Genomic DNA, 57671 nt, shown 5'->3' on the forward strand with positions numbered 1-57671 from the left:
GCCAATGGCTACCTGTTCGACGGCTTCCCGCGCACCATCGCGCAAGCGGACGCCATGAAGGATGCCGGCATCAATGTCGACTACGTGCTGGAAATCGACGTGCCGGACGAGTCCATCATCGAGCGCATGGACGGCCGCCGCAGCCACCCGGGTTCGGGCCGTGTCTACCACGTCAAATTCAACCCGCCCAAGGTCGACGGCGTCGACGACATCACGGGCGAACCGCTGATCCAGCGCGACGACGACAAGGCGGAAACGGTCAAGAAGCGCCTGGACGTGTACCACAACCAGACCAAGGTCTTGCTCGGCTACTACAATGACTGGGCCAAGTCCGGCCTGCCGGGCGCACCGAAATACCGCCGCATCGCCGGCGTCGGTCCGGTCGAGCAAATCCGCGACAGCGCATTTGCCGCCCTGGCGGAATAAGCAGTTATTTAAAAGCGGACCTCAGTGTCCGCTTTTTTTTCGCCCGCTTTTCAGGCAGACTGTCAGCAGGGCTTTGCCAAATGATTAATGTTGAACGATTTGCGCTGAGTGCTTGACGTTTTCGTGGTTGAAGTTTTTTGCAGGTCGTGTTTTCCTGGCTGCGCGTGCCTACCCGGTGCGGTCTGCAGCTGTCGGCAATGACGTCGGATAAAAACAGAAGGGGACGATATGGCAGCCAGTTTGTGGTTTGCGGTAGCCTGCGGCGTGGTCGCAGTGGTATATGGTTTGGTGTCGCGCAGCTGGATCCTGCGTCAGGATCCCGGCAACGCGCGCATGCAGGAAATCGCCCTGGCCATCCAGCAGGGCGCGGCCGCCTACCTGGCGCGCCAGTACCGCACCATCGCCATCGTCGGCGTGGTGCTGCTGATCGCCATCTATGTGCTGCTTGGCCTGCATACGGCGCTGGGCTTCCTGATCGGCGCCGTGCTGTCGGGCGCCTGCGGCTTCATCGGCATGAATGTCTCCGTGCGCGCCAATGTGCGCACGGCGCAGGCGGCCACCCTGGGCATCAACCAGGCCCTGAACGTGGCCTTCAAGGGCGGCGCGATCACGGGCATGCTGGTCGTCGGTCTGGGCCTGCTGGGCGTGACCCTGTTCTACTGGCTCTTGGCGACGACGGGCGCGCCCGGCCTGACCCAGCATGACCTGATCAAGCCTTTGATCGGCCTGGCCTTCGGCGCCTCGCTCATTTCCATCTTTGCGCGGCTCGGCGGCGGCATCTTCACCAAGGGCGCCGACGTGGGCGCGGACCTGGTGGGCAAGGTCGAGGCGGGCATACCCGAGGACGACCCGCGCAACCCGGCCGTCATCGCCGACAACGTGGGCGACAACGTGGGCGACTGCGCCGGCATGGCGGCCGACCTGTTCGAAACCTATGTCGTGACCCTGATCGCCACCATGCTGCTGGGCGCGCTGCTGATGGCAGAGGCCAGCAGCACGGCCATCATCTACCCGCTGCTGCTGGGCGCCGTCTCCATCCTCGCCTCCATCGTCGGCTGCTCGATGGTCAAGACAGCGCCCGGCAGGAAGATCATGTCGGCCCTGTACACGGGCTTGTGGTGGGCCGCCGGGCTGTCGCTGGTGGGCTTTGCCGTGGTGACGTGGCTGCTGTGGCCCGACGACGCCATGCGCTACAAGATGCTGGGCGCCACCGTCGTCGGCATCGTGCTCACGGGCCTGATGGTCTACATCACCGAGTACTACACGGGCACGGACTTCAAGCCCGTGCGCCACATCGCCGAAGCGTCGACGACGGGCCACGGCACGAATATCATCGCCGGCCTGGGCGTGTCGATGAAGTCCACCGCCTATCCGGTGCTGGCCGTCTGCATCGCCATCCTCGTCTCGTACCAGCTGGCCGGCCTGTACGGCATCGCCATCGCGGCCACCTCGATGCTGTCGATGGCGGGCATCATCGTTGCGCTCGACGCGTATGGCCCCATCACCGATAACGCGGGCGGCATCGCGGAGATGTCGGGCCTGCCCGACTCCGTGCGCGCCATTACCGATCCTCTGGACGCCGTCGGCAATACCACCAAGGCCGTCACCAAGGGCTATGCCATCGGCTCGGCCGGCCTGGCCGCGCTGGTGCTGTTCGCCGACTACACGCATGCGCTCGAATCCGTGGGCCAGCACATCACGTTTGACCTGTCGAACCCCATGGTCATCGTCGGCCTGTTCATCGGCGGCCTGATACCGTATCTGTTCGGCGCCATGGCGATGGAGGCCGTGGGCCGCGCGGCCGGCGCCGTGGTGGTCGAGGTGCGCCGGCAGTTTCGCGACATCAAGGGCATCATGGAAGGCACGGCGCGGCCCGAATACGACAAGGCCGTTGACATGCTGACGGCGTCGGCCATCCGCGAAATGATCGTGCCCTCCTTGCTGCCCGTCGTGGTGCCCATCGTCGTCGGCATGCTGCTGGGGCCGGCGGCGCTCGGTGGCCTCCTGATGGGAACGATTGTGACGGGCCTGTTCGTGGCCATTTCCATGACCACGGGCGGCGGCGCCTGGGACAATGCCAAGAAATACATCGAGGATGGCCATTTCGGCGGCAAGGGTTCCGATGCGCACAAGGCGGCTGTCACGGGCGACACCGTGGGCGACCCGTACAAGGATACGGCGGGACCGGCCGTCAATCCCTTGATCAAGATCATCAATATCGTGGCCCTGCTGCTGGTGCCGCTGCTGCCGGCCACGGGCTGGCTGGCCGTAGCCGCGCCGGCGCCCGTTCACGCGTCCGCGCCGGCCACCCTGGCGCCGGCCACGCCCGTGCAAAGCTTGCCCGCGCAATAAGGCGGCGCCTTCCCTGCAGCCCCGTGGCCCGCGCCGCGGGGCTGTTTGCGTTTTGCGCCTGTGAAACTTTCCTGCCGTCCATATCCTCAGCGTATCAAAGGTGAGCAATTGTTACAGCGCCTTTGCTTGTGCCGCACCCCTGCCAATAATGGAGCGAAGGAGTGAGCTTTACGCTCTGGCATGGATGGCAGGAGGATGTCATGGACAGCAGCAACAGGAAGGGCGGCGCGCTGCTGGCGCTGCTGATATTGAGCGGTATCGCAGGGTTGGCCCAGGCGCAGGCGGGCCGGCACGGCGGTTTCCACGGCGGCCACGGCCATCACGGCCACTTTCATGGCCATTCGCAGGTGGGCGTATGGGTGGGTTCGCCATGGTGGTATGGCTATGGACCGGGCTGGTATGGCGACCCGTGGTATGGCTATCCTTATCCCTATGGCCGCACGGTGGTCGTGCAGCCGCCGCCCGTGTACATCGAGCAGGGCGGCGAGCCGACGGCGCAGATGTGGTATTACTGCCGCAATCCGCAAGGCTATTATCCCTACGTGAAAAATTGCAGTACGGCATGGCGTGCCGTGCTGCCGACCAGCGTGCGCTGACGGGGAGGCGAACATGAATACGAGAACGTTGATGGGACGTGCCGGCATGCTGGCGCCCCTGCTGCTGGCCGCCTGCACGGTGCTGCCGGAAGGGCCGTCGGTCATGGTCTTGCCCGGCACGGGCAAGAGTTTTGAGCAGTTCCGCAGCGATGAGCTGCAGTGCCGCGGCTATGCGCAAGGCCAGTTGGGCGGTGCTTCGGCGCAGCAGGCCGGCGTCGATAGCGGCGTGCGCAGCGCGGCGCTGGGCACGCTGCTCGGCGCGGCGGCCGGCGCCGCCATCGATGGCGGCCATGGCGCTGGCGTGGGGGCGGGCACGGGTCTCGTCTTTGGCGCCCTGGCCGGCACGGGCGCGGCGGACAGTTCCTCGTACGGCATGCAGCGCCGCTACGACAATGCTTATCAGCAATGCATGTATGCGAGCGGCCACAAGGTACCCGTCGCCGGGCAGATGCTCAGCGGCGTGCCGGCGAATGCCGCCACGCCGCCGCCCGACACGCCGCCGCCCCGTTATTAGAACCTTGAAGTCAGGCCCACAAACATGCGCCGTCCCGGCACGTAGTAGTCGACCAGGCCATCGGCCATCGGGCCTTTCTTGAACAGGTTCTGCACGCCGCCGCGCACCGTCCACTGGGGCGTGACCTTGTACGACACGACCGTGTCGACGATGGTGTAAGCCTTGTCGGCCAGTTTGCCCGCATCGAGCTCCTTGCCCGTGTACTGGGCCGATACTTCGCCGAACAGCTGGTCGTTGACTTGCCAGCCCAGCGCCGAGTACCACGACAGTTTTGGCGTGGACAGCAGGTTGGCGCCCGTGGTCAGGTTCTTCGCCTCGGCCATGTAGGTCACGTTGTTACGCCAGTTCAGGTTTTTCGTCAGCGGGATATTCGCCGTCGCTTCCAGGCCGCTGGTGCGCGCTTTCTGGATATTCGTCATTTTGGTCCACCACTGTTTCTGGTAAAAACCCAGCGGCGCGTAGTCGATCTTGTTCTTGAAATCCGTGTGGAAGTACGTCAGGCCCACGTCCCAGCCATTCTGTTCCCACGCCACGCCGATCTCGCCGGCCGTGCTCGTTTCCGGCTTCAAGTCCGCATTGCCGGCCATGTAGCAGCCGCCCGTGATGTAGCCGAGCGGCTTCAGGCTGCCGCAACCGCGTCCGCCCGACTGCGTGGCCGCCGCCGGCGAGTTTTCCTTCAGGCTCGGTGCGCGGAAGCCTTGCGAGATGCCGCCCTTGATGGTCCAGGCGGGGGCAGGGTGGTACACGAGGTACAGGCGCGGGCTGTAATGGTTGCCGAACTTGCTGTGGTGATCGAGGCGCAGGCCGGCCGTGGCCGTCAGGTTCTCGCGCAGGAACAATTGATCTTCCGCAAACAGGGCCGAGGTGGTGCCGGACAGGGTGGCGCCGCTGACGGGATTGCCCAGGTAATCGGTGGGCACGGTGCCGATGGTATCCGTGTTCGTCAGTTCCTGGTGCTTCCACTGGCCGCCCATCACCAGCATTTGCTCGATGCCGCCCCAGCCGACGCGTTTTTCCAGGCTGGCGTCCAGGGTGCTGTCCTTGGATTTGGCCACCGTGCCGACGACTTCGTTGTCGAAATCGTTGTGGTACAGGTTGACCGTGGTCTTGCCGAAGTCCCAGCGGCCTTCGTAGCCGAGGCTGGCGCTCTTGCGTATCAGCTTGCTGGCGCCCCAGCTGTAGACCAGCGGTTCGCCATCCGCATCACGCGCACTCGAAGTGCTCGCTTCCTGCCTGCCATAGCTGGCGTCCAGCGACAGGTTCTGTTTCTTGCCCAGCGCCCAGGTCAGCTGGCCCGAGACAGTCTGGTTGCGTTCGCCGCCCATGGCACCCGCTTTGTCGAAGGATTTTTCATCGGCATTCTGGCGCGTCTGGCTCACGCCCAGGCGCATGCCCACCGTGTCCGACAGGGGGCCGGCCAGGTTCACGCCCAGCTGGTGCGCCGTGCCGCGGCCGCTGTCCTGCGGCTGCGTGTAATTGGCCGTGGCCGAGCCGTTCCACTTGCCCGGCACCTTGCGCGTGATGATGTTGATCACGCCGCCCATGGCGTCCGAGCCGTACAGCGAGGACATGGGGCCGCGCACCACTTCGATGCGCTCGATCATGTCGGGCGAGATCCAGTTCAAGTCCTGGCGGCCCAGGTCGGGACGGTAGGCCGTGTCGGCCGAGCTGCCCACGCGCTTGCCGTCGACGAGAATCAGCGTGTATTTGTCGGGCAGGCCGCGCAGCTTGATCTTCGACGCTTCGCCTTCGGGGCCGGTGCCGCCCGTCACGCCGGGGATGCGGCGCAGCAGGGTGTTGAGGTCATACACGGGCTGGCGCTCGATTTCCTCGCGCGTGATGACGCTGATGCTGGCCGGCGCATCCTTGATGTCGATGGCCGTGCCGGAAGCGGTGACGACCACCGTGTTCATGGTGGGATCGGCGGCCACATTGCCTTCGGCCCAGGCGCCGCTGACGGCCAGCGACAGCAGGCAGGGCAGGAGGACGGCGGCGGGGCGTGCGGCAACGCGCGTGAGCAGAACAGAGCTGGGGGCGGGACGGCGGTATGTCATGTTGATCTTTCCGGAGTGTTGTTATTTCCTGGCTGCCTTCCGGGTGGCTCGGGTATGAAGTGTTTAAAATATAAGAAATGCGCTGAAATTCTGCTAATGAGAATAAGAATCGTTCTTATTGTAATGCCATCCTGGCAAGAAGGAAAGTGCTGGCGGGAAATAAAACACCGTTACCGGATGGCGTGGCCGTGTCTGCGCCATCTTCACCCGTGAGAAATTGTTACGTGCTTTGGCATCCGCGGCGGCGTGTGCGAATAATGGAGCAGGCATTGTTTTTCGGGAGGCAGCATGCATACCGCGACAGCAGCACACCATCGGCCCCGCGCCGCGCTGGCGCTCGCTTGCGCCCTCGCGGGCCTGGCCTGGGGGCAGGCCTTTGCGGCGGCCCCGGCGGCTCCGGAAGCGCTGCCCGTCTGCCGGCTCGATCCGCATGACAGCACGAAACTGGCCGTCGAACCGTGCCGGACGGCGCCACCCGTGCAGCCGCGCCGCCCTGTGGCGCAGGTGATCGGCCGCATGCCGGCGCAGGGCACGGCACCGCCCGTCGTGCCCACGGCGCCCATGCCGCCGGGCTTGGCCGTCCCCATGCCCGGCGCGCCGCAAGCCATCGGTTCATGCGATACGGGCGGTTGCCGCGACGCGTCCGGCGCGCGCTACAACGGCGCGGGCAACGCCACGCTCGACGCCAACGGACGCATCTGCCATCGCAACGGCGCTTTCATCCAGTGTTTTTAGCCCTGCCATTGGCTGTCGCTGCAAGTTTTCGCTCGGCGGCCGCAAAAGTGGCTACAATTGTCGCCGACATTACGTTTACGTAAACGTAATAGCGCGTAATGATGGCATCGTGCATCAACCATCGGGCGCCGGGAACACGGCCCTTATCACTCAGGAGACTTCATGCAGATTCAGGACAATGTATTCATCATCACGGGCGGCGCATCGGGCCTGGGCGCGGCCACGGCGCGCATGCTGACGGCGGCCGGCGGCAAGGTCGTGCTGGCCGACGTGCAGACGGAGGCGGGCCAGGCGCTGGCCGCGGAATTGCACGGCGTGTTCGTGCAGTGCGACGTGACGTCGGAAGAAGACGGCATGGCCGTGGTGGCGGCGGCAGGCAAGCTGGGCATTTTGCGCGGCCTGGTCAACTGCGCCGGCGTGGCGCCGGCCGTGAAAACCGTGGGCAAGGACGGTCCGCATCCGCTGGCCCTGTTCCAGAAAGTCGTCAACATCAACCTGGTGGGCACCTTCAATATGTGCCGCCTGGCGGCCGACGCCATGGCGAAACAGGATGCGACGGCCGAAGGCGAGCGCGGCATCATCATCAACACGGCGTCCGTGGCGGCCTATGACGGCCAGATCGGCCAGGCGGCCTATGCCTCGTCGAAGGCGGCCGTGGTCGGCCTGACCCTGCCGATGGCGCGCGACCTGTCGCGCAACGGCATCCGCGTCATGACCGTGGCGCCCGGCATTTTCGAAACCCCGATGCTGCTGGGCATGCCGGCCGAGGTGCAGGATGCGCTGGGCAAGATGGTGCCGTTCCCTTCGCGCCTGGGCAAGCCCGGCGAATACGCGCAACTGGTGAAAGCCATCGTGGAAAACGTCATGCTCAATGGCGAAACGATCCGCCTGGACGGCGCCATCCGCATGCAGCCAAAGTAAGAGCACCTGGACATCGCCAGGCACTCTTGCGAAGGCAGTCCCCTAATGGGCATTTGATGTAGGATACCCCCGTATGGGGCGTACAGCCTTGCCTGGCTGTGCGCCCTTTTTTTATCGGAGAATCCATGATCGCATTGAAACCGCTGGCGCTGAGCCTGACCTTGCTGGGAGCCCTGGCTGCCAATCCCGTATGTGCCGAAGTGCCGCAAAAGGCGCCGGAAATCGCCACCGCATATGCGGAAAAGTCGGGCTGGACGGCGCAGAAATTCATGGTCGCCGCCGCCAATCCGCTGGCCGCCGATGCCGGCTACCAGATGCTGAAACAGGGCGGCAGCGCCATCGACGCGGCCATCGCCACGCAGCTGGTGCTGACCCTGGTCGAGCCGCAATCGTCGGGCATCGGCGGCGGCGCCTTCCTGCTGTACTCGACGGCCAAGGGCGTGCAGGCCTTCGATGGGCGCGAAACGGCGCCTGCGGCCGCTGATGAACACCTGTTCCAGAACGCGGACGGCAGCCCCGTCTCGCGCGCCACGGGCGTCGTGGGCGGGCGTTCCGTGGGCGCGCCGGGCGTGCTGCGCATGCTGGAACTGGCGCACAAGGAGCACGGCAAGCTGCCGTGGGCGACCCTGTTCGGCCCCGCCATCGGCCTGGCGCACGGCGGCTTTCCCGTCAGCCAGCGCCTCAACGGCCTGTTGAGCTGGGACCAGGCGCTCAAGCGCGACCCCGTCGCCGCCGCGTATTTCTATGACAAGGAAGGCAAGGCCTGGCCCGTCGGCCACGTGCTGAAAAACCCGCAACTGGCGCGCACCCTGGGCGAGATCGCCCGCGGCGGCGCCGACGCCTTTTACAACGGCCGCATCGCGCGCGACATCGCCGCCAAGGTGGCGTCGCACCCGACCAATCCGGGCAAGCTGACGGCGGCAGACATCGCGGGCTACCGCGCCAAGGTGCGCGAGCCCGTCTGCAGCGATTACAAGGCGTGGACCGTGTGCGGCATGCCGCCGCCCTCGTCGGGCGGCATCGCCATCGCGCAGATGCTGGGCATCCTGGAAGTGAAGGATATCGGCGCGTATGCGCCCGTCGACGGCGTGCCCGCTGCGCAGGCGATCCATCTGTTCTCGGAAGCGGGGCGCCTGGCCTATGCGGACCGCAACCGCTACGTGGCCGATACGGACTTCGTGCCGCTGCCCGGCAAGGGCATCGCCTCCATGCTCGACAAAACCTATCTGGCGCAGCGCGCCTCCCTGATCGGCGACAAATCCATGGGCAAGGCCTTGCCCGGCACGCCGCCCGGCATGCAGGTGGCGTGGGGCATGGACAACGCCCTGCAGCGCCCGTCGACCTCGCACCTGGTGGCCGTCGACGCTTTTGGCGGCGGCCTGTCGATGACGACCAGCGTGGAAGACGCGTTCGGCTCGCGCCAGATGGTCGACGGCTTCTTGCTGAACAACCAGCTGACGGATTTTTCGTTCGACTCGCAAGATGCGGACGGCCCGATCGCCAACCGCGTGCAGCCGGGCAAGCGCCCGCGCAGCGCCATGTCGCCCACCCTCGTGTTCGAGAAGGGCACGCAAAAACTCGTGCTGGCGACGGGCTCGCCGGGCGGCTCGTCCATCATCAACTACGTGGCCAAGGTGCTGGTCGGCACCATGGACTGGGGCCTGAACGTGCAGCAGGCCATCAGCCTGCCGAATTTCGGCAGCCGCAACGGCCCGACGGAGCTGGAAAAGGGCCGCGCGCCCGCCGCCCAGGTCGAGGCATTGCAGGCCATGGGCCACGAAGTGCGCGTCATCGAGCAGAATTCCGGCTTGCAGGGCGTCATGCGCCTGTCCGCGCACGGCAAGGATTTCTGGTTTGGCGGGGCCGATCCACGGCGTGAAGGCATGGTCAGGGGGGATTGATTTTTTGATTGCTATGGTTGTTTAGCCCGAAGGCAAAAGCTGGGGGTAGAGCCAACGGGTCTGACCCCGAAACTTTTCCACAAAGCACCAAGACCCTGCTAATCTGCCGGCATGGGAATGCAAAATAAAACAGGCTTGATACTCACGGGAGGGGGCGCCCGTGCCGCCTACCAGGTGGGCGTGCTGCAGGCCATCTCGGCGATTCTGTGGGAAGCGGGCTGGGCGCCGGCGCGCAACCCGTTCGACATCATCTGCGGCACCTCGGCCGGCGCCATCAACGCCACGGCGCTGGCTTGCCGGGCTGATAACTTCGGTGAAGGCGTGCAAAAGCTGCTCGACGTGTGGCAGCACATCCAGGTCGAGCAGGTCTACCGCGCCGATTCGCTGGGCGTGATCCGCTCGGGCGCGCGCTGGCTGTCCTTGCTGTCGTTCGGCTGGCTGCTGCGCCAGTGGCATGCGTCGCCGCCCAATTCCCTGCTCGACAATACCCCGCTGGTCAGCCTGCTGCACCGCATGCTCGACCTGCCGCGCCTGGACGCCGCCCTGGCCGACGGCCTGCTGCATGCGCTGGCCGTCACCGCCTCGTCGTATTCGGGCAGCCGGCACATGACGTTTTACCAGACGGGAGCCGAGATCGCCCCCTGGGTGCGCACGCAGCGCCTGGCCTTGCAGGACCAGATCGGCGTGGAACACTTGCTCGCCTCGGCCGCCATTCCCTTCATCTTCCCCGCCGTGCCCCTGTATGTGGGCGGCCAGCGCGAGTACTGCGGCGACGGTTCGATGCGCCAGCTGGCGCCCATCTCGCCGGCCATCCACCTGGGCGCAAATAAGGTGCTGGTGGTGGGCGCGGGGCGCATGACGGAGCCGGCGCCCGGACCGGGCGACGCGGCGCGCTACCCCAGTCTGGCGCAGATCGCCGGCCATGCGCTGTCGTCGATCTTCCTCGACGGCCTGGCCGTGGACATCGAACGGCTGAACCGCATCAACCTCACCTTGTCGATGCTGCCGCCCGAATTGCTGGGCAAGACGGCGCTGAAACCGGTGGAACTGCTGGTCATCGCGCCGTCCGAGCGCCTCGACGCCATCGCCAGCCGGCATATCGGCAGTTTGCCCCGCCCCATACGCACCATGTTGTCGGGCATCGGCGCGGCCGAAGCGCGCGGCGCGGCGCTGGCCTCGTATTTGTTGTTCGAATCGACGTATACTAACGAGCTGATCCGTCTTGGACAGCGCGATACGCAGGCCCGCAAGGACGATGTACTGGCGTTTTTTGGTTCTTGAGACGGCCCCCGGAACAGTTGCCGGAGTTTTCGCGTTTTTTTTGACAGGACGATTGTGCTGGTATTTCGACGTGTTTGCGATGTTGCCTTACTGTTAATTCTTCTGATGGGCGGCCCGGCCATGGCGGCGCCTGCGTCCACCCTGCGCTTCGAGCAGCTCAGCGTCGAGCAGGGGCTGGCGCAGGAATCCGTGCTGGCCATTGCCCAGGACCGGCAAGGCTATATGTGGTTCGGCAGCCAGTCCGGCCTCAGTCGTTTCGACGGCTACCGCATGGTCGTCTACAAGAATGTCGAGGGCGACAAGACCAGCCTGGCCGACAACTGGGTCGGCGAGCTGCATGTCGACAGCCAGGGCCAGCTGTGGGTCGGCACCGACAATGGGCTGGACCGCTTCGACGCCGCCAGCCAGACCTTCACGCATTACGTTCCGGCGGAAAAGAGCAAGCGCGGCAATGGCAACCGGCATATCCACGCCATCCTCGACGATGGCGCGCGCGGCTTCTGGATCGCCACCTCGGACGGTTTGCAGCATTTCGATCCCGCCACGGGCGCCTTCCGCACCTGGCACCATGAAGAGGGCAACCCGCACAGCCTGGGCGACAACGAGATCAAGGCGCTGGCGCTGGACGCGCACAATCGGCTGTGGATCGGCACCGTGACGGGCCTGGACATGCTGGCGCCGGGCAGCGAGCGCTTCGAACATTTCGCCGTCGATACGGAGCCCGGCTCGAAATACAACGTCATCCAGTCGCTGCTGGTCGACCGCCAGCAGAACCTGTGGATCGGCACCATGGCCGGCGCCGAGCGCTGGCGTCTGGGCGCCGCCGGCCAGCCGCCGCAGGCGCGCCTGCGCCTGAGCGAAAAACAGGGTTTTTCCGCCATCCGCGTCGCCAGCCTGTACCAGGATGTCGACGCCACGGTCTGGCTGGGCAGCAATGCCGACGGCCTGTTCCGCTGGCTGCCCGGGAGCGACAGCTTCCTGCAGTACCGCCACCAGACGGGCGACAAGTTCAGCGTCGCCGACAACCAGCTGTCGTCACTGTTCCGCGACCGCGCGGGCACTTTCTGGGTCGGCTCCTGGTACAACGGCGTGAGCCGGGTCGACCTGGGCAGCGGCGGTTTTTCGCGCATGGTGCGCGCTCCCGGCGACGTGGGAGCGCTGGCGGACAAGAAAGTGCGCGCGCTGGCCGATGCGGGCGGCGGCAAGCTGTGGCTGGCCACCAAGGGCGGCTTGAAGCTGTACGACACGCGTGACGGCACGTCGCAGCTGTTTGACTTGCGCAGCGCGCCCGGCATGTCGCGCGACGAGCAGGTCACGACCCTGTACAAGGCGCCGGACGGCGTGCTGTGGGTGGGCGGCTCGACGGGCTTGCACCGCTTCGATCCGGCGCTGGGACGCTTTTTTACCATGCGCTTCGCCGCGGGGGACCCGAACAGCGACACCATCCGCAATATCGTGAGCGACCGCAGCGGCATGCTGTGGGTCTCGACGCGCGGCGGCGTGCACCGCTTCGACCCCGCCAGCCGGCGCTTCACGACCTACCGCCATGACCCGGCCGATCCGAACAGCCTGTCCGACAACATGGTGCGGCCCGTGCTGGAGGACGGCAAGGGCCGGCTGTGGATAGGTTCATTCCACGGCCTGGACTTGCTGGACCGCGCCAGCGGCCATTTCCGCCATTTCCGTCACGACCCGCAAAACCCGCATAGTCTCAGCCATGACGAGGTGCACTTCCTGCATGAAGACAAGCGCGGCGTGCTGTGGGTGGGCACGGCCAATGGCCTGAACCGCATGGACGTTGACGCGAAAGGGGAGATCCGTTTCCGCCGTTTCGTGCGCAAGGATGGCATGGCCGACGACGCGATCGCCAGCATCCTGGGCGACGACGACGAGCAGCTGTGGCTGAGCACGAACAGCGGCATCACGCGCCTCGACATGCGCAGCGGCTTGTTCCGCAATTACGACAGCGCCGACGGCACGGTGGAAGGCTCGTACTTCGATGGCGCGGCGTTGCGCGCGGCCGACGGCACCATGTACTTCGGCGGGTTCAACGGCATGACGGCGTTCGTGCCGCAGGATATCCACGACAACCGCGTGCCGCCGCTGGTGGCCATCACGGAGCTGCAGATCTTCAACAAGCCGGTGGCCATCGGCCGCGGCGAATTCGCCCAGGTGCTCAGGGCGGCGATCGACCATACGCGCAAGCTGGTGCTGACCAGCCGCGAGAGCGTTTTTTCGCTGGAGTTCGCGGCCCTGCATTTCGCCGCGCCGCAGCGCAATATGTTCGCCTACCGGCTCGAAGGTTTCGACCAGGACTGGGTCATGACGGATGCGGGGCGGCGCTTTGCCACTTACACCAATCTCGATCCCGGTAACTATGTGTTTCGCGTCAAGGCAGCCAACAAGGACGGCGTGTGGAACGAGAGCGGCGCCACGCTGGCCATCACGATCCTGCCGCCGTACTGGAAAACCTGGTGGTTCCGCACCCTGATGGCGGCGCTGCTGCTGGGCGCCGTGTATGGCACCTACCGGCAGCGCGTGCGCGCGCTGCGGCGCCAGCAGAACGAGCTGGAAAAGCAGGTCAGCGAACGCACGGCCGAGGTGTACCAGAAGAACGCCGAACTGCAAAGCAAGGAGATCGAAGTGCGCGCCCAGTCCGACACGCTGGCGCAGGTCAACAGCAGCCTGAAGAAAAACGAGGAAAGCCTGCGCCAGGCCAAGCGCAAGGCCGAAGACGCGACGCGCCAGAAATCCGAATTCCTGGCCAACATGAGCCACGAGATGCGCACGCCGCTGGCCGGCGTGATCGGCATGCTGGGTTTCGCCTTGCGCGACGGGCAGCTGCAGGACGCCACGCGCGAGCAGATCCTGCGCGGCCAGGCCAATGCGCAGTCGCTGCTGGTGATCATCAACGACTTGCTCGATTTTTCCAAGATCGAGGCGGGCAAGCTGAGTATCGAAAACATCGACTTCGCGCTCGGCGCGGCAATCGAGAATGTGGTCAGCCTGTTCGAGGAGCAGGCGGCCGCGCGCAGCATCGGTTTCGCCATCGATTTCGCGCCCGACCTGCCGCCCTTCGTCGTGGGCGACCCCACCCGTTTGCGGCAGGTGTTGGTCAACCTGGTCGGCAATGCCTTCAAGTTCACCCAGCGCGGCGGCGTCAGCGTGAGCGTGGAACGGGCCGGCGTGACCCAGGCGGCGGGAGCTGCCGGGCGGCAGGTCAACCTGATCCGCTTTACCGTCAGCGACAGCGGCATCGGCATCGACGCGGAGGCCATGGCGCGCCTGTTCCAGAAGTTCGAGCAGGCCGACGCCAGCACCACGCGGCGCTATGGCGGCACGGGCCTGGGCCTGGCGATCTGCCGCCAGCTGGTTGAACTGATGGATGGCGAGATCGAAGTGGCCAGCAAGCCGGGGCAGGGCAGCGTGTTTACGTTCACCCTGCCGCTGGCCGACGGCGTGGCGCCGCCGCTGGTGCCGCAGGTGGCGCTGGCGCCGCACAGCCACCAGCTGCGCGTGCTGTGCGCGGAGGACTTCCCCACCAATCAGATCATCATCCGCGTCATGCTCGAAGAGCTGGGACACCGGGTCGACGTCGTCGCCAACGGCGCGTTGGCGGTGGCGGCGTGCGTGCATACGCGCTATGACCTGATACTGATGGATGGACGCATGCCGGAAATGGACGGCGCCACGGCCACGCGCCTGATCCGCCTGGGCGGCTGGCCGGATCAACCCGTGCGCGACCAGGAGCTGATGATCGTGGCCCTGACCGCGAATGCCAGCGAAGAAGACCGCAGCCGCTACCTGGGCGTGGGCATGGACGATTTTCTCAGTAAGCCTGTCGACGAGGCGGCGCTGCATGGCTTGCTGGCGCGCGCCATCGAGCGCCAGCTGCAGCGCGGCTTCATGCTGCCGCGCATGCCGTCCGGCGAGTCGCGCGATGTGGCGCGCGGCCAGGCCGAACTCGATGCGCTGTTCGGCGTCGCGCCCGCGCCTGCGCCGTCGCCGGTCCCGTCCAACCGCGGCGGCGAGCTGCAGCGCCGCATCCGCGCCGCCTTCGTGGCCGACCTGGAAGGCCGGTTGCATGAACTCGATACCGCCCTGGCCGCGCAGGACAAGGACGGCGCCGGACGTTTGCTGCATGGCTTGAAGGGCAGCGCCGCCTATCTCGACGAGACGGAACTGCACATGCTGTGCACGGAACTGGAGGAGGCGGCCGACGGCGGGCGCTGGCAGCAGGTGGCCCTGCATTTGCCGCGCTTGCGGGCATTGCTGGCGCAAATCGCCGATTTGGACAGGAAAATGTAAAATATACAAGTTCATCAATCGGACACGACGGGAAACTGGGTAGAATACGCGAGAGGTGCCCCGATACAGCCGGCAATGGAGAGTGGAATGAAAGTACTGGTGGTCGACGATGACGTCGTTTCGCGCATGGTGTTGATGCACCTGATCGACAGTTGCGGCGTGCACGATATCGTGGAGGCCGAGGATGGCGCCGCTGCGTGGGAGCAGCTCGAAGGCGGCTTGCGTCCTTCGCTGTGCTTCTGCGACCTGCGCATGCCGCGCCTGTCGGGCATGGAACTGCTGCAGAAAATCCGCTCCGACAGCGCGCTCGACGCCATGCCGCTGGTGCTCGTGTCGTCGGCCAATGACCACGACACCGTGCGCGACGCCGTGCAGGCCGGTGCTGCCGGCTACATCGTCAAGCCCTTCCAGCCGGAACAGGTGCGCCAGCATATCGACGCCTGCTTCGACGTGGCGTCCCTGCCGGCCGAGGCGCCGCTGGCGACGGCGCAGCGCCTGGGCATCGATGACGAGCGCCTGCTGGCCTATCTGACGGGTTTCCAGGGCCAGATCGGCGCCGCCGGCGAGCAGGTCGATGCCTTGCTGGCGCGCGGTGAGCCGGCCCAGGCGCGCCAGTTGCTGGAACGGCTGCACCTGGGCTGCCGTACCCTGGGCCTGCATGGGGCGGGCGGCGAAATGGCGGCCCTGCTGCAGGCGGCGGTGCTCGACAGCGGCCAGATGCAGGCGGCGCTGGCCGCGCTGGCGCGCAGCGCGGCACAACAGGCGCGCCTGCTGCGCCAGCTCGACGACGAAGACTGAGCACGCATGACGGGGTTTTCTGCTTGCCGGAAAAATACTTTAGGTTTAAAGTATCTGCTTCCGGAGCATGTTCCCATGCCCGCCACCAGTCAGGATCAGCATGAACAGCGATCTATCGGGTTCCACCGCCTCTCCCCATGACGACTTTGCGCGCGCGCACCTGCCGCCGCGCGCACTCTGGCCGCAGCTGTGCTTTGACCTGCCCGAGCTGCAGTACCCGGCGCGCCTCAATTGCGTCGCCGCGCTGCTTGATGCGGCCGTGGCCAACGGCGGCGGCGAGCGCATTGCCATCCATGCCGACGGCCAGCGCTGGAGCTATGCGCAGCTGGCGCGGCAGGTCGACCGCATCGCCCACGTGCTGCGCGCCGACCTGGGCCTGATTCCCGGCAACCGCGTGCTGCTGCGCGGCGCGAATACGCCGATGATGGCCGCCAGCCTGCTGGCCGTGCTGAAGGCCGGCTGCATCGCCGTGCCCACCATGCCGCTGCTGCGCGCGCGCGAACTGTCGACCATTCTCGCCAAGGCCGAGGTCAACGCCGTGCTGTGCGCGCAAGGCTTGCGCGGAGAGCTCGACGGCTTGTCTGGCCTGCCGGCCATGCTGTGCTTTGGCGCCGATGGCGCCGAGCTGGAGCGGCGCATGGCGACCCATGCCGCACCTTTTGCGGCATGCGATACGGCGGCCGACGACGTCTGCCTGATCAGCTTTACGTCGGGCACGACGGGCGTGCCCAAGGGAACCATGCACATGCACCGTGACCTGCTGGCCATCTGCGACTGCTTTCCCCGCTCCATGCTGCAGGTGCGCGCCGACGACATCTTCATCGGCACGCCGCCATTGGCCTTCACCTTTGGCCTGGGCGGCCTGCTGCTGTTCCCCCTGCGCTTTGGCGCGGCCACCGTACTGCTGGAAAAACTCACGCCCGAGGCCCTGCTGCGCGCCATCGGCACCTATCAAGCCACGATCTGCTTCACGGCGCCCACGTTTTACCGCCAGATGGCGCCCCTGGCCGCGCAGCACGACTTGCGCAGCCTGCGCCTGTGCGTGTCGGCCGGCGAGGCGCTGCCGCTGGCCACGCGCGACGCCTGGCAAGCGGCGACGGGACTGGCCATGACGGACGGCATTGGCGCCACCGAGATGCTGCACATCTTCATATCGGCCACGGGCGAGGGTATCCGCCGCGGCGCCATCGGCAAGGCCATTCCAGGCTACCAGGCGTGCATCGTCGACGACGCCGGCGTGCCGCAGCCGCCAGGCGCGACGGGCCGTCTGGCCGTGCAAGGCCCCACCGGCTGCCGCTACCTGGCCGATCCGCGCCAGCGCGAGTACGTGCAGAACGGCTGGAACCTGACGGGCGACACCTTCGAAATGGACCGCGACGGCTATTTCTATTACCGCTCGCGCAGCGACGACATGATCGTCTCGGCCGGCTACAACATCGCCGGGCCGGAAGTGGAAGAGGCGCTGCTGCGCCACCCGGCCGTGGCCGAATGCGGCGTGGTCGGGCGCGCCGATGCCGAACGGGGCCAGATTGTCGAGGCGCACGTGGTGCTGAAGGACGGTTTCCAGCCCGGCGAGGCGCTGGCGGCCGAATTGCAGGAATTCGTGCGCCAGCAGATCGCCCCCTATAAATACCCGCGCGCCATCCATTTTCTTGCCGCCTTGCCGCGCACGGAAACGGGCAAGCTGCAGCGCTTCAAACTTCGCACGGACGCCCCATGAATATTGTCTGCATCGGCGGCGGTCCCGCCGGCCTGTATTTCAGCCTGCTCATGAAAAAGCAGAACCCGGATCACCGCATCACGGTCATCGAGCGCAACCGCCCGTATGACACGTTTGGCTGGGGCGTGGTGTTTTCCGATCAGACCCTGGGCAACCTGGCCGGCGCCGACGAGCCGACGGCGCGCGCCATCCTGCAGGCGTTCAACCACTGGGACGACATCGAGATCCACTTCAAGGGCGAAACCGTGCGCTCGGGCGGCCATGGCTTTTGCGGCATCGGCCGCAAGCGCCTGCTCAATATCCTGCAGGCCCGCTGCGAGGAGCTTGGCGTGCAGCTGCTGTTCGAGACGGAAGTGCAGGATGACCAGGCCATCGCGAAGCAGTACGGCGCGGACCTGGTGATTGCCAGCGACGGCTTGAACAGCCGCATCCGCACGCGCTATGCGGCCAGCTACCAGCCCGAGATCGACCAGCGCCATTGCCGCTTCGTCTGGCTGGGGACGCGCAAGAAATTCGCGGCGTTCACGTTTGCCTTCCGCCAGACGCAATACGGCTGGTTCCAGGCGCATATCTACCAGTATGACGGCGAGACCTCGACCTTCATCGTCGAGACGCCGGAAAGCGTCTGGCGCGCCGCAGGGCTCGATGCCATGAGCCAGCAAGAGGGCATCGCCTTTTGCGAAGCCCTGTTCGCCGGGGAACTCGACGGCCACGGTTTGCTGAGCAACTCGCCGCATTTGCGCGGCTCGGCGCAGTGGATCACCTTCCCCCGCATCGTTTGCCGGCAATGGGTACATCACCAGGATGGCGTGCCCGTGGTGCTGATGGGCGACGCGGCCCACACGGCGCATTACTCGATCGGTTCGGGCACCAAGCTGGCGCTGGAAGACGCGATCGAGCTGGCGCGCTGCTTTGGCCAGCACGGCGACAGCACCGCCGCCCTGGCCGCCTACCAGCAGGTGCGCGCCGTCGAGGTGCTCAAAATCCAGAGCGCGGCGCGCAATTCCATGGAATGGTTTGAAAACGTCGAGCGCTACAGCGCCATGGAGGCGCCGCAATTCGCCTATTCCATGCTCACGCGCAGCCAGCGCATTTCGCATGAAAACCTGCGCCTGCGCGATCCCGCCTACGTGGCCGACTACGAACGCTGGCTGGCGCGGCGCGCCGGCGAGCAGGCCGGCCTGGAGCTGCCGGACCAGGCTTTGCCACCCATGCTCACGCCGTTCAAGCTGCGCGGCGCGCTGCTGAAAAATCGCATTGCCGTCTCGCCGATGGCGCAGTACAGCGCCGTCGACGGCGTGGCCGGCGACTACCACCTGATGCACCTGGGCGCGCGCGCCATGGGGGGCGCCGGCCTCGTGTTTGCCGAGATGACGTGCGTCTCGGCCGATGCGCGCATCACGCCCGCCTGCCCCGGCATGTATAGCGAAGCGCACACGCAGGCGTGGCGGCGCATCGTCGAGTTCGTGCATGCCAACAGCGACGCGAAGATTGCCCTGCAGCTGGGCCACGCGGGCGCGAAAGGCTCGACGCGGCCCATGTGGGACGGTATTGACCTGCCCTTGAAGGAGGGGAACTGGCCGCTGATCTCCGCTTCCGAACAGCAGTACCTGGCCGGCGTGTCGCAGCTGGCGCGCGCGGCCACGGAAAGCGACCTGGCGCGCGTCGAGCAGGATTTCGTGCGCGCCACGCTGGGCGCCGCCGTTGCCGGTTTCGACTGGCTGGAACTGCATTGCGCGCACGGCTATCTGCTGTCGAGCTTTATCTCGCCGCTGACCAACCGCCGCACGGACGACTATGGCGGCAGCCTGGAAAACCGCTGCCGCTATCCCTTGCGCGTGTTCCGCGCCATGCGCGCCGCCTGGCCGCAGGACAAGCCGATGAGCGTGCGCATCTCGGCCCACGACTGGGTCGAAGGCGGCATCACGCCCGATGACGCGGTGCGCATCGCGCGCCTGTTCAAGGCTGCGGGCGCGGACCTGATCGACTGTTCCTCGGGCCAGGTCAGCAAGCTCGAACAGCCTGTGTACGGGCGCATGTTCCAGGCGCCGTTCGCCGACCGCGTGCGCAACGAGGCGGGCATCGCCAGCATGGCCGTCGGCTCCATCTTCGAAGCCGACCACGCCAACAGCATCATCGCCGCCGGGCGCGCCGACTTGTGCGCCGTGGGCCGTCCGCACCTGGCCAACCCGGCCTGGACCCTGACGGAAATGGCGCGCATCGGCTACAGCGGCGGGGCAGCAGTCTGGCCGAAACAGTACCGGCCGGGCCAGCAGCAGCTGGAACGCAATCTGCAGCGCGAACGCCAGCTGGCCGCCGCCAATACGGGCCTCACCCCGCAACAGGTGGCCGCGCGGCTGCTGGAAGGATGACATGAGCAAGGAACAACTGGACGGGGCATTGGCCGGCAAGCACGCGCTGGTGACGGGCGCCGGCAGCGGCATCGGCCTCGCTTGCGCGGGCGCCTTGCTGGACGCGGGCGCCAGGGTCACCCTGGCCGGGCGCGATGGCGCGCGGCTGGCGCGCGCGCGCATGCAGCTGGAAGAGGCGGGCCATGCGGGCCGGGTGGTCATCTGCGTGCTCGACGTGGCCGTGGAAGCATCCGTGCAGGCGGGTTTCGCGCAGGCGGCCGCGCATTTCGGCCGCGTCGATATCCTGATCAATAACGCGGGCCAGGCGCATGCGGCGCCATTCGGCAAGACGGACGCCGCCATCTGGCAGCAGATGCTGGCCGTGAACCTGACGGGCGTGTTCCACTGCTGCCAGGCCGCCATGCCGGCCATGCTGGAAGCGGGCTGGGGGCGCATCGTCAACGTGGCGTCGACGGCGGGCCTGAAGGGTTATCGCTATGTCAGCGCCTATGTCGCCGCCAAGCATGGCGTGATCGGCCTGACGCGCGCGCTGGCGCTGGAAGCGGCGCCGCGCGGCATCACCGTCAACGCCGTCTGCCCCGGCTACACGGAAACGGACATGGTGGCGCAGGCCGTGCAGAACATCGTGCGCAAGACGCGGCGCGGCGAAGACGCGGCGCGCGCGGAGCTGGCAGCGGCCAATCCGCAGCAGCGGCTGGTGCAGCCGCAGGAAGTGGCCGATGCGGTGGCCTGGCTATGCCTGCCCGCGTCGTCGGCAATGAATGGACAATCGATCGCCGTCGCCGGCGGCGAAGTCATGTAACCGAATGAAGATCATGGACAAAGAACCCGACAATGTGCAGGACGAACCCGTGCTGGACCTGGCCAGCCGGCTGACGCAGGACCACCACCAGTCGCTCAAGCTGTGGCTGCGCATGCTGTCATGCACGGTAAAAATCGAAAACGAGGTGCGCACGCGCTTGCGCGCCACCTTCGGCATCACCTTGCCCCGCTTCGACCTGATGGCGCAGCTCGAGCGCTTCCCCGAAGGTTTGCGCATGGGCGAGCTGTCCAGGCGCATGATGGTCACGGGCGGCAATATCACGGGCATCACCGACCAGCTGGAGCAGGAAAAGCTGGTGGCGCGCGTGGTCGACCCGAAAGACCGCCGCTCGTACAGCGTCAAGCTGACGCCAGCGGGCCGGCGCGCCTTCGACGAGATGGCCAAGGTGCATGAAGGCTGGATCGCCGAACTGCTGCACGGCGTGACGCCGGACGACAAAAACCAATTGATCGACCTGCTGTCGCACATGAAGCAGCAGTTGAATAACACCCCTCTAAAGGACTGAGCATGCGCCATCTACCCGGCCAGCCGCAAGACCTGCCAGGCAACCGCGCCAGCCTGGCCCACTACGCCGCGCGGCATTTTTTATTCTCCGTCGAGGAAGGCGTCGCCACCTTGACTTTGCACAGGCCCGAGCGCAAGAATCCGCTCACTTTTGACTCGTATGCGGAATTGCGCGAGCTGTTTCGCGCGCTGGCCCATGCCGACGACATCAAGGCCGTGGTGATCACTGGCAGCGGCGGCAATTTCTGCTCGGGCGGCGACGTGCACGACATCATCGGCCCGCTGACGCAACTCGACATGCCCGGCCTGCTGGCGTTTACCCGCATGACGGGCGACGTGGTGAAAGCCATGCGCGCCTGCCCGCAGCCCATCATCGCCGCCATCGACGGCATTTGCGCGGGCGCCGGCGCCATGCTGGCGCTGGCCTCCGACATCCGCCTGGGCACGGCGCGCAGCAAGACGGCGTTTTTGTTTACCCGCGTGGGCCTGGCCGGCTGCGACATGGGCGCCTGCGCCTTGCTGCCGCGCGTGATCGGCCAGGGCCGCGCCGCCGAGCTGCTGTACACGGGGCGCTCGCTGGCCGGTGCCGAGGCCGAGCGCTGGGGCTGGCTCAACCGCCTGGTCGAGCCGGAAGAACTGGCCGAGGCGGCGCGGCTGTTTGCCGCCGGCCTGGCCAGCGGCCCCACGTTCGCGCACGGCATGACGAAAAAAATGCTGCAGCAGGAGTGGAACATGGGCGTCGATGAAGCCATCGAGGCGGAAGCGCAGGCGCAGGCCATCTGCATGGCCACCAACGATTTTCACCGCGCCTATCACGCCTTCGTGGCGAAGGAACAACCAACCTTTGAGGGTAATTGAGATGCGCGACACCAGCTATCTGGAATGGCCGTTTTTCGAGGCGCGCCATGCGGAACTTGAACGCGAACTCGATGCCTGGGCCGATGCGCACCTGGACGACGCGCACGGCGCCGACGTCGACGCGGCTTGCCGCGCGCTGGTGGCCCAATTAGGGCAGGGCGGCTGGCTCGCGCATGCCACCGGCATCGATGGCAGGATCGACACGCGCGCCATCTGTCTGATCCGCGAAACCCTGGCGCGTCACAATGGGCTGGCCGATTTCGCTTTCGCCATGCAGGGACTCGGTTCGGGCGCCATCGGCCTGTTCGGCAGCGCCGGGAACAAGGCGCGCTACCTGCCCGACGTGGCCAGCGGCAAGCGCATCGCCGCCTTTGCCCTGTCCGAGCCGCAGGCAGGCTCCGACGTGGCGGCCATGGCGTGCGCGGCGCGCCGCGACGGCGACGACTATGTGCTCGACGGCGAAAAGACGTGGATCTCGAACGGCGGCATCGCCGACTTTTATGTGGTCTTCGCCCGCACGGGCGAGGCGCCGGGCGCGCGCGGCATCAGCGCCTTCATCGTCGACGCCGACAATCCCGGGCTGGAAATCGCCGAACGCATCGCCGTCATCGCGCCGCATCCGCTGGCCCGGCTGCGCTTCGCCAACTGCCGCGTGCCCGTGTCGCAGCGCCTGGGCGAGGCAGGGCAGGGCTTCAAGGTGGCGATGGCGACTTTGGATATTTTCCGCACCTCGGTGGCCGCCGCCGCGCTGGGCTTTGCGCGGCGCGCCTTCGATGAAGCGCTGCGCCACGCGACAAAGCGCCAGATGTTCGGCCAGACGCTGGCGGATTTCCAGCTGACGCAGGCCAGGCTGGCGCAGATGGCCACCGGCATCGACGCGGCCGCGCTGCTCACCTACCGCGCCGCCTGGCAGCGCGATCAGGGCCGCAAGGTGACGAAGGAGGCGGCCATGGCCAAGCTGACGGCCACCGAGACGGCGCAGCAGGTGATTGATGCTGCTGTGCAACTTTTTGGCGGCCTGGGGGTGGTCAGCGGGCACCCGGTCGAATGCCTGTACCGCGAAATCCGCGCCTTGCGCATCTATGAGGGCGCCAGCGAGGTGCAGCAGCTGATCATCGCGCGCGAACTGCTGCGCGAGACGGGGGACGCATGAACCGCATGAACAACGAGGAAAGCAATATGCAAGTTTTACAACCGCCCGGCTGGGCAAGGCCGCGCGGCTATGCGAACGGCATCGCCGCGAGCGGACGCACGGTGTACGTCAGCGGCATGATAGGCTGGGATGCGCAGGGCCAGTTCCAGACGGACGATTTTGCGGGGCAGGTGCGCCAGGCCCTGCAGAATATCGTCGCCGTGCTGGCCGAGGCGGGCGCCCTGCCCGAGCATATCGTGCGCATGAACTGGTATGTGCTGGACAAGAAGGAATATGTGGCGGCATATCCACATATTGGCGTTGCTTACAGGGAAATCATCGGTAAACATTTTCCGGCCATGACGGCCGTGCAGGTGGCCGGTCTGATCGAGGACAGGGCGAAGGTCGAGATCGAAGTGACGGCGGTGCTGCCCGGCTGAATTTCTGCTGTGAAATATTGCATACTAGTATCTAAATAATAAATATAAAAACATTATCCATCGTGTTATATTTGGCAACCGGAAAATACGCCGGTACTAAAAATACTGACAGTAGAGGTAAGGTATGCAAAACAAATTCAGAGTAGCAAGTAGTCTGGCGCTGGCGTCAGCCGGCCTGTTTTTTTGCATGGGAGCGCAGGCGGCCTCCGGCTCGACGCTGCTGTCTCCTGCTTATCAGGCGCAGTTGGAAACCTGGCTTGGCGAAGGCCGCCTGGCGCTGACGAATATTTACAGCAAGGCGGCGAGCGACACTGCGCTCGATTTTCACAAGGCCTCCGATGGCAAGGGGCGCACGTTTTCCGTCATGGAGGCCACGAATTCATCGGGCAAGACATGGCTGGTGGGCGGCTACAATCCGCAAAGCTGGAGTTCCACCGATGGCACGCATGTCACCATGGACGACAGCCAGCGCACGGCTTTCCTGTTCAATCTGACGGCCGGCTTCATGCTGCCGCAACTGAAGCAGTATTTCAACGGGGACGGTATCGGCAAGGACCAGACCTACAACCAGCCCGATTACGGCCCTACATTCGGCTACGGGCACGATTTGTATGTGCCGCAAGACCTCACGCATGGCGGCAGTTCTTTCCTGTATACCTATAACTATCGTGGGCTGCCATCGACCGGCGTCAGTTTGCTCGATGGCTCCACCTGGCATGCCAACGACGTGACCTTTGGCGCGATTCAGGTATTTACGATCAGCGCCGTGCCCGAGCCGGGAACGTTTGGCATGCTCATGGCGGGATTGCTGCTGATAGTGGCGCGCCGCCGCGGCAAGTGCGCGGCTGGCAATGTGCAGGATGCTAAATGAGGCTGAGGAGAGTATTGTGAAGTGTAGCGGGCCGCGTCAGGCGGGGACCGCAAAACGGCAGCCATGCGCTAGCCCGCTACTCGTTGTGGGCGGTAAAGGGAACATGTGCAGTACTGATTTCGAGATCGCTCCGGCCTTCGGTCTTTTCCTGCCGGCTTGGCGATTCCGAGCCAGTCAGAAGTATGTCAGACCATCAATAATCCCCTGCGCACCAATCTATTACCTGTAGGAAGACGCGGTGCTATTTAATTCATTTGCTTTCTTTTTGATCTTTTTGCCATTGGCCCTGTTGGGATATTTTGTTCTATCAAAGCATTCTTTACGCCTGTCGATTATTTTTTTGCTGCTGGCTTCGATCGCATTTTATTGCTATTGGGATATTCGTTTCCTGCCGTTGCTAGCCTTGTCCGTCTGTGTCAACTTTGCGGTTGGACGCCGGATTTCACAGCTCTATGAGCGGGGCCTGCGTCGCCGTGCGAAGACGTGGCTAGTCTGCGGACTCGTTTTCAACCTTTCCCTGCTGATCTTTTTTAAATATTTTGATTTTCTTATAGAAAATATAGCGGCCCTGACCGGGGCGCCGCTGACGCCGATCGGCATCGTGTTGCCGATCGGCATATCATTCTTCACGTTTACGCAGATTGCGTATCTGGTGGATTGTCATGCCGGCAAAGTCAAAGAGTACCAACCGGAAAGTTATGGCTTGTTTGTCACGTATTTCCCTCACCTGATTGCTGGCCCCATTCTGCATCATAAAGATATGATGCCGCAATTTTCACAGCCGGAATCGCACGTGCTGCGGCGGGGGCGCATCGTCATCGGCCTGACGTTCTTCACCATCGGCCTGTTCAAGAAAGTGATCTTGGCTGACGGCGTGGCTCGCTATGTCGCACCGGTCTTCGATGCGCACCACCAGAACTTGAGCGTGCTGGAAGCCTGGGCCGGAGCTCTGGCATACACCTTCCAGTTGTATTTCGACTTTTCCGCCTATTCCGATATGGCATACGGCCTGTCCTATATGTTTGGCATCGTACTGCCCATCAATTTCAACTCGCCGTACAAGGCGGCGTCCATCATCGATTTCTGGCGACGCTGGCACATCACGCTGTCCACTTTCCTGCGCGATTATCTGTACATTCCCTTAGGGGGGAATCGCGAAGGCGCCTTCCAGCGTTATCGTAATCTGTTCCTGACCATGCTGCTCGGTGGATTGTGGCATGGCGCCAATTGGACTTTTCTCGTCTGGGGCATGCTGCACGGTATTTATCTGATTGTTAATCATGCGCTACGTCATGTTCTTGGTGGACGCAGCAATCTGCCGATACGTGTAACGGGCGGCATCGCCACTTTCCTGGCGGTCGTTTTGGCGTGGGTCTTTTTCCGTGCCAGTTCCGTGGAGGTGGCGCTGGATGTGCTACAAGCCATGGGCGGCGGCACCCTGACGCCGGCGATGCAGATGGCGATGCTGGGAACCGACAGGATTATGGCGCTGCAGACCTGCCTGTTGTGGTTGCTGGCCTGTGCGGCCATTGCCTTTTTGACGCCAAATGCCTACGACCTGTTGGGCCGGGGCATTTTGCGTGCACAGGAACAGCGCCTGTCCGGCCAGGGCGGCAATATCGCCTTGGGGGCGCTGTTGATCCTTTGTTTACTTTTGCTGGCGATTAGTGAAACGCGTGGCATTTCTGAATTTCTTTATTTTAATTTCTAAACCATATGCGTCCTTTATTTTCCATCGGCTTGGGCATGCTGGCAACGGTGCTGATACTCGAGGCCGTTTTGCAATGCCTGCCTGTCTCGTCCGGCTTGCGGCTGGAAAATAGCGACCCGCAAATTCCATTTCGCCGCTATCTGGCGCATCAGCCCTATGTGTATTCGTATGGTTGGGCGTTTAATAATGCGCGTAGCGGCGTGATCAATGCCCAAGGGTGGTCGAATTCGCGCGACTTCAAGGATGGCGCTGCCGTACTGGTGCTCGGTGACAGTTTTGTCGAGAGCCTGATGCTCGATTATCCCGATACCATGCAGGGGCAGCTGGAGCGTGCCCTTGGCGGCGGAGTGTATGCGGCTGGCAATTCCGGCAATGGCCTCGCCGACATGCTCGTCATGGCGCGCTACTATCTGCCGCGCGTGCATCCGCGTAGCGTGGTGTTATTTGTCGATGGCAGCAATCTCGCCACCTTGCTTGAGCCAGCAAAGCGTGGCCACAATCAGATTGAACCCGGTCCGGATGGCTTCCACATCGTGCATGCGCCGTATATCGAACCCAGGATCAAGCGGGTGGTGTCTTATTCGGCATTGGTGCGGTATTGTTATTACAATCTCAAGTTGCCCGATTGGTTATCGTCCACGCTGCGCGGCAAGAATCCGGCGTCGGCGGCGCCATTGCCGGTACGGGACACTGCGGCGCAGGCATTGGTACTTGATTACTATCTGACGCAGCTGCGTGCCATCGAAGGTAGTTCCAAGGTGCAGTTTCTATTTCTCGTCGATGGAGAGCGGGGCCTGTTGTACGACGCGCACAAGGGTAAGCCATCCTGGCAGGGCGACGATCGGGCATTTTTCCTCGACCGTTTGAAACAGCATGGTTATGCCGCAATCGACATGCAACCTGTGTTCGCGCGGCACTGGGAGGCGCAACGCGAGCGGATGGACTTCGCTCCCATGGATGCGCACTGGAACAAGGTGTCCCATGCGCTCGCGGCCCAGCAAATCCTGTCCCGCCTCAAACAGACAGCCCTGGCGCCGTAGCATGCGCGCCATGGCCGGCGAGTGCGTCGTGCTGCCCCGCTTGCCAGGCTATTAATGGCGGGCGCTTGCCTGTATAATGCCGCTGCGCGTGTCGCCATCGTACAATGGATAGTACAAGGTCCTCCTAAGACTTAAATGCAGGTTCGATTCCTGCTGGCGACACCATATTCCACGCAACGCGCGCCGGTGGCCTGAGTTCATGCAGGCCGCAATGCACTGGTGGTGCCGAGTTGTCGGTACAATGCGTGCTTCATTCATCCAATCGGCAGCTGTTTGGCGCACCACGCGGTGCGCGCGAGGCGGCGCCCGTACACCTTTACTCATTATGGCTGTCATTTCTCTTTCATCGGCGCAACTTGCGTTCGGTCACGTCGCGCTGCTCGATCACGCGGAATTCTCACTGGAAACCTCGGAACGGGTCGGCTTGATCGGGCGCAACGGCACGGGCAAATCCTCCTTGCTGAAGGTTATTTCGGGCAAGTTCAAGCTCGACGATGGTTTGTTGGTGATGCAACAAGGCATCAAGATCGCCTATGTGGAGCAGGAGCCGCAATTCGACCCGGAAATGTCCGTGTTTGACGCTGTCGCTTCCGGCATGGGCGAGTCGCAGGCGTGGCTGAAGGAGTACGACGCGCTGACAGGCCAGTTTGGCCAGGGCAATGACGACGAATTGATGGAGCGCATGCACGACATCCAGGTGAAACTCGATGCGGCCGATGCGTGGAGTTTGCCGAACAAGGTGGAAACCGTGCTCGACCGTTTGAACCTGACAGGCGACATGGCCATGAAAACCCTGTCGGGCGGGATGCAGAAGCGCGTCGCGCTGGCGCGCGCACTGGTCTCGGCGCCTGACGTGCTGCTGCTCGATGAGCCGACCAACCATCTCGATTTCAGCTCCATTCTGTGGCTGGAAGGCTTGCTGCGCGATTTCAAGGGTAGCGTACTGTTCATTACCCATGACCGCTCCTTCCTCGACAATGTTGCCACGCGCATCATCGAACTGGACCGCGGCCGCCTGCTGTCGTATCCGGGCAACTTCACGGCCTATCAGACCCGCAAGGCGGAGCAACTGGAAATCGAGGAAGTGGAAAACGCCAAGTTCGACAAGTTCCTGGCGCAGGAAGAAGTGTGGATACGCAAGGGCGTCAAGGCGCGCCGCGTGCGTGACGAAGGCCGCGTGCGCCGCCTGGAAGCGCTGCGCCTGACGCGCAATGCGCGCCGCGAGCAGCAGGGACAGGTCAAGCTGGACGTGTCGGCCGGCGAACGCTCGGGCAAGATCGTGGCGGACCTGGAAAACGTCTCGAAAATCTATGGCGACAAGGTCATTGTCAAGGATTTCAGTGCGACCATCTTGCGCGGCGACAAGGTTGGCCTGATCGGCGCCAACGGCGCCGGCAAGACCACCCTGCTGAAGATGATCCTCGGCGAAGAGCAGTCGGACACCGGTACCATCCGCCTGGGCACCAAGCTGCAGGTGGCGTATTTCGACCAGATGCGCACGCAGCTGAACGAAGAGGCGAACCTGATGGAAACCATCGCGCCAGGCAGCGACTGGGTCGAGATCAATGGCCAGCGCCGCCACGTGATGACCTACCTGAACGACTTCCTGTTTGCGCCGGAACGTGCCCGTTCGCCCGTCAAGTCGCTGTCCGGCGGCGAGCGCAACCGTTTGCTGCTGGCGCGCTTGTTCGCCAAGCCGGCCAACGTGCTGGTGCTCGATGAGCCGACCAATGACTTGGATATCGATACCCTGGAATTGCTGGAAGAGTTGCTGGAAGAATACACCGGCACCGTTTTCCTCGTCAGCCATGACCGTACCTTCCTCGACAACGTCGTCACGCAGGTGATCGTCGCCGAAGGCGAGGGCAAGTGGCGCGAATTCGTCGGCGGCTACACGGACTGGGAGCGCGTGCGCACCTTGCCGATCGCCACGGCGCCCGCCAGCAAGCCGGCCGTCAAGGTCGAGGCTGCCGCACCTGTTGCCAAGCAGAAAAAGCTCAGCTACAAGGAGCAGCGTGAACTGGAAGAATTGCCGAAATTGATCGCCAAGCTGGAAGACGAGCAATCCGTGCTGGCCGCGGAACTGTCGCATCCGGACTTCTACAAGAAGACGCCAGCCGAAGGCAAGCGTCTGAATGCGCGCGTGGCGGAAATCGAGAACGAGTTGCTCGAAGCGTTGGAAAAATGGGAACAGATCGAGGCGCGCAGCAACGCCTGATTGGTTTCTCGCATTCCCTGTTGTAATTTAAGTTAGGATTACTTGCCACGGCAACGGTTCTGCTTGATATAATTATATAATTATATTTTTTACATCGGGGGATGCATGTTTGTCATGAAAAACACGCAAGCCGGACCAGGGCGTCTGGCGTGCGGGCCTGTCCCCGATACGCGTCAATATGTTTGACCGCGCCGCCTTGCCTCGGGTAGCGCCATTCCTGGTCTACCTCTCCTTCATTTTTATCGCCGACATGCTGGGCCGGCTCGGCTTTGCCGCGCAGGATTTGCGCTGGCTGTATGCCGTCAAGATCGGCGCCGTGCTGGGCATGCTGCTGTACTGGCGCCGCAGCTATACGGAACTGGCCTGGACAGGACTCGGTGCGCGCGCCACAGCTGTCGCGATCGCCGCCGGACTTGTTGTTTTTTTGCTGTGGATTACGTTGAATGCGGGCTGGATGCAGATCGGCAGTGCCGACGGTTTCGATCCCCGCAATGACGGCCGCATCGACTGGACGCTGGTGGCATTGCGCATTGCCGGCGCGGCGCTGGTGGTGCCCGTGATGGAAGAGCTGTTCTGGCGCTCCTTCCTGCTGCGCTGGATCGATGCTCCTGACTTTCTGCGATTCAACCCGCGCCTGGCGAGTGCGAAGGCCCTTGTTGTCAGCGTGGTACTGTTTGGCTTCGAACACAATTTGTGGCTGGCCGGTATCGTTGCCGGCGCTGCCTACAGCCTGCTGTACATGCGCAGCCAGTCGCTGTGGTCGCCCATTCTCGCGCACGGCGTGACGAATGGCGTGTTGGGCCTCTGGATTATTTCCGGTGGACACTGGACTTACTGGTAATATTGCCAACTAACTGTTTGCTCTTTCAAAGACAATGCCCATGTTGACTTCACCGTATCATTGCCAAGCCCGCTTTGGGCAATCTGGATTACAGCGCAGCCGTTTGGCCGCGGTTCTGGCACGCATATTGCCCGCAACGCTGTTGGTGGGCGGTGGTGCGGTATGCAGTTTGCCGGCTGGTGCCGCCATCAGCGATACGATTTCACCTTTTATTGCGACATCGTACTCCTACGATAATAATTTATTCCGGCTTGGTGATAACGTACCTGGTTTCGATGGTCAGCGCTCGGACACCTCGCGCCAGGTACAGGCAGGGCTGTTGATCAAGCGCCCTATCGGCCGGCAAGTACTGACCGGTCAGTTGAAGTGGTCGCGCGTCTATTTCGATCACTTTGATCAGCTTGACTACACGGGAAAAGACTATCTGGCCGACTTGGAGTGGCATATTGCCAATCATCTTGAGGGGCATGTGGGAGGTAGTTATTCGCAGACGCTGACACCGTTCAGCGATCTGCAGAGCACGGACCGCAATTTGCGTACGATACGCCGTGAATATGTCAATGGTGGCTGGCGCTTCCATCCCAGTTGGCGAGTGCGGGGCGGCATTTCTCGCGATAAATATACTTATGACTCCAGTGCACAAAAAATTTCCGATCGGCAGGAGGATGCCGTGGAACTGGGCTTCGACTATTTGCCAGCCAGCGAAAGCCGCATCGGGATACAGTTGCGGCACCTGAAAGGGGAGTATCCGAATCGAGCCAACCTGGCTGGATTGGGCGTCGACCAGGGTTACGAGCAGGACGAGGTCAAGGCCAACGTTTATTGGCGCGTCAGCGGTATTACACAAGTGCAATTGCTCGGTGGCTGGGTGAAGCGCAAGAACAAGATATTCTCGGGGCGCGACGCCAGTGGTGCCAATGGGCGCGTCACGGTATATTGGGCCCCGCTTGGCAAGGTGCGATTTACGGGCAGTGTGTGGCATGAGTTCGCTGCTGTGGAAAATTCCCTGATTAGCAGCAGCCTGAACAATGGCGCCAGCTTGGCTGCGGCCTGGGATGTTTCGGCCAAGGTCCGCATGGACGCCCAAGTGCGGCGCGAGAAGCGCGATTTTTCTGCAGCGAGCGGACTGGTGTTGCCCATTGACGTCAAGGACACCACGAAGACGGCCAGCATAGGCTTGACGTACGCGCCGCGGCCAAATATCCAGTTGGGCGTCAGCGCTTTCCGTGACGAACGCAAAGGCGCACCCATCGTCAATACTAGCACCTACCACGCCAACGGCATTTCTTTCAATGCCAGCGCCCAGTTCTGAAGAGCATCATGACGGTTAATGATATACCCCTGATTTCGTTTTTCCAGCGCATACTCGACCCATTGATCATCATGGGCACGCTGTATCTGCTGTCCGCCTTGTCTGGCTCGCCATTTACCGGTTATTCGCTGGTATTGATGATCCTTGCGTTCTTTATTTCGTCGTCGATTTTCCAGTATATCGACCCCTATCGAACCTGGCGCAGCGGCCGCATGCTCGCCTACGCGCGCGATGTGTTCGTCAGCTGGGCGATCACGGTCCTGATCCTGGTGTTCCTCGGCTCAGCCACCGGCCTGGCTTTTCATTATGATCAGCAACTGGTGCTGGCCTGGTTCCTGCTCACGCCGTTTGTGTTGCTGCTCAGCCATCTGGCCGCGCGGCGCATGGTGGCCGATCCCGGGCGCGACAGCGAAGTGCGCTCCGTCGTCATCATCGGCGCCAATGATGCCAGCTTGAAATTTGCCGCCACCGTCGAGCGTAATCCGAACCTGTTCATGAGCGTGCGCGGCTTTTTTGACGACCGTACCGATGACCGCTGGCCGGAGACTATGCGCGAGCCCATGCTGGGCAAGATGGCCGATATCGCGCCGTATGTGCGCGAACACAATATCAAGATGATATTCATCAGCCAGCCCATTTCCGCCCAGCCGCGCATTCGCAAGATGCTCGATGAGTTGCAGGATACGACGGCGTCCGTGTACTTCTTGCCGGATATCTATATCTTCGATTTGATGCAGGCGCGTTTTGACAATGTCGGCGGCATGCCGGTGATCGCCATTCGCGAGTCGCCGTTTACCGGTTTTAACAGCATGGTCAAACGGGGCAGCGATATCGTGCTGGGCCTGCTGATCCAGATTATGCTGTTGCCGCTGATGCTGCTTATCGCCATCGCCGTCAAGATGACCTCCAAAGGGCCCGTGATTTTTCGCCAGCGCCGCTACGGCTTGTATGGCGAGGAAATCATCGTCTATAAATTCCGCTCGATGACGGTGAGCGAAGATGGCGATAAGGTTGTGCAAGCGACCAAGGACGACCAGCGCGTGACGCGCATCGGCGGTTTTTTGCGCCGCAGCTCACTCGACGAGCTGCCGCAATTTATCAATGTGTTACAGGGCCGTATGAGTATTGTCGGGCCGCGTCCGCATGCCGTGGCGCACAACGAGCAATACCGTAAATTGATCAAGGGCTATATGCTGCGTCACAAGGTCAAGCCTGGCATCACGGGATGGGCGCAGGTCAACGGTCTGCGTGGCGAGACGGAAACGTTGGACAAGATGGAGGCGCGCATCCATTTCGACCTCGACTACCTGCGTAACTGGTCACTGTGGCTCGATTTGTGGATCATCATGCGCACCGTAAAGGTGGTGTTGAAGCGCGAGAATGCCCATTGACGATGTCGGTGGTGCGCGTTCATGGAATTTAGTTTGCGCCCAGTCAATACGCGATAAAATATGCTTGGCTAGGTTGTGCTTGACACATTCAGGCGCGAACCAGATGAAAGGTGGCCCGATGATGCGATTGAACCGCGTGCGGCAGAGCTTGGTGGCAGATGTCCATCGCATCAGCGCGCCACCATCGTCCGGCCTTCCTGCTTTTTTCTTGAATCCGATTCGACGGCCCCATCCTCGCCGTCATACATGCTTTGCGGCTGCCAGCCTGGCTCCTGTGGCCAAGATTGATAGTGAGCGCAGGTGATGTCTGGAGCACATTCATCGACGAAAAGTGTATGCACTCATCGTAACTTTTCGGTAAGTCAGCAGTGGAAACAGTTGTATTAAAAGCTTTTTAATAGATTTTTAAGCAAATAGTTTCCATATTGCCTTGCATCTTGTGTATCATATTTACAATATTGATAATTATTGTGCCGACCCGCTAGTTGTCTACGGAACATGTTTTTTGGCAATTAAGCCGCATGAAGTACCACACATCTATTGCAGTTGTGTTTTCAATACTAAATCGAAGGAGTAATCTTGAACCATTTTCACAACTCTCGTTTGACTATGCGCAAACCAGCCGTCAATACCCGATTGTTGTGCGCTGCGCTGGTCCTCCTGGCCGCTGCCGGATTGTCGGCTTGCGGAGGAAAAGAAAAAAAGGCCGGCCAGGCATTGGCGAGCGTCAACGGCGAGGAAATTACAGTACTCCAGTTGAATGAGGAATTGCAGCGCGCCAACGTTCCAGCGGTGCAGCAGGATGCGGCAAGCAAGCAGTTGCTGGAGTCGTTGATCGACCGTCAGTTGCTGCAGAACGAGGCCGTCAAGGACAAGATAGACCGTGACCCCAAGGTTGTTCAGGCCGTTGAGCGGGCCAAGGCATTGATTGTTGCCCAGGCTTACATGCAAAAACGCATCGGTGTCATCGCCAAACCTGCCGCGGCGGAAGTGGAAGATTACTTCAACAAGAATCCGCAGTACTTCAGCCAGCGCAAACAGTTTGACATGCGAGAACTGATTATCGCCTCGGCCGACATGAAAGATGACTTGAAAAAGGCCATGGATGCTGCGAAAACGCTGGAAGAGGTCGCTGCATGGCTGGATGCCAACAATGTCAAATATGTCCGTACGCAATTGTCGCGCACCAGCGCTGATCTGGCGCCTGAACTGAGCAGCAAACTGGCGGGGATGCCAAAAGGCCAGTTGTTCATCATCCGTGAAGGCGATCGTACCCTGTTGATTTCCCTGGCCGATATCAAGGACACCCCGGTGACGCTGGCGCAGGCGGCGCCGCAGATCGAGCAGTTTCTTTTCAACAAGAAGAACAAGGAGGCAGCGGACGCCGAGTTGAAGCGTTTGCGCGCCAGCGCCAAGATCGAGTATCTGAACAAGACGGACAAGCCGGCAGCGGCCTCCGCCTCCGCTTCGGCCGCCGTTGCCGCGTCGGTGCCAGTGGCGCCGGCGGCGCCGGTGGCCGAGAGTAGCGACGTGAATGCGCGCGGCGTGGCTGGCCTGAAGTAAACGCGGGCAGGGATCTTTCGGATTTAACAGAAGTTTTTAAAAGGATAGAGCAAATCATGAAACGACTTGCGATGTGGGCAGCCGCCGTACTGATGGCTTGCAGTGTTGGTGTGGCTGGGGCCGCCGAAGTGTTGCTCGGCGCTGGCGATGTATTGAAAATTTCCGTGTATGGCAGTCCTGACCTGGGCTTGGAAACGCGTGTCAGCGAGGCTGGCAGCATTACCTTTCCGCTGGTAGGCAGCGTTGCCGTGGGCGGTATGTCTGTTGCCGCGGCAGAAAAGAAGCTGGGCCAGGCCCTGGAGAGCGGCGGCTTTCTGCGCAAGGCACAGGTCAATATCATCGTTACTGCCTTGCAGAGTCAGCAAGTATCCGTACTGGGCCAGGTGAACCGTCCTGGACGGTATCCGATTGAAGGCAAGCGCAGCTTGCTCGACATCCTGGCCATGGCTGGTGGTCAAGGCGCGGACGGGGGCGATGTGGTCAGCCTGATTCGCAAGCGCAACGGTACCACGACCAAGGAAACCATCGACATCGTCGACATGATGCGCAGCGCCGATCTGGCCCGCGACTTTGACCTGAGCGGCAACGATGTGCTGTACGTCGAACGCGCACCGCGGTTTTACATTTACGGCGAAGTACAGCGTCCTGGGGCATTTCGCCTGGAACGCTCGATGACGGTGCTGCAGGCCCTGTCTGTTGGCGGTGGTTTGACGCAGCGCGGTACCGAACGTGGCGTGCGCATCAAGCGCCGCGATGCGGCAGGTGTCATGCAAATACTCGACGCCAAGCATGACGACATCATTCAGGTGGATGACGTCGTGTATGTCAAAGAAAGTTTGTTCTAAGCTGAGTAGTTCCGGCGCTATGACCAGGCTGGCTTTGTTTATTAATATGAGAGTTGACCATGAATTTCCACCAGTTTCTGCTCGTCTTGCTTGCCCGCAAACGGATTTTACTATTCACTTTGCTCATCACGGTCGGGGCGACGATGGTGGTGAGCCTGCTGTTGCCCAAGACGTATAAAGGCACGGCATCCCTCCTGATCAACTACAAGGGCGTCGATCCCGTCACGGGCCTGGCATTGCCGATGCAGTTGTTGCCAGGCTATATGGCAACGCAAATCGATATCATCAGCAGCAAAAATGTGGCGCTGAAGGTCGTTGATAATTTGAAGCTGGCGGATAGCGCGGCTGTCGTTGCGCAGTTCAACGAAGCCACGGGAGGCAAGGGGACCGTGCGCGACTGGCTGGCGGACCTGTTGCTGGCCAAACTGGAAATCGTGCCGTCGCGCGAAAGCAGCGTGGTCGATATCAGTTTCAAGGGCAATGATCCGCAGTTTGTCGCGGCGATTGCAAATGCTTTTGCCGAGGAGTACCAGCGTACCAGCATCCAGTTGAAAGTCGATCCTTTGAAAAAGGTCGCCGTATATTTCAATGACCAAACGAAATTGTTGCGCGACAACCTTGAGGTGGCGCAAAGCCGTTTGTCGAAGTACCAGCAAGAGCACGGCATCGTCAGCGTCGACAACCGTCTGGACGTCGAGTCGAACCGCTTGAATGACCTGTCGGCGCAGCTGGTAGCGGCGCAAGGTCAGGCGATGGAGGCTTCTTCGCGCCAGCGTATGGCCGAAGGCAATGCCGGCTCCGAGTCGCCGGACGTGGCGTCGAATCCATTGGTGCAGAATCTGAAGCTAAGCCTGGCAACGGCCGAATCGAAGCTGGCCGAGATGGCGCAGCGCCTGGGGCGCAACCATCCGCAATATGAAAGCCTGAACGCCGAAGTCGAGCGCATGCGCCGGGAATTGGCGGACGGCACGCGCGTGACGTCGAGTTCGGTGAGCAAGAATGCCGGTATCCTGCAACAGCGTGAAGGCGCCGTGCGCGCGGCGCTGGCGGCGCAAAAGGACAAGGTTCTGGAATTGAACCGCACCCGCGACGAAATGGGCGTACTGCAAAAGGATGTGGAGAGCGCGCAGCGCGCCTTCGATATCGCCTCGCAACGCTTCTCGCAAACGCGTATCGAGGGACAATCGGAGCAATCGGATATCTCCCTGCTCAATCCTGCCGTGGCGCCGATCAAGCCAGCCGGCCCGAAAGTGATGTTGAACACGCTGTTGGCCCTGTTTCTGGGCGGCTTGCTGGGCGTGGGTTTTTCCTTGCTTGCCGAGATGCTGGACCGTCGCGTACGTTCAGAAACCGATTTGAGCGATTTGTTGCAGTTGCCTGTACTCGGCTCGATCGACTGGAGTGCGCCAACGCGCCCGCGCTTGAACCGCTTCAAATCGTTGTTGCCCCGCAGCTTGCGTCTTAATTAAGTATTGGAAATAATATGAATCCAGCATTGCAACCGCTAATTTCCGCGGCGCCGCGGACCGCCGATTCCAGCATCGGCGGGCTTTTGCTCGCATCCGGCAAGATTACGCCGGAAAGTGCCGAACGTGTCCTGCGCATGCAAAAGGAACTGGGTATCCGTTTCGGCGAAGCTGCCCAGCGCCTGGGTCTGGTGACGGAGGCGGATATCCAGCAAGTCCTGGCGCGCCAGTTTGACTATCCCTATCTGCAGCAGGGGGAGGGCAAGTATTCCGACAAGCTGATCGCCGCTTATCAGCCGTTCAGCCCGCAGGTGGAAACGCTGCGCGCCATCCGCAGCCAGCTGATGCTGCGCTGGATGGCGCTGGGCCGCAAGTCGCTGGTGGTTGTGGGCGTCAACGATGGTGACGGCACCAGCCTGTTCGCGGCCAATCTGGCCGTCGTGTTTTCCCAGCTGGGCGAACAGACTTTGCTGGTCGATGCGAATCTGCGCAACCCCAGCCAGCATGAGATCTTCGGCCTTGCCGGGCGCCAGGGCCTGTCGGATATCCTGGCCGGACGTGCCGAGCGCGATGTGATCACGCGCATCGAATCGTTCGTTGACCTGTCCGTGCTGGGCGCCGGCACCCTGCCGCCGAATCCCCAGGAGCTGTTGAGCCGCCCCGCGTTCTCTGCCCTGCGCACGGAACTTGAGTCGTCGTATGACGTGGTGCTGTACGACTCGGCTGCATTTTCGCTGGGATCCGATGCGCTGGCCCTGGCGGCACGCACGGGCGGCGTCCTGCTGGTGGCGCGCAAGAACCACACGCCTGTCGGCGACATCAACGCCATGACCGAGCAGATGCTGCACAGCGGTGCGCAGGTGGTCGGCTCGGTACTGGTCGATTTCTGATGAATACCAGCACTCGGCTGAACCTGGCGTCTGCCCTGCCTCGGCGCGACCAGTTGCTGGAATGGCTGCCTATCGTCATTGGTTTCGCGGTGCTGTATATCCCGTCATTTTATACCTTGTTTACTGGTATCTGGATGACCGAAGAGCAGGCGCACGGCCCCATTATCCTGGTACTCTCGGTCTGGCTCATATGGCGCCAGCGCGAGCAGATATTGGCGGCTGCCGAGCATGACCGTGCGCCGGTAGCTGGCTGGCTGATTTTTGTCGCCGCGCTGCTGGTTTATATTGCCGGTCGCTCGCAGCAGATTCTTGCCTTCGAGATTGGCTCATTCGTCATGCTCACGGCCGCCATCCTGGTGCTCAAGCTGGGAGTGGGCGCGCTACGCGCCGCCTGGTTCCCGTTCTTTTTCATGTTGTTCATGATCCCGCTACCTAGTTCGGTCGTCAGTACCCTGACGTTGCCGATGAAGATGGCCGTTTCGTATGTGTGCGAGCATATTCTGTTTTGGGCCGGCTATCCGATAGCGCGTACGGGTGTGATCCTGCAAATCGGCCAGTATCAGCTTTTGGTTGCCGATGCTTGCGCAGGCTTGCAAACCTTGCTCACGCTCGAAGCCCTGGGGCTGTTCTACCTGAACCTGGTGCGTCACACCTCGGCTATCCGCAATATCGGCCTGGCGATCCTGATTATCCCTATTTCCTTTACGGCCAATGTGATGCGCGTCGTCGCATTGACGTTGATTACTTATTATTTTGGCGATGCGGCAGGGCAGGGTTTCCTGCATGGTTTCGCGGGCATGGTGCTGTTCGTGAGCGCCCTGGTGCTGATATTGAGCCTTGATTCTTTACTGCAATGGTTAGCGCGGCTGTGGCACGCCCGAAAGGTGGCATCATGAAGAAGAGTTCGATGATTGGTTTGACCATGGGCGGGCTGATGCTGGTCGCCGCCTTATGCACCAAGGCCGTCACGCCGACATTGCGTCTGTCCGATACTCGCCCGAAAATCGTCCTCAGCACGGCGATTCCAACGAAGTTTGGCGATTGGCAGGAAGATGCAAGTCAGGTTGCCGCAGTCGTCAATCCCACCACCGTAGCAGAACTCAATAAAATCTACGCTGAAACGTTGTCGCGCACTTATGTTAATCGGCAAGGCAATCGCATCATGTTGTCAATTGCCTATGGCACCGACCAACGCGATAACTTGTCCGTACATTTTCCAGAAGGTTGTTATGGCGGCCAGGGCTTTGCGGTCGCTCAAACCAGCCAGGTGGACTTGCCGACGGTCGGCGGGAGCATTGCGACGTCGCGGACAGTGGCGACGCTCAATTCCCGTGTCGAACCCATTACATATTGGGTTGTCGTTGGCGACAAGGCAGTACCGAGTTCGTGGGAAGTCAAGAAAGTCAAACTGGCTTATGCATTGCAGGGCATGATTCCGGATGCGACCTTGATGCGTGTGTCGAGTATCGGTGAGGATGTCGAACAAGGTTATCAACTGCAGCAAGCATTTATAGATCAGTTGTTGCAATCCATGCCCCCGGACTTGCGCAGGCATTTTTCGGGTACCTCGCACTGAGGTACGCACGGCATAGACGTTGTGGGCGATTGGCTGGCATAGGCGGCCGCTACAGCGGACAGCACTTCCAGCGTTTTACATTATTGAGTCCAGCGTTCGCGCTGTGCATGGAATACATATGAGTTTTTCTTTCCAGAAGCTGGGTTTGAAGGCAGGGGCTGCGCAGGATGCGCAGTCCAAGCGTCGCAAGGCCAGGCAAGGTATGCCTGTCTTTACTGCTTTTCTGTTGGCACTGGCTGGGCTGGCGACGGCACTGCTGCTTGGCATGGTCATTGCTCTGGGTGCGATTCAGCTCACCATCATGTTGGCTGGCTTGCTAATTTTTATCCCCATCCTGCTGTTTGTCGACACTAAAAAACTGTTGCCACTGTTGTTTATCGTTGTGTTTTTTATCTCTGGCACGGCACAATATTTTTTCAATCTGCGTCTGGCGACCTGGATGGCCAGCGGCTTGGCTGCGCTTTTCTTCGCACGGACGATCCTGGAAAAAACGCTGGCCAATCACTTGCTCAAGGATCAGTTCGGTGACAGCTTTGCTGGCGCCACGCGTATCGTTGTCGCCGCGTGGGTTTATCTGGCGTTTTTTGCGTTCAGTATTTTTATGGGGCATGCGTCAACCGTTCAGTTGATTTCCGTCCTACGTTTTTGCTTGCCCATGTTTGGCGTTCTTTTTGCCCTGTACTGGTTTCAATGGTCTGATCGGCGTTTGCTTGTACTGTGGGGCGGGATCGTGGTGATCGCGGTGGCGCAGTTGCCCTTAGCGCTATACCAGCATTTTTTTAATATAGCTACCATGGGCTGGGATAGTGTAGTCGGTTCTTTCGGCGGCAACATGAGCCCGGTTCTGGTGCTGTTTACCGTTGTCGCAATGCTCTATATGCTGGCTCGTTGGGTACAAGGCATCACGCCGGTTTCGCATGTGGTTGGCATGTTCATCATAGGCCTGGCTATTATTCTGCTGGGCGAAGTGAAGGCTGTCTTTATTTGGCTGCCCCTTGGCGTATTCTGGGTGGTGCGGCGGAAAGTTCTGAAAAATATCCTGGTTTTCGTGATGTTCGTGGCCTTGATGTGCAGTATTAGCTCCGGCATCTTCATGGTTTATCACTCCTTGTACTGGGGAAGTCATACGAAAACTGACACGATGGAAGAAAAGGTCAACAGTGTCGGTGGCTATGTGGTCGATCCCAATGGCATCAACTATGTCACGGGGGAAATCAGCCGCGGTGCCTCGTTGGCGCTGTGGTACCACGACCCGGTTCCAAGTATCCAGGAACGCTTGATAGGCTACGGTCCCAGCGCAAGCTCAACGAGCCAGAACATCGGGCGTGGCTATGTCGCGGCACGTTATCGTAATTTGCAGATCGGTACTACGGGCTTGGCGAACCTGCTTTGGGATGTGGGAATCCTCGGCACTTTGGCCTATCTTGCCATTTTTGTGCTGGGCATACTGCAGGGCGCACGTTATGTGTCGCGCAGCAAAGCCGGTCCCGAGCGCCTGGCGATGGCCGATACCAGTACCATCACCTTGATATTGCTTGTCAGTACGCTGGTCTACAATCGGACCATGATCGATGAACCCTCGATTCAGTTGCTGTGCTATTTTTCGCTAGGCTGTATCGTCCAGTTTTCTCGGTATGGCAAGCCTGTCGCTGAATCGGCGAAGCCGCCTCCCCAGACCATGCCGGGTCGGACCCCGCGCGGAGTTCTGGCATAGTCATGACGGTATCGAGCAAGGCATTTCATAACCTGGTCAAGAATAGCTCAATGATGTTCCTGCTGAATGTGGCTGGGGCCGGAGTGAGCGTTATTACCATTCCAGTCATGCTTGCCATTGCGGGTGTGGAGTCATATGGTCATTTGGTACTGGTGCAATCGATCGCCCTGACAGTATTTACCGTCTGCGGCTTTCAGTACTGGCAGGGCATGCTGGTTGCCATGCCGGGGCACAAAATTGATGCTGCCACCCTGCGTACTGCCGTCTTAAGAAGCCTACGCTATGAAATGCTCGCTATGGCTGCTGTGATACTGGTGGTGGGGGGGCTGATCATGTTTTCCTTGCCTCAATTAAAAGAGTTTTCCAGTGTAAATTTATTATTGCTGTCCCTGGCTGCGGTGTTCCCAGTGATCGGTACACATAACGCGTACTTCCGCTTGGTCAACCAATACAATGTGTTGATGTATGCGGGATTCCTGGCCAATTTGCTCAAACTGCTTGTATTGTTCGTGGTATCTCGCTATCAGCCTACGCTGTCGAGCATGGTGCTGGCCTATACGCTGCCGGAGGTCATTCGGTGTGTGGTGCTGTTTGTGTTGATTTTTCGCAATCGCAGCGGTATTGAAGGCAGCTTGCCCGCAACTGATTTGCGCCTGGCACGCCTGGTCGAGGCGGGAAAGTGGGGGACCTTGCAGGCAATCTGTGACTTACCAGTGGCGCAGCTCGATCGTATCATCATTGGATTGACGCTGCCGGGTTACAACCTCGGTGTCTTTAGTATCCTGAAGCGTATCTATTCACTGGTAAATATGGCCACGGCACCGTTTTATTCGACATCGATTCCCGAGTTTGCCGCCTGTGCCAATGCTGGCGATCTGAAAGGGGCATTTGCACTGTGGATCAAGACCATGAAGATGCTGTTTGTCGTTACGGCCACTGCTGGTGCCATCTGTTACGCGAGTAAATTCATTTGGATGCCGTTGGTGTTTCCAGTGTTGCAAGATTATGTGGCAGAGTTCGCTGTGGTCCTCCTTACGGCTGTCATGGCTGGCACTTTCGTGACAACACATTCGTTTTATTGGGCGTTGGGAAAGTTGCGTCAATCAACGATCATCTCGGTAGGGACCAACCTGCTGTATTTGCTGGAGTTGTCGATATTGACGATGTATTTTGGCCTGCTTGGTGCGGTACTTTCCTTTTTGATTCACGTCACATTCGTCGCAGCGATCAAAATTATTCTGTTGCGAAAAATTGCTCTGAGAAATCAATGATTCCTAAAGTTATACATTACTGCTGGTTTGGCCGGGGTGAGATGAGCGTACTGCATCGCCGCTGTGTTGAGTCATGGAAGAAATATTGTCCTGAGTACGAGCTGAAATTATGGAATGAGGATAATGCCGATATCGACAATGATTATTGTCGAGAAGCTATTATTCAAAAAAAATGGGCTTTTGTTGCCGATTGGGTACGTTTTGACGTGCTGTCCCAATACGGCGGTATCTACCTCGATACGGATCTGGAGCTGATTGCCTCGCTCGATCTCTTGCTGGACTTGCACGGATGTCTGATGGCCCGCGAAACCAGCAAGGATGTGGGCGCTGGCTATGGCACGGGCTTTCTTGCATGCGAGGCCGGCAATCCTGTGATGCTGACTGCCCGCGAGCTGATTTTGGGGGAGTTGATCAAGCAACGGCTCTTTGCCACTTCACCGGTGGTGCTAAAAAAAGCGGTAGAGCTTGATCTCGGCGGGAATAGCACGCAACTGGACCCGGTTACCTTTTATCCGTTTAATCCTTACGATCGCAGCAACTCGCAGAATGCGATGCAATTGATGTACAGCGACATTACCGCACAGACTATCGGGATCCATCACTATGGTCTGAAGGCATCGTGGGTGGACAGTCGCGTAAAGAGACGGATCTTCAAGATAGTCAAACGCATGGCGCTGCAGCGTCGTTGGGATATTTCTTTTAGTCCATTTGACCACGTCAACCGTATTGTTAATGCAGCGTAACGACACTGGGCCGTAATTCTATATTTGTTCTGAAAGCAATAATGGACGTTGTAAGTTTTTTGCCTGCCGTGGCGAGTTTGCTGCTGGCATTACTTTGTTGTGCTCTCATCGTTAGAAGATGGGGAGCACCGCCTCTTGCCGGACGTTATGGGGCGATCGATGGCTTGCGTGGTTACCTGGCTTTTTTTGTGTTCCTGCACCATGGTTGTATCTGGTACTTTTATTTGCGCTACGGCGCATGGAACGTACCGCCATCGCCGCTCTATACGAATTTTGGGCATGCCAGCGTCGCCATGTTTTTCATGATTACCGGTTTCCTGTTTTATGCAAAATTACTGGCTGCGCGTAGCCGGGGAGTAGACTGGGGAAAACTGTATATTTCCCGTATTTTTCGTCTGACACCGCTGTATCTGTTCGCCATGGTGCTCCTGTTTATAACCGTCGCCTGTCTTTCTGGTTTTCGCATTCAGGAAACATTGCCCAAGTTACTGACTCATACCGCACAATGGTTGATGTTTACCGCCGTCGAAGCACCAGATCTGAACGGCATCAAAAATACAACCCATATTATGGCGGGCGTCACCTGGTCGCTGCCTTACGAATGGCTGTTTTACCTTCTGTTGCCATTGTTGGCCTTGCCCCTGCGCATCACGCCGCCGTGGCCGTATCTGCTGGCCAGTGCCGTGGTATTTGTAAGCGTGCTGACCGCCGCGATCATATTACGCGCCCCCGTTCACCACTTTTTGGCGTTCCTGGCTGGCATGATTGCAGCCGTGTTAGTCCTGTCGCCTGCCTTTTGCCGATTTTGTCAAAGCCGGCTGGCCAGCATTTTTACCCTTGCCTGTATCGCCACCGCTTGCCTGGCATTTCCTTCCGCGCATGAGATCGGGTCACTGCTGCTGCTGTCCATCGCCTTTGCCATGATTGCCGGCGGGACGAGCATATTTGGCATTCTGCATACTGCCGTATCGCGCACTTTTGGTGAATTCGCATATAGCATTTACTTGTTGCATGGTTTATTGCTGTTCGTGACGTTTCATTTTGTGATCGGTCGCGAGCGCGCAATGACCTTTTCTCCCTTTTTGCACTGGTCCGTCATCTTATTGCTGACCCCGCTGCTGGTATGCATATGTTTCATGACATTCAAACTCATCGAGCAGCCGGGTATGCGGCACGTCAATGCTGCAGCCGCGTATTTTCGCCGGGTATCCAGCCAAGCCAAATCGAGTGCCTGAACTCGCCTACAGGCCGAGGCGTGGCTGATGTTCGCTGCTCATTGAGCCGCGCTTAGATGGTCTTGGGCGGCAGCGGGCCGATGGCAGGCAGCATGCTGCCCCGGCCGCCTACTTTATCGTCGCCAGGTATCCTTGTTCGCCTAGGCTGGAAGGCCGGCGGCTTGAGAGGCGAATTTTTTAACCTTCGTTAGTCGGGTTAGTTCATGCAAAGAATTCCTTCGAATACATCAATTTGGCTCAATGTGATGCGTGCATTGGCAGCCCAGGCTGTTGTCATAGGGCATGCCAATTACCTGTTTTTTGACCATGCGGCAGGTACCGGTGGTGCGCTTGCATGGTTGGTGAGCGCGTTCAGCTCCGGGGCCCACAAAGCGGTCATCATGTTTTTTGTCATGAGCGGATTCTTGATCGGCGGGCCGGTCATTGATGCAATGCGATCGCGGCGCTTCGACTCGTTCAAGTATTTCATCGACAGATTGACCCGATTATGGATAGTTATCCTTCCCGCCTTGTTCATGACCGCCTTGCTCGATGCACTGGCTTTTAACTACGGAGGCGGGGAAGCTTTACTTGCCAGTCGCGTCCCTTTTTTCCCTGAGTGGTGGAGCAGCCTGGAGCCAGATTCTGTCAAGACATTTGTATTGAATGCATTTTTTATGCAAATGATTATTGGTTTTCAATATGGGACGAATCTTTCGCTGTGGAGCATTTCCAACGAGTTCTGGTATTACCTCTTATTGCCGGCTGCCTTGGGCGTATTTTTCTTCAGGAAAAATGCAAGAATTGGATGTCTGATCTTGAGTATTTTTATCGTTTTTCTTTTTGTTTATTCGGAAAAGCCGAATGATGAGGGACGGTCGTTGTATTATTTCATGATGTTTTTGATTTGGATGATGGGTGCGGCTGCTTATTGCCTTTACGAGAATGTATGGCGGCATTATTTTTCGGTTTTTTTTCTTGTGGCCGGGTTTTGTTTTTTTATTTTGTTTAAGCGTATTTATCCTGATGCCATCGGTTATGATTTCGCGCTTGCTTTTTTTACGGTATTTCTTGTGATGATTTCGAAGGATATTCCTGCTGGTTATCTGAAAAGACTGTCAGATTTTTTTTCGGGATACAGTTTTTCGTTGTATGCACTGCATCTGCCATTGACTTTTTTTCTCATGAGTTTTGATCCTCAGCTGGCCGCGCCACAGCCTGTACGCTACGATACGGTTCTGCGCTTCATGTTGTATCTGCTGGCGATTAATGGCGCATCGATTTTCTTATGGGCACTAACCGAGCGGCATACGGCGGCTGTGAGGCGGTTTGTGTTTGCAAAACTGATCAGCCCGCGCGTTGCTTGAGATAGCCTAAGTGTTCTTGTTGTATTGTTCTCATCGTGTGTTTTTTTTATTGCTTTAAAGTATGTTTCGGTTGGTCGCCATGGAATATGTGGCGAAATATATAAATATTTTCAATAAATCATCAGTTTCCATTTGTGGTATTTAATTTTTCTTAAAATATTACATCTGGCATGATTTGTTAAATAATGTTTTATTTATGGCCATTGACGTATCGGTGTTTTTTATTTTATCTTCCTGCTTAAGACTGTTTGTTGGCTTGGGACAACGCCATTATCTTATATACGGTGTATAGTTGGGTGATTAAGACGCAGGTGAAATAGCGGTTAGGTGCTAATGCATGATGATTATGTAGTTTGTATTTTTATGCGGCGTCCTGGCAGGCTCGATGAGGTGATGTCGCTTCCTGTAGCATCCGATTGTTTTTTGTAGGAGCCAATAATGGTTAATAATAAGTCACTTTTTTCTGTTGCTCTGGGGCTGGCGATGAGTATGCTGGCTGGATCCAGTCAGGCTGATTGGGCCGAGTCGAAAGAGGTATTCATTGTCCGGCCGGCCCCGGTCGACCGGCAGGCGCAGGCGCAAAACCCGCCTGCCTTTTCGTGGGCACAATACCCGGGCAGCGTGGCGCCGCCGTCCTATGTTGTTGAGGTTCAAAAGAGTGGTGTCGTGTTTGCCACTTACACGAGTAAGCGCACCTTTTATCTGCCGACAACGGCATTCAGCGCGGGCCAGTACAGTTGGCGCGTGCGTCCCAGTACCAGTACCGATTGGTCGACGCCGCGTACCTTTACGATTGATAGTGCGTCACAAACGTTTGAAGTACCCGACAACGAGTCAATCAAGAGCAAAATTCTGGCCCATCCTCGTCCTCGCCAGCAACGCGCGGATTTTCTGCCCTTGAGTGCCTGGACTCCGGCCATCCGCACGGCGCGCGGTGCTGCCCTGACTCGTCTTACGGCCCAGGTTACCAGTCTCATGCCGGGTGGAGCCTACCCGCTGGCCGCGCCATCGGATTCGCTTTGGCCATTGACGTCAAGTACGCCGTCGGCAGCGCGCACGGCGTATGTCACCCAGATTTCTCAAGCCATAGGCAGTGCAACCAATCAAATGTTGGGCGCGACACTACTGTACCGGCTTACAGGTGAGAACAGGTATCTGCAGGAAGCACTGACACGTGGCAACCAGTTGGCAGCACTTGATCCTGAGGGCATGACCAGCTATGTCAATCATGATATGGCGACACGCAGCATCATGTTGACGTTGGCTAAGTGCTCGGACTTGCTGTCGGTCGAGTTGAGCAAGGATCCGCAGCGCAAAGCACTCTGGATGGCGGCCATTAGTGCGCGGGTCACTCCCATGTATGCTGATCTCATCAAAGACAATTACAGGTTAGATCAAACCCCCTTTGATGCTCACGGCGTGATAGCGCTCGGCTATCTGGCGGTGATTTCCACGCTCACGATGGGTGATATCCCTGCCGCTGCTACCTGGTTTGATTTTTCTTTCCGCTCCTATGTCAATGCGGTGTATGTCTGGAGCGGTCCCGAAGGCGGCTACGCCAACGGTACCTCCTATGCGATGTTTAATACGGAGTATGCCCTGCAGTTATGGCAGCCGATGGCTGAAGCGACTGGCGTGAATATCTTCACCAAGCCGTGGAGCAATGGCTTTGCGCGTTATTTGATGCACTTCCTGCCGCCAGGTGCGCCAGGACAGGTATTTGGCGATCAGCATGAGGGGGATATCTATAATTTTGTGTTGAAAGGCTTTTCATCGCGCTTCAAGACGCCTCAGGCAGCCTGGTATGTCAAGAATATCGTTGGCGACGAGGCTGATCTGACTTTGTTTCAGGCGCCTTATCCTCTGCCTGTTGAAACGGTAACCGAGACACCCGTGCCGCCCCCCAATGCCGCCTTGTATCCGACTATCGGTTGGGTCGCCATGCATAGTAATTTGGCGGATCGTGCCCGTACCTCCGTCTATTTCAAATCCAGTCCCTATGGTTCGTATAATCATGGTCATGGCGATCAGAACGCACTGGTGATCGATAGTGGCGGGCGCCGTTTGTTGATTGAGTCCGGTTATGAGGATTATTACTATTCGCCACTGGTAATGTCGTGGTACCGCCAGACTAAATCGCATAATGCCATCACGTTCAATAATGGCGTAGGTCAGTTAATCAACGATAACTCCAATAACCTGAGCCGGAATGGCAAGATCACGGCATTTTCTACGACTCCGACCTTGGATTATGCGGCCGGTGACGCGACACCCGCTTACGGTGGCGCGTTGACTTCGGCAGTGCGCAAGGTATGGTACTTGCGCGGTCAGGATGCGGTGGTGGTGGTGGACCGGCTCTCGGCGCCCACCGCCCTGTCCTTCGAATGGAATCTGCATGCGGCTGGACCGATCGCCACGGAGAGTGCAACCGCCGTGAAGATTACCAAAGTAGATCGCACCCTTTGCATTACTTCCTTGGGCGGCGAGGCCAATAGCTACCAACCGCGCTCGGGGCCGCCGCCGGCCCCGGGTAAAACCGAGGATCATGGTGCATTTGTGAAAACGAGTGTTGCGCAGACTGGCGAATTCATTGTTTTGCTCGATGTCGGCTGCAAGCGTCCGAAGACTACTCTAACCACCACTAGCACTGGCAAACAGTTGATGGTCGGAGCTCAGGCGATCTTTATTCCGAACTGACCGATCCAGCTTGTGCCCCAGAGATCCATGATCAGTTGAAAAAAACCTGCTGCGGCAGGTTTTTTTATGTGCGGATGAGGAGCGGTAGTGCGAACGCAGGGGGCAGAGGGAGTGATTTTTATGTCAATGAAGCTATTTTTTTGTTAATTATTTACCTTGGCGCGGGTATGATATGCCTGTTCTTTGAGATCGATGGCCGCGTCGCTGCCATCGATCTTTTTTCAGCGTCTTTCATTGACGGGCTTATCGAGGATGTTTGCCTTGAAATCACACAACGTATTTCGATTATTGCAACTTGTACCTGAACCCTTGCCCACCTTCCGTGTCGACGTGGCTGCGCTGTTCGGCAAGTACCTGCCGCAACATGGCGTGATATGTGACATCGTTGGCAGGGCAGGCAAGGGGGAACTGGTGGATGGTGCTTACAGGACACAGGCGCGTCCCGCCGAGTATTCCAGTCGCCTGCGTCAGGAATGGGCATTTTTCAAGCTGTGCCTGGGCCGCGTACTGGCGGCCAGTAAAGAGCAGTGTGACCTGATCCAGGTGCGAGATATGGTCTCCATCGGTCTGCTGACGATGCTTGTCGCACGCTGCAAGGGTATTCGGTTTACCTATTGGGTATCATTTCTGATGAGTGAAGGGCGTATCGCGCGTGCCCGATCAGCAATTGCCGCCGGTGGCGGCAAGCGCTACTACCTCGTGTTGCTGAAGGGGCTGGTTGAGCGCTTTCTGTTGTACAAGGTCGTGCTGAAAAGGGCGGATCATGTTTTTGTGCAAAGTGAAGCGATGAAGCAATTGATGGTGGAACGTGGTATTGCGATAGATAAAATAACCGCCGTGCCGATGGGGGTAGACGTGGAAGTGCTGCATGCCGCCGCAATTGCGCCACGCCGCCTGGCCGGATGGGAAGGTGTTCCCGTGCTCGCTTATCTCGGCACGCTGGATAGCTCGCGTGAGCTGACGATGTTGCTGGATGCCTTGTTGCTCCTGCGTACTCATCAACCCGCGGCGCGCTTGCTGTTCATCGGCGATTCGCCGACGGCGTCCGATGTGCCCGCCTTGATTGCCCATGCGGCGCGTCTGGGCATTGCTGACGCGGTGCATGTGACGGGCTGGCTGCCGTCGCTGCAGGCCTTGGCTCTGCTTTGTGGCGCCGATGTGGCGCTTTCCTATGTTCCGCGCGGTGCGCTGTTCGATTACAGTTCCCCGACCAAGCTCCTCGAATACCTGGCGCTGGGCATGCCTTGCGTGGGCAATGATAGTCCCGACCAGGAAAATGTGTTGCGCGCCAGCGGTGCTGGCCGGCTGTCCGCCAGTACCGCCGAGGCGATGGCCGAGCAGATCGGCATCATTCTTGCCGACCTGCCCGCCGCCCGCTTGCTTGCCGCCACTGGTCCGGCCTTTATTGACGAACAGCGCAGCTATCGCGTTCTGGCCAGGCGGCTCGCCTCCGTTTACCGGGAGAGAATTGTTTAAAAACCATAATATTGTAACAATCCTGTGCACTGCAGCAAAACGGTGGACGATGTCGCTATGCTATGTGATAATGTTTTTTTGAAAATGTTTTCTGATGATTCAAATAATCCTTTCCCAAGCTGGCGGCTACCAGGACGTTGTCGCCTATCTTCAGCAGCAGGGTGCCCGCGTCAGCAACATGGGGCCGGAGCGTGGCCGTGGTTCGTCGTTTCGCGGAAAACTGTCCATCCTGTCAGCCATGGCGTCGCCCAAACTGTGGGGCGTGCGCAAGCTGTGGGGCAGCGACGATATCGTGCTGCTGATCGGTTGGCAGGCGCTACCCATTCTGGCGATGATACGTTGCGGCCTGGTGACGCGCCCGCGCAAGCTGCTGGTGATGGCGTGTTTCGTTCATTCGCTGCGGGCGCGCCGCTGTCTCAACCTGCTCTGGCGCGCGCTGCGCTTTCCCGGGATGGGTTTTGTCGCCTTCTCGAAAGGGGAGCGCGATAATTTGATCGAGGCCGTCGGCATGGCGCCGCAAGATGTGCATTTTCACCTGTGGCGGCAGGAGCTCTATGGTTTTGGTGGCGCCGCGGCAGCGGTCGAGGGCGACTATGTGTTCGCCGGTGGATATTCCAACCGCGACTATGACCTGCTGTTGCAGGCCATGGCGGGCGTCGGTGCCCCGCTGGTGGTCGTGGCAGCGGAACGCAACCACGTCGCTGTGCCGGCGCAGTCGCGCGTGACCCTGCACCTGGATTTGCCGGAGGCGCAGTTCGAGAGTCTGCTGGCCGCCAGCCGCGTAGTTGCCATGCCCTTGAAAAGCCAGGGCGAGGCGTGCGGGCAAAGCGTGCTGTTGCGGGTGTTGCGCAACCGCAAGCCGCTGGTGGCGACGCGCCACGAGGCGATCGAGGCCTATCTGGGCAGCGATTATCCGGGCTTCGTCCCGCATGATGATGTCGAAGCCATGCGCGCAACCCTCGAGCGTGCCGTCGAGGATGTTGCATTTCGGAAAGCATTGAGCGATGCGATCGCGCAGGCGGAGTCCCGCCTGGCCCGGGTCGGCAGTCCAGGTGAAGAAATCCATCGTTTCCTGCTACTTTGATGCCTTTCACCCCACTCCTATCGGAAGTCCCGTTGCGGGAGCCATTGTGACTATGTCTTCAATCAAGAACGAACTGCGTTTCGGCATGCGAGCCATGCTGCGCGATAATTTTTTGTTGCAACGCGCGATGGGCCGCCTCGCCGCGCATGAACGCATGAGTGTGGATGAACTGGCGCACTATTCGCGCTTGCGCCTGCATGCGAGCATGCGGCACGCAATGCGTACGCTGCCCCATTACGCGGCCATGCCAGGCGGTTTTACGCCGGCCCAGGCGGCACAGGTATTGCACGAGCATTTTCCCGTGATCGACAAGGCGACCCTGCTTGCGCACCGTGCCGCGCTGTATCCGCATCAGGGCCGCAAACGGCCGTGGCAGGCAGCCGGGCAGACCAGTGGCACGACAGGCACACCGTTGACGATTTTTCGCAGCATGCAGTCGGTATTGATGGAAAACGCCTTCATCCAGCGCCACTGGAGCTGGTCCGGCTACACGCCCCGGTTGACGCGCGCCACGCTGCGTGGCGACATGGTGACCGGGATCAACCAGACCAGACCGCCATTCTGGTTCTGGAACCGCTATAACCGCCAGTTGCTGCTGTCGTCGCGGCACCTGACCGAGGCGCATGCCGATGCGATCATCGACCGCCTGGAGCAGGCGGCGCCGGCCATGTTGCAAGCCTATCCGTCGACGGCCTACACGCTGGCCGGCTTCTTGCAGCGGCGCGGGCGGCGGCTATCCATTCCTTATGTGTTTACGGCGTCGGAACCGCTGTATCCGCATCAGCGCGCATTGATAGCCGAGCGCCTGGGGGCCACCATCATGGATATGTATGGCATGGCCGAGCGCGTGGCATTCGCGACCGAGTGCGAACATGGTCACATGCATGTGAACAGTGATTATTCCCATGTTGAAATCCTGGACGAGCACGGCAAGGCGACCGACGGGGAAGGTTTTGTGGTGGGAACGACCTTTCATAACCTGGCCATGCCGCTGCTGCGTTACCGGCTCAGCGACCGGAGCCGCTGGAAGCCTGGCAGCTGCGCGTGCGGCAGGCCCTTTCCCATGATCGAGCCCGTTACCGGCAAATTTGAAGATAGCATCACCGGCAGCGGCGGAGCGGTGATCAGCCCATCGGTCCTGACGTTCGCCTTCAAGGGCGTCGATAACATCCTCAAGTCGCAGGTGGCGCAAGTGGGCGCGGCGCGCTGGGAAGTGCGCCTGCTGCCTGGTCCCGCCTTTTCCGACAGCGACAAGCTCAAGCTGCTCGACAATATCCATACCATGGTCGATTCCGGCGTCAGCGTGGAGGTGGTGCTGAAGGCAGCCTTGCCCAATACGGCAGCGGGAAAATTCCGCTGGGTGGTCAATGAGACGAACACTCAGGCAAACCGCTAGGGCCGTGCGGCATGGCAATGTGTGGCAGTGCCCCGCCTGCTGGCGGGAAATGACAAATGACCTGGATTCGACATGAAAAAAATTCTGATGCTGGGCACCAGCCTGAACACCATGGGCGGCATTGCTTCCGTAGTGCGCGTGTATGAGAGCACGGGCTTGTTTGAACGCTATCGCGTGCATTACCTGGCCACGCATTGTGACAGCGGGCCGCTGGCCAAGCTGCGCATCATGCTCTGCGCCTATGCGCGCTGCCTGTTCATGCTGCTGGCCGGGCAGGTCGGCCTGATTCACGTGCATGTCGCCTCGAACGCGAGCTTCTGGCGCAAGTCGGGTTTTTTCCTGCTTGCATTCCTGTTTCGCGTTCCCAGCATCCTGCACTTGCATGGCGGCGGCTTCGCCGCTTTTTATGACGGGTTGCGCGGTCCTTTGCGGCGCGCGTATATCCGCTATATTTTCAACCATGCATCGCGCGTCCTGGTGCTGTCGAGCAGCTGGCATGTCTGGGTGCGGGGCATGAGCCGCAATCCACATATCGAGACCGTGCTCAATCCCGTGGCGTTGCCGCCCATGGTCGCGCCATGGCCGGCGCGGCAAGCGGGAACGGTGTTGTTTCTGGGCAAGTTAGGCCGGGCCAAGGGCGTCTATGACCTGCTGCAGGTCTGCGCCGAACTGACGCAGCGTTGTCCCGCGCTGCATCTGGCGCTCGGTGGCGATGGCGACCGTAGCGCCGTGCAGCAGCAAGCCGATGCGCTGGGAGTGGCGCAGCACGTCGACTTGCTGGGCTGGGTGCACGGCGAACAAAAGACGCGTCTGCTCAATAGTTGCCGCATCTACATCTTGCCCTCGTATTTTGAAGGCTTGCCGATGAGCATACTGGAGGCGATGGCTAGCGGCGTGCCCGTGATCGCCACATCGGTCGGCGGCATTCCCGATGCCATACAAGATGGGGTGGAGGGATACCTGCTTGCGCCCGGCGATGTCAAGGGACTTGCTGACCGGATCGCGCGGCTCCTGGACGACGATGCCCTGGCGCAAAAAATGGGGGCTGCGGGGCGCCGCAAGGTGGAATGTCAGTTCTCCACGGCGGCGGTCATGCCGCGCCTGGAACAAATTTATAACGACCTGGGGCTGCGTGCCGTATGACATCATTGGCCTGGAAAATCAACCGCTTGAAATTGATGGGGGCGCCGGAGATCGCCTGGCGCGTGCAACAGTTGCTGCAAAAGAAGGCCAGCAAGTTGGGCATCGGTTTGCTGCGCAGCGTGCCCGCGCCTGACCTGTCTCGCACGGGACGGTCCTTTCTGGCTGGCAACGGGCATGATACCGATATCGCCGCCCTGCGCGGGGCTGCCGACGCCGTGCTGGCGGGCCGCTGGAACATCTTTGCCCTGCGTGGCGCGGAACTGGGTTTCCCGCCGCAATGGAACCGCGACCCGAAGACGGGTACCGTGGCGCCGCTGACCCTGGGCAAGCAGATCGATTATCGCAGTGAAAAAGTAGTGGGCGATATCAAGTATCTGTGGGAACCGAACCGGCACCTGGAACTGGTGGCGCTGGCGCAGGCATGGAAAGTGACGGGCGAGCAGCGCTACGCCGACGGCGCGCGTACCCTGCTGCAATCATGGTTCGGGCAATGCCCGTATCCCATGGGCGTGCACTGGACCAGTTCGCTTGAGCTGGCGCTGCGCCTGCTGAACTGGGCTTGCGCCTGGGAATTGCTGGGAGGGCTGGCGTCGCCGCTGTTCCAGGGCGAGGCGGGGCAGCGCTTCCTGCAACAGTGGCTTGCCGCGATCTATCAGCATGCGCACTTTATCGCCGGTTATTTTTCGCGTCATTCGTCGGCGAACAATCATCTGTTCGGCGAATACATGGGCTTGTTCGTGGCCAGCCTGGTCTGGCCTTGCTGGCCGGAAAGTGGAAAATGGCAGGCGCTGGCGCGCAAGGGGCTGGAAGAGGAGGCGCTCAAGCAAAATACGCCCGATGGCGTGAACCGCGAGCAAGCCGTCTATTACCAGCATGAAGTAATGGACATGATGCTGCTGTGCCAGATGATAGCGCAGGCCAATGGCACGGGCTTTTCCGCGGCGTACTTGCAGCGCCTGGAGCGCCTGGCCGGCTTCATCGCCGCGCTGATGGACGTGGATGGCAACGTGCCGATGACGGGCGATGCCGACGATGCGCAGATGGTACGCCTGGCGCACGAGGACGGCTGGCATCGCTACCGTTCGCTGCTGGCCAGCTGCGCCGTGCTGTTTGACCGCGCCGACTTCAAGCGCAAGGCTGGCCATTTTGATGACAAGAACCGCTGGCTGTTTGGTGTGGCGGGCTTGCAACAGTGGCAGGCGCTTGATGGTGGCTTGCCGGAGGCGCCCGTGATGGCGTTTCCGGAAGGCGGCTACTTTTTGCTTGGCAGCCAGTTTGGCACGGCCGACGAAGTGCGCCTGGTGGCCGATTGCGCACCGTTGGGCTACCTGTCCATTGCCGCGCATGGACATGCCGACGCGCTGGCCTTTACCCTCTCCGTCGGCGGCGAAGAGTTGCTCACCGATCCAGGCACCTACGCCTATCACACGCAAAAAAAATGGCGCGACTATTTCCGCAGCACGCCCGCGCATAACACGGTGGCCGTCGACGGCCTGGACCAGTCTGAAATCGGCGGCAATTTCATGTGGCTGAAAAAAGCCAATGCGCGCATGATTGCCCATGATACGAATTCTGAAGTGCAAGTTTTTGAGGGCGAACACGATGGCTACAGCCGCCTGGCCGATCCCGTGCTGCACCGGCGTCGTATCGAATTCAACTTTAATAATAAATGCATTGTTGTAAAAGACATATTACAATGTACAAATGTACATGATATTTCCGTGCATTGGCAGTTCGGAGAGCAGTGCCTCGTCACCGTCCACGACGGACAATTGCAGGCACAGGGCCGGCATTCCGGCCTGCGCATGCGCTGTTCGCATGGAACACCGGAAATATTGCGCGGCAGCGATACACCGCCTGGCGGCTGGATATCGCGCCGCTTCGACGAGAAATCACCGATTGCCAGCGCCGCCTGGCGCATGCGGGTGCAGGGAACAACTGAAATCGTGACGCACATCGAGCTGATGCCGCAGGCGTCGCCGGCTAATTATTAAGGGAGCATATTTTGAAAATCAGTATTTTTGGCCTCGGCTACGTGGGTGCGGTCTCTGCCGGTTGCCTGGCAACGGATGGGCATGAAGTGATCGGCGTCGATCCGAACAAGACCAAGGTCGACCTGATCAACCAGGGCACCACGCCCATCATCGAGAAAGACATCGGCGAGATGATCGCCGCCACCGTGAAAAGCGGCCATTTGCGCGCCACGGCGGACGTGCGCGACGCCGTCTTCGGCTCGGACATGTCGCTCATCTGCGTGGGCACGCCATCGCAGCTCAATGGCAACCTGGACTTGAGCCACGTGCGCAAGGTGTGCCAGGAAATCGGCGCGGCGATTGCCGAAAAGGACAGCTTTCACGTCGTCGTGGCGCGCTCGACCATGCTGCCCGGTTCCATGCGCGCGCTGGTGATCCCGACCCTGGAAGCGGCGTCGGGCAAGGTGGCCGGCGTCGATTTCGGCGTCTGCAACAACCCGGAATTCCTGCGCGAAGGCACGGCCGTCTACGATTACTACCATCCGCCGAAGACGGTCATCGGCGAGTCCGATGAAAAGGCCGGCGCGCTGCTGGTGCAGCTGTATGAAAAGATGGACGCGCCGCTGGTGCGCACGGACGTCGAGACGGCCGAGATGGTCAAGTACACGGATAACACCTGGCATGCCGTGAAAGTGGCGTTCGCCAATGAAATCGGCAATATCTGCAAGGCCGTCGGCATCGATGGCCACAAGGTGATGGAGATTTTCTGCCAGGACACCAAGCTGAACCTGTCGCCGTACTACATGAAGCCGGGCTTCGCCTTCGGCGGCTCGTGCCTGCCGAAAGACGTGCGCGCGCTGACCTACAAGGCGCGCAGCCTGGACCTCGATTTGCCCTTGCTGAACTCTATCCTGCCGTCGAACCAGCGGCAAGTGGAAAAGGGCATCAAGATGATCGTCGACAAAGGCGCGCGCAAGGTGGGCATCCTGGGCTTCTCGTTCAAGGCCGGCACGGATGACTTGCGCGAGTCGCCGCTGGTCGACGTCATCGAGTATCTGCTGGGCAAGGGCTACGAACTGAAGCTGTACGACAAGAACGTCAACCTGGCCGCCCTGACGGGCGCCAACCAGGATTACATCCTCAACCACATCCCGCACATCTCCAAGCTGATGGTGACGAATATGCAGGATGTGCTCGATTTTGCCGACACCATCGTCATCGGCAATGGCGCGGCCGAATTCAAGACCGTGCCCGCCAGCCTGCAGCCGCACCAGCATATCGTTGACCTGGTACGCATCAGCAAGGAACAAAGTGGAGAGCAATATGACGGCATCTGCTGGTAACAAGTTGGCAGGTGCGCCGCGCCGCGTGCTGATCCTGGTGGAAAACCTGCCGTCGCCGTTCGACCGGCGCGTCTGGCAGGAAGCGACCACCCTGCAGGCGAATGGCTACGAAGTGTCGATCATCTGCCCCACGGGCAAGGGTTACGAATCGCGCTACGAAGCCATCGACGGCATCCATATCTACCGCTACCACCTGCCGCTGGAAGCGGAAGGGGCCAAGGGCTACCTGGTTGAGTACTCGCTGGCGCTGTTCCACACGTTCCGCCTGGCATGGAAAGTGCATTTTGCGCGCGGCTTCGACGTCATTCACGCCTGCAATCCGCCCGATTTGCTGTTCCTCATCGGCGGTTTCTTTAAGTTGACGATGGGCAAGCGTTTCCTGTTCGACCATCACGACATCAATCCGGAGTTGTACGAAGCCAAGTTCGGCCGCCGCGACTTCTTCTACAAGCTGATGGTGCTGTTCGAGCGCTGGTCGTTCAAGAGCGCCGACGTGTCGATCGCCACCAACGAGTCGTACAAGAAGATCGCCATCGAACGGGGCGGCATGAAGCCCGAGGATGTCTACGTGGTGCGCAGCGGGCCCAAGCTGGACCGCCTGCGCGTGCTGCCGCCCGTGCCGGCGCTGAAGAAGGGCCGCGCCTACCTGGTCGGCTACGTGGGCGTGATGGGCGCGCAGGAAGGCATCGACCTGCTGCTGGAGGCGGCGCAATACATCGTGCAGACCTTGCAGCGCGAGGACGTGCACTTCGGCCTGGTCGGCGGCGGCACTTCGCTCGAACAGATGAAGC

At 60.4% G+C, this 57671-nt stretch carries 44 protein-coding genes and 1 tRNA gene (2 of these 45 cut by a window edge); 44 read left to right on the top strand and 1 reads right to left on the bottom strand.

Annotated elements, in window-relative coordinates; translation table 11 throughout:
* The 4 genes from adk to AC07VI_RS16960 all read left to right on the top strand — a co-directional run.
* A protein-coding gene (adk, locus tag AC07VI_RS16945) for an adenylate kinase (protein WP_086146700.1) crosses the window boundary here: on the top strand, positions 1-426 show its 3' portion. It extends 231 nt beyond the left edge of the window; only the last 426 of its 657 coding nucleotides appear in the window; the start codon falls outside the window, past its left edge; its stop codon occupies positions 424-426.
* A gap of 228 nt (positions 427-654) precedes the next feature.
* Positions 655-2778 carry a sodium-translocating pyrophosphatase gene (locus AC07VI_RS16950; RefSeq protein ID WP_086146699.1) on the top strand — a complete coding sequence of 708 codons (2124 nt, stop codon included), beginning with the start codon at positions 655-657 and terminating at the stop codon, positions 2776-2778.
* Positions 2779-2978: 200 nt separating this feature from the next.
* Positions 2979-3374, top strand: a complete 396-nt coding sequence (locus tag AC07VI_RS16955) for a hypothetical protein (protein ID WP_086146698.1) — start codon at positions 2979-2981, stop codon at positions 3372-3374.
* 13 nt (positions 3375-3387) lie between these two features.
* Positions 3388-3888 (top strand): glycine zipper family protein, encoded by a 501-nt coding sequence (locus AC07VI_RS16960; protein ID WP_099374627.1) that lies wholly within the window; start codon positions 3388-3390, stop codon positions 3886-3888.
* On the opposite strand, the gene AC07VI_RS16965 is transcribed toward AC07VI_RS16960, so the two are convergent.
* On the bottom strand, positions 3885-5942 hold the full coding sequence (locus tag AC07VI_RS16965) for a TonB-dependent receptor domain-containing protein (protein WP_086146697.1): 2058 nt from the start codon (positions 5940-5942) through the stop codon (positions 3885-3887). The two genes, AC07VI_RS16960 and AC07VI_RS16965, sit on opposite strands and share 4 nt — an antisense overlap.
* 288 nt (positions 5943-6230) lie before the next feature.
* On the opposite strand from AC07VI_RS16965, the gene AC07VI_RS16970 reads away from it, so the two are divergent.
* The 40 genes from AC07VI_RS16970 to AC07VI_RS17165 form a co-directional block, all read left to right on the top strand.
* Positions 6231-6677, top strand: coding sequence for a hypothetical protein (locus AC07VI_RS16970; RefSeq protein WP_086146696.1), 447 nt, complete (start codon positions 6231-6233; stop codon positions 6675-6677).
* A gap of 162 nt (positions 6678-6839) precedes the next feature.
* Positions 6840-7598: a 3-hydroxyacyl-CoA dehydrogenase gene (locus AC07VI_RS16975; RefSeq protein ID WP_086146695.1), complete on the top strand. Its 759-nt coding sequence runs from the start codon at positions 6840-6842 to the stop codon at positions 7596-7598.
* Between the two features lie 125 nt (positions 7599-7723).
* The gene (gene ggt, locus AC07VI_RS16980) at positions 7724-9499 is read left to right on the top strand and encodes a gamma-glutamyltransferase (protein ID WP_086146694.1); all 1776 of its coding nucleotides are present in this window, start codon (positions 7724-7726) and stop codon (positions 9497-9499) included.
* 111 nt (positions 9500-9610) lie between these two features.
* Positions 9611-10780: a patatin-like phospholipase family protein gene (locus AC07VI_RS16985; protein ID WP_076567526.1), complete on the top strand. Its 1170-nt coding sequence runs from the start codon at positions 9611-9613 to the stop codon at positions 10778-10780.
* A 120-nt stretch (positions 10781-10900) separates the two neighbouring features.
* The gene (locus AC07VI_RS16990; RefSeq protein ID WP_492992942.1) at positions 10901-15088 is read left to right on the top strand and encodes a hybrid sensor histidine kinase/response regulator; all 4188 of its coding nucleotides are present in this window, start codon (positions 10901-10903) and stop codon (positions 15086-15088) included.
* 87 nt (positions 15089-15175) lie between these two features.
* Positions 15176-15886 (top strand): response regulator, encoded by a 711-nt coding sequence (locus AC07VI_RS16995; protein ID WP_086146692.1) that lies wholly within the window; start codon positions 15176-15178, stop codon positions 15884-15886.
* A gap of 100 nt (positions 15887-15986) precedes the next feature.
* Positions 15987-17606, top strand: coding sequence for an AMP-binding protein (locus AC07VI_RS17000; RefSeq protein ID WP_086146691.1), 1620 nt, complete (start codon positions 15987-15989; stop codon positions 17604-17606).
* The gene (locus AC07VI_RS17005; RefSeq protein WP_086146690.1) at positions 17603-19978 is read left to right on the top strand and encodes a bifunctional salicylyl-CoA 5-hydroxylase/oxidoreductase; all 2376 of its coding nucleotides are present in this window, start codon (positions 17603-17605) and stop codon (positions 19976-19978) included. Before AC07VI_RS17000 ends, AC07VI_RS17005 begins: the two co-directional genes overlap by 4 nt.
* A gap of 1 nt (position 19979) precedes the next feature.
* Positions 19980-20780 (top strand): SDR family NAD(P)-dependent oxidoreductase, encoded by an 801-nt coding sequence (locus AC07VI_RS17010; protein ID WP_492992945.1) that lies wholly within the window; start codon positions 19980-19982, stop codon positions 20778-20780.
* Between the two features lie 13 nt (positions 20781-20793).
* Positions 20794-21306, top strand: coding sequence for a MarR family winged helix-turn-helix transcriptional regulator (locus AC07VI_RS17015; RefSeq protein WP_099419987.1), 513 nt, complete (start codon positions 20794-20796; stop codon positions 21304-21306).
* A 2-nt stretch (positions 21307-21308) separates the two neighbouring features.
* On the top strand, positions 21309-22163 hold the full coding sequence (locus AC07VI_RS17020) for an enoyl-CoA hydratase family protein (protein ID WP_492992947.1): 855 nt from the start codon (positions 21309-21311) through the stop codon (positions 22161-22163).
* 1 nt (position 22164) lies between these two features.
* Entirely contained in the window at positions 22165-23316 is a 1152-nt protein-coding gene (locus AC07VI_RS17025; protein WP_086146686.1) for an acyl-CoA dehydrogenase family protein, read from the top strand.
* 26 nt (positions 23317-23342) lie between these two features.
* Positions 23343-23735: a RidA family protein gene (locus AC07VI_RS17030; protein ID WP_086146710.1), complete on the top strand. Its 393-nt coding sequence runs from the start codon at positions 23343-23345 to the stop codon at positions 23733-23735.
* Positions 23736-23859: 124 nt separating this feature from the next.
* Positions 23860-24606, top strand: a complete 747-nt coding sequence (locus AC07VI_RS17035) for a PEP_CTERM-anchored TLD domain-containing protein (RefSeq protein WP_226936452.1) — start codon at positions 23860-23862, stop codon at positions 24604-24606.
* Positions 24607-24844: 238 nt separating this feature from the next.
* A complete protein-coding gene (locus AC07VI_RS17040; protein WP_492992950.1) occupies positions 24845-26317 on the top strand; it encodes an MBOAT family O-acyltransferase in 1473 nt (490 codons plus the stop codon).
* 5 nt (positions 26318-26322) lie between these two features.
* Complete coding sequence (locus tag AC07VI_RS17045; protein WP_086146684.1) at positions 26323-27357, top strand: alginate O-acetyltransferase AlgX-related protein; 1035 nt, start codon at positions 26323-26325, stop codon at positions 27355-27357.
* Between the two features lie 90 nt (positions 27358-27447).
* Positions 27448-27522, top strand: a tRNA-Arg gene (locus AC07VI_RS17050).
* 160 nt (positions 27523-27682) lie between these two features.
* Positions 27683-29575 carry an ATP-binding cassette domain-containing protein gene (locus tag AC07VI_RS17055; protein WP_086146683.1) on the top strand — a complete coding sequence of 631 codons (1893 nt, stop codon included), beginning with the start codon at positions 27683-27685 and terminating at the stop codon, positions 29573-29575.
* Positions 29576-29753: 178 nt separating this feature from the next.
* Positions 29754-30416, top strand: a complete 663-nt coding sequence (locus AC07VI_RS17060) for a CAAX prenyl protease-related protein (RefSeq protein WP_086146682.1) — start codon at positions 29754-29756, stop codon at positions 30414-30416.
* Positions 30417-30456: 40 nt separating this feature from the next.
* Positions 30457-31728, top strand: a complete 1272-nt coding sequence (epsL, locus tag AC07VI_RS17065) for an XrtB/PEP-CTERM-associated polysaccharide biosynthesis outer membrane protein EpsL (protein WP_139842557.1) — start codon at positions 30457-30459, stop codon at positions 31726-31728.
* Positions 31729-31736: 8 nt separating this feature from the next.
* Complete coding sequence (locus tag AC07VI_RS17070) at positions 31737-33119, top strand: undecaprenyl-phosphate glucose phosphotransferase (RefSeq protein WP_086146681.1); 1383 nt, start codon at positions 31737-31739, stop codon at positions 33117-33119.
* A gap of 579 nt (positions 33120-33698) precedes the next feature.
* Entirely contained in the window at positions 33699-34682 is a 984-nt protein-coding gene (locus AC07VI_RS17075; RefSeq protein WP_492992954.1) for an EpsD family peptidyl-prolyl cis-trans isomerase, read from the top strand.
* A 56-nt stretch (positions 34683-34738) separates the two neighbouring features.
* Positions 34739-35527: a polysaccharide export protein EpsE gene (gene epsE, locus AC07VI_RS17080; protein WP_086146679.1), complete on the top strand. Its 789-nt coding sequence runs from the start codon at positions 34739-34741 to the stop codon at positions 35525-35527.
* Between the two features lie 59 nt (positions 35528-35586).
* On the top strand, positions 35587-36996 hold the full coding sequence (epsF, locus tag AC07VI_RS17085; RefSeq protein WP_086146678.1) for a chain length determinant protein EpsF: 1410 nt from the start codon (positions 35587-35589) through the stop codon (positions 36994-36996).
* Between the two features lie 14 nt (positions 36997-37010).
* A complete protein-coding gene (epsG, locus tag AC07VI_RS17090) occupies positions 37011-37883 on the top strand; it encodes a chain length determinant protein tyrosine kinase EpsG (protein ID WP_086146677.1) in 873 nt (290 codons plus the stop codon).
* The gene (gene xrtB / locus AC07VI_RS17095) at positions 37883-38779 is read left to right on the top strand and encodes an exosortase B (protein WP_086146676.1); all 897 of its coding nucleotides are present in this window, start codon (positions 37883-37885) and stop codon (positions 38777-38779) included. Before epsG ends, xrtB begins: the two co-directional genes overlap by 1 nt.
* On the top strand, positions 38776-39459 hold the full coding sequence (gene epsI / locus AC07VI_RS17100) for an exosortase-associated protein EpsI, B-type (protein WP_157792445.1): 684 nt from the start codon (positions 38776-38778) through the stop codon (positions 39457-39459). The genes xrtB and epsI overlap by 4 nt, the downstream gene beginning before the upstream one ends.
* 118 nt (positions 39460-39577) lie before the next feature.
* Positions 39578-41173, top strand: coding sequence for a hypothetical protein (locus tag AC07VI_RS17105; protein WP_086146674.1), 1596 nt, complete (start codon positions 39578-39580; stop codon positions 41171-41173).
* Between the two features lie 2 nt (positions 41174-41175).
* Entirely contained in the window at positions 41176-42444 is a 1269-nt protein-coding gene (locus AC07VI_RS17110) for a lipopolysaccharide biosynthesis protein (RefSeq protein ID WP_086146673.1), read from the top strand.
* A complete protein-coding gene (locus AC07VI_RS17115) occupies positions 42441-43187 on the top strand; it encodes a glycosyltransferase family 32 protein (protein ID WP_086146672.1) in 747 nt (248 codons plus the stop codon). The genes AC07VI_RS17110 and AC07VI_RS17115 overlap by 4 nt, the downstream gene beginning before the upstream one ends.
* Positions 43188-43228: 41 nt before the next feature.
* Positions 43229-44422 carry an acyltransferase family protein gene (locus AC07VI_RS17120; RefSeq protein WP_099419971.1) on the top strand — a complete coding sequence of 398 codons (1194 nt, stop codon included), beginning with the start codon at positions 43229-43231 and terminating at the stop codon, positions 44420-44422.
* 203 nt (positions 44423-44625) lie between these two features.
* Positions 44626-45768, top strand: a complete 1143-nt coding sequence (locus AC07VI_RS17125; RefSeq protein ID WP_086146670.1) for an acyltransferase family protein — start codon at positions 44626-44628, stop codon at positions 45766-45768.
* Positions 45769-46206: 438 nt separating this feature from the next.
* Positions 46207-48465: a DUF4962 domain-containing protein gene (locus tag AC07VI_RS17130; protein ID WP_492992959.1), complete on the top strand. Its 2259-nt coding sequence runs from the start codon at positions 46207-46209 to the stop codon at positions 48463-48465.
* A 192-nt stretch (positions 48466-48657) separates the two neighbouring features.
* Positions 48658-49941, top strand: coding sequence for a glycosyltransferase (locus AC07VI_RS17135; protein ID WP_099374616.1), 1284 nt, complete (start codon positions 48658-48660; stop codon positions 49939-49941).
* 94 nt (positions 49942-50035) lie between these two features.
* The gene (locus AC07VI_RS17140) at positions 50036-51025 is read left to right on the top strand and encodes a glycosyltransferase family protein (protein WP_143450651.1); all 990 of its coding nucleotides are present in this window, start codon (positions 50036-50038) and stop codon (positions 51023-51025) included.
* Positions 50994-52421 carry a phenylacetate--CoA ligase family protein gene (locus tag AC07VI_RS17145; protein ID WP_143450650.1) on the top strand — a complete coding sequence of 476 codons (1428 nt, stop codon included), beginning with the start codon at positions 50994-50996 and terminating at the stop codon, positions 52419-52421. Before AC07VI_RS17140 ends, AC07VI_RS17145 begins: the two co-directional genes overlap by 32 nt.
* A 72-nt stretch (positions 52422-52493) precedes the next feature.
* The gene (locus AC07VI_RS17150) at positions 52494-53564 is read left to right on the top strand and encodes a glycosyltransferase family 4 protein (RefSeq protein WP_086146666.1); all 1071 of its coding nucleotides are present in this window, start codon (positions 52494-52496) and stop codon (positions 53562-53564) included.
* Complete coding sequence (locus AC07VI_RS17155) at positions 53561-55558, top strand: heparinase II/III family protein (protein WP_086146665.1); 1998 nt, start codon at positions 53561-53563, stop codon at positions 55556-55558. Before AC07VI_RS17150 ends, AC07VI_RS17155 begins: the two co-directional genes overlap by 4 nt.
* A gap of 11 nt (positions 55559-55569) precedes the next feature.
* Entirely contained in the window at positions 55570-56880 is a 1311-nt protein-coding gene (locus AC07VI_RS17160) for a nucleotide sugar dehydrogenase (RefSeq protein ID WP_086146664.1), read from the top strand.
* A protein-coding gene (locus tag AC07VI_RS17165; RefSeq protein WP_099419975.1) for a glycosyltransferase family 4 protein crosses the window boundary here: on the top strand, positions 56861-57671 show its 5' portion. 467 nt of this gene lie beyond the right edge of the window; the window shows 811 of its 1278 coding nt (coding positions 1-811); it begins with the start codon at positions 56861-56863; its stop codon lies beyond the right edge, outside the window. The genes AC07VI_RS17160 and AC07VI_RS17165 overlap by 20 nt, the downstream gene beginning before the upstream one ends.

It is taken from the genome of Janthinobacterium sp. GW821-FHT03A03, from assembly GCF_059421435.1.

What these genes read in the sequence shown, in the direction of transcription:
- AC07VI_RS16950 (WP_086146699.1), top strand. Translation starts at nt 655, where the DNA reads ATGGCAGCCAGTTTGTGGTTTGCGGTAGCCTGCGGCGTGGTCGCAGTG.
- AC07VI_RS16955 (WP_086146698.1), top strand. Translation starts at nt 2,979, where the DNA reads ATGGACAGCAGCAACAGGAAGGGCGGCGCGCTGCTGGCGCTGCTGATA.
- AC07VI_RS16960 (WP_099374627.1), top strand. Translation starts at nt 3,388, where the DNA reads ATGAATACGAGAACGTTGATGGGACGTGCCGGCATGCTGGCGCCCCTG.
- AC07VI_RS16965 (WP_086146697.1), bottom strand. Translation starts at nt 5,942, where the DNA reads ATGACATACCGCCGTCCCGCCCCCAGCTCTGTTCTGCTCACGCGCGTT.
- AC07VI_RS16970 (WP_086146696.1), top strand. Translation starts at nt 6,231, where the DNA reads ATGCATACCGCGACAGCAGCACACCATCGGCCCCGCGCCGCGCTGGCG.
- AC07VI_RS16975 (WP_086146695.1), top strand. Translation starts at nt 6,840, where the DNA reads ATGCAGATTCAGGACAATGTATTCATCATCACGGGCGGCGCATCGGGC.
- ggt (WP_086146694.1), top strand. Translation starts at nt 7,724, where the DNA reads ATGATCGCATTGAAACCGCTGGCGCTGAGCCTGACCTTGCTGGGAGCC.
- AC07VI_RS16985 (WP_076567526.1), top strand. Translation starts at nt 9,611, where the DNA reads ATGGGAATGCAAAATAAAACAGGCTTGATACTCACGGGAGGGGGCGCC.
- AC07VI_RS16990 (WP_492992942.1), top strand. Translation starts at nt 10,901, where the DNA reads ATGGCGGCGCCTGCGTCCACCCTGCGCTTCGAGCAGCTCAGCGTCGAG.
- AC07VI_RS16995 (WP_086146692.1), top strand. Translation starts at nt 15,176, where the DNA reads ATGAAAGTACTGGTGGTCGACGATGACGTCGTTTCGCGCATGGTGTTG.
- AC07VI_RS17000 (WP_086146691.1), top strand. Translation starts at nt 15,987, where the DNA reads ATGAACAGCGATCTATCGGGTTCCACCGCCTCTCCCCATGACGACTTT.
- AC07VI_RS17005 (WP_086146690.1), top strand. Translation starts at nt 17,603, where the DNA reads ATGAATATTGTCTGCATCGGCGGCGGTCCCGCCGGCCTGTATTTCAGC.
- AC07VI_RS17010 (WP_492992945.1), top strand. Translation starts at nt 19,980, where the DNA reads ATGAGCAAGGAACAACTGGACGGGGCATTGGCCGGCAAGCACGCGCTG.
- AC07VI_RS17015 (WP_099419987.1), top strand. Translation starts at nt 20,794, where the DNA reads ATGGACAAAGAACCCGACAATGTGCAGGACGAACCCGTGCTGGACCTG.
- AC07VI_RS17020 (WP_492992947.1), top strand. Translation starts at nt 21,309, where the DNA reads ATGCGCCATCTACCCGGCCAGCCGCAAGACCTGCCAGGCAACCGCGCC.
- AC07VI_RS17025 (WP_086146686.1), top strand. Translation starts at nt 22,165, where the DNA reads ATGCGCGACACCAGCTATCTGGAATGGCCGTTTTTCGAGGCGCGCCAT.
- AC07VI_RS17030 (WP_086146710.1), top strand. Translation starts at nt 23,343, where the DNA reads ATGCAAGTTTTACAACCGCCCGGCTGGGCAAGGCCGCGCGGCTATGCG.
- AC07VI_RS17035 (WP_226936452.1), top strand. Translation starts at nt 23,860, where the DNA reads ATGCAAAACAAATTCAGAGTAGCAAGTAGTCTGGCGCTGGCGTCAGCC.
- AC07VI_RS17045 (WP_086146684.1), top strand. Translation starts at nt 26,323, where the DNA reads ATGCGTCCTTTATTTTCCATCGGCTTGGGCATGCTGGCAACGGTGCTG.
- AC07VI_RS17055 (WP_086146683.1), top strand. Translation starts at nt 27,683, where the DNA reads ATGGCTGTCATTTCTCTTTCATCGGCGCAACTTGCGTTCGGTCACGTC.
- AC07VI_RS17060 (WP_086146682.1), top strand. Translation starts at nt 29,754, where the DNA reads ATGTTTGACCGCGCCGCCTTGCCTCGGGTAGCGCCATTCCTGGTCTAC.
- epsL (WP_139842557.1), top strand. Translation starts at nt 30,457, where the DNA reads ATGTTGACTTCACCGTATCATTGCCAAGCCCGCTTTGGGCAATCTGGA.
- AC07VI_RS17070 (WP_086146681.1), top strand. Translation starts at nt 31,737, where the DNA reads ATGACGGTTAATGATATACCCCTGATTTCGTTTTTCCAGCGCATACTC.
- epsE (WP_086146679.1), top strand. Translation starts at nt 34,739, where the DNA reads ATGAAACGACTTGCGATGTGGGCAGCCGCCGTACTGATGGCTTGCAGT.
- epsF (WP_086146678.1), top strand. Translation starts at nt 35,587, where the DNA reads ATGAATTTCCACCAGTTTCTGCTCGTCTTGCTTGCCCGCAAACGGATT.
- epsG (WP_086146677.1), top strand. Translation starts at nt 37,011, where the DNA reads ATGAATCCAGCATTGCAACCGCTAATTTCCGCGGCGCCGCGGACCGCC.
- xrtB (WP_086146676.1), top strand. Translation starts at nt 37,883, where the DNA reads ATGAATACCAGCACTCGGCTGAACCTGGCGTCTGCCCTGCCTCGGCGC.
- epsI (WP_157792445.1), top strand. Translation starts at nt 38,776, where the DNA reads ATGAAGAAGAGTTCGATGATTGGTTTGACCATGGGCGGGCTGATGCTG.
- AC07VI_RS17105 (WP_086146674.1), top strand. Translation starts at nt 39,578, where the DNA reads ATGAGTTTTTCTTTCCAGAAGCTGGGTTTGAAGGCAGGGGCTGCGCAG.
- AC07VI_RS17110 (WP_086146673.1), top strand. Translation starts at nt 41,176, where the DNA reads ATGACGGTATCGAGCAAGGCATTTCATAACCTGGTCAAGAATAGCTCA.
- AC07VI_RS17115 (WP_086146672.1), top strand. Translation starts at nt 42,441, where the DNA reads ATGATTCCTAAAGTTATACATTACTGCTGGTTTGGCCGGGGTGAGATG.
- AC07VI_RS17120 (WP_099419971.1), top strand. Translation starts at nt 43,229, where the DNA reads ATGGACGTTGTAAGTTTTTTGCCTGCCGTGGCGAGTTTGCTGCTGGCA.
- AC07VI_RS17125 (WP_086146670.1), top strand. Translation starts at nt 44,626, where the DNA reads ATGCAAAGAATTCCTTCGAATACATCAATTTGGCTCAATGTGATGCGT.
- AC07VI_RS17130 (WP_492992959.1), top strand. Translation starts at nt 46,207, where the DNA reads ATGGTTAATAATAAGTCACTTTTTTCTGTTGCTCTGGGGCTGGCGATG.
- AC07VI_RS17135 (WP_099374616.1), top strand. Translation starts at nt 48,658, where the DNA reads ATGGCCGCGTCGCTGCCATCGATCTTTTTTCAGCGTCTTTCATTGACG.
- AC07VI_RS17140 (WP_143450651.1), top strand. Translation starts at nt 50,036, where the DNA reads ATGATTCAAATAATCCTTTCCCAAGCTGGCGGCTACCAGGACGTTGTC.
- AC07VI_RS17150 (WP_086146666.1), top strand. Translation starts at nt 52,494, where the DNA reads ATGAAAAAAATTCTGATGCTGGGCACCAGCCTGAACACCATGGGCGGC.
- AC07VI_RS17155 (WP_086146665.1), top strand. Translation starts at nt 53,561, where the DNA reads ATGACATCATTGGCCTGGAAAATCAACCGCTTGAAATTGATGGGGGCG.